The 57,671-nt window shown below is 39.3% G+C and carries 45 protein-coding genes, 2 tRNA genes and 1 riboswitch (1 of these 48 cut by a window edge); of the genes, 42 read left to right on the top strand and 5 right to left on the bottom strand.

The window, feature by feature from the left end:
- From HMPREF0874_RS10165 to HMPREF0874_RS03805, 9 genes are all read left to right on the top strand, one after another.
- Window positions 1-1,097, top strand: the 3' portion of a protein-coding gene (locus HMPREF0874_RS10165) for an ABC transporter ATP-binding protein (protein ID WP_369759074.1). The gene continues 10 nt to the left of window position 1, outside the view; 1,097 of the gene's 1,107 nt are visible here — the last part of the coding sequence; its start codon lies beyond the left edge, outside the window; it ends in the stop codon at window positions 1,095-1,097.
- Window positions 1,094-2,206: an ABC transporter permease gene (locus HMPREF0874_RS03840; protein WP_008601630.1), complete on the top strand. Its 1,113-nt coding sequence runs from the start codon at window positions 1,094-1,096 to the stop codon at window positions 2,204-2,206. Before HMPREF0874_RS10165 ends, HMPREF0874_RS03840 begins: the two co-directional genes overlap by 4 nt.
- Complete coding sequence (locus HMPREF0874_RS03835; RefSeq protein WP_008601623.1) at window positions 2,206-3,321, top strand: ABC transporter permease; 1,116 nt, start codon at window positions 2,206-2,208, stop codon at window positions 3,319-3,321. The genes HMPREF0874_RS03840 and HMPREF0874_RS03835 overlap by 1 nt, the downstream gene beginning before the upstream one ends.
- A gap of 138 nt (window positions 3,322-3,459) precedes the next feature.
- A riboswitch (cobalamin riboswitch) is annotated at window positions 3,460-3,632 on the top strand.
- Window positions 3,633-4,196: 564 nt separating this feature from the next.
- Window positions 4,197-4,281 (top strand) — tRNA-Leu (locus HMPREF0874_RS03830).
- Window positions 4,282-4,470: 189 nt separating this feature from the next.
- Window positions 4,471-7,767 carry a transcription-repair coupling factor gene (mfd, locus tag HMPREF0874_RS03825; RefSeq protein ID WP_008601621.1) on the top strand — a complete coding sequence of 1,099 codons (3,297 nt, stop codon included), beginning with the start codon at window positions 4,471-4,473 and terminating at the stop codon, window positions 7,765-7,767.
- Window positions 7,764-9,371, top strand: coding sequence for a polysaccharide biosynthesis protein (locus HMPREF0874_RS03820; RefSeq protein ID WP_008601619.1), 1,608 nt, complete (start codon window positions 7,764-7,766; stop codon window positions 9,369-9,371). Before mfd ends, HMPREF0874_RS03820 begins: the two co-directional genes overlap by 4 nt.
- Window positions 9,355-10,125 (top strand): nucleoside triphosphate pyrophosphohydrolase, encoded by a 771-nt coding sequence (gene mazG, locus HMPREF0874_RS03815; RefSeq protein ID WP_008601616.1) that lies wholly within the window; start codon window positions 9,355-9,357, stop codon window positions 10,123-10,125. Before HMPREF0874_RS03820 ends, mazG begins: the two co-directional genes overlap by 17 nt.
- Before the next feature lie 51 nt (window positions 10,126-10,176).
- On the top strand, window positions 10,177-10,476 hold the full coding sequence (locus HMPREF0874_RS03810; RefSeq protein WP_004696710.1) for an HU family DNA-binding protein: 300 nt from the start codon (window positions 10,177-10,179) through the stop codon (window positions 10,474-10,476).
- 82 nt (window positions 10,477-10,558) lie between these two features.
- Window positions 10,559-11,713, top strand: a complete 1,155-nt coding sequence (locus HMPREF0874_RS03805) for a glycosyltransferase (RefSeq protein ID WP_008601614.1) — start codon at window positions 10,559-10,561, stop codon at window positions 11,711-11,713.
- A gap of 43 nt (window positions 11,714-11,756) precedes the next feature.
- Here the strand turns inward: HMPREF0874_RS03805 and HMPREF0874_RS03800 are convergent, their stop codons facing one another.
- Complete coding sequence (locus tag HMPREF0874_RS03800; RefSeq protein ID WP_008601606.1) at window positions 11,757-12,077, bottom strand: hypothetical protein; 321 nt, start codon at window positions 12,075-12,077, stop codon at window positions 11,757-11,759.
- Window positions 12,078-12,189: 112 nt separating this feature from the next.
- On the opposite strand from HMPREF0874_RS03800, the gene HMPREF0874_RS03795 reads away from it, so the two are divergent.
- The 5 genes from HMPREF0874_RS03795 to HMPREF0874_RS10055 all read left to right on the top strand — a co-directional run bounded on the left by HMPREF0874_RS03795 (window position 12,190) and on the right by HMPREF0874_RS10055 (window position 18,303).
- Window positions 12,190-14,205: an ABC-F family ATP-binding cassette domain-containing protein gene (locus tag HMPREF0874_RS03795; protein ID WP_039965080.1), complete on the top strand. Its 2,016-nt coding sequence runs from the start codon at window positions 12,190-12,192 to the stop codon at window positions 14,203-14,205.
- Window positions 14,206-14,337: 132 nt separating this feature from the next.
- Window positions 14,338-15,807: a [FeFe] hydrogenase, group A gene (locus tag HMPREF0874_RS03790; RefSeq protein WP_008601602.1), complete on the top strand. Its 1,470-nt coding sequence runs from the start codon at window positions 14,338-14,340 to the stop codon at window positions 15,805-15,807.
- A 272-nt stretch (window positions 15,808-16,079) separates the two neighbouring features.
- Window positions 16,080-16,709 carry a DUF47 domain-containing protein gene (locus tag HMPREF0874_RS03785; RefSeq protein WP_004697557.1) on the top strand — a complete coding sequence of 210 codons (630 nt, stop codon included), beginning with the start codon at window positions 16,080-16,082 and terminating at the stop codon, window positions 16,707-16,709.
- On the top strand, window positions 16,702-17,700 hold the full coding sequence (locus HMPREF0874_RS03780; RefSeq protein ID WP_008601598.1) for an inorganic phosphate transporter: 999 nt from the start codon (window positions 16,702-16,704) through the stop codon (window positions 17,698-17,700). The genes HMPREF0874_RS03785 and HMPREF0874_RS03780 overlap by 8 nt, the downstream gene beginning before the upstream one ends.
- Window positions 17,701-18,129: 429 nt before the next feature.
- Complete coding sequence (locus HMPREF0874_RS10055) at window positions 18,130-18,303, top strand: hypothetical protein (RefSeq protein WP_004697552.1); 174 nt, start codon at window positions 18,130-18,132, stop codon at window positions 18,301-18,303.
- 232 nt (window positions 18,304-18,535) lie between these two features.
- Here HMPREF0874_RS10055 and HMPREF0874_RS03775 read toward each other — a convergent pair whose 3' ends face one another.
- The 3 genes from HMPREF0874_RS03775 to HMPREF0874_RS03765 are packed head-to-tail and all read right to left on the bottom strand — an operon-like array spanning window position 18,536 to window position 21,342.
- Window positions 18,536-19,540, bottom strand: coding sequence for an ABC transporter substrate-binding protein (locus HMPREF0874_RS03775; protein ID WP_008601594.1), 1,005 nt, complete (start codon window positions 19,538-19,540; stop codon window positions 18,536-18,538).
- Between the two features lie 21 nt (window positions 19,541-19,561).
- Window positions 19,562-20,308, bottom strand: coding sequence for an ABC transporter ATP-binding protein (locus HMPREF0874_RS03770; protein WP_039965078.1), 747 nt, complete (start codon window positions 20,306-20,308; stop codon window positions 19,562-19,564).
- A 26-nt stretch (window positions 20,309-20,334) separates the two neighbouring features.
- Window positions 20,335-21,342 carry an iron ABC transporter permease gene (locus HMPREF0874_RS03765; protein WP_008601589.1) on the bottom strand — a complete coding sequence of 336 codons (1,008 nt, stop codon included), beginning with the start codon at window positions 21,340-21,342 and terminating at the stop codon, window positions 20,335-20,337.
- Window positions 21,343-21,594: 252 nt separating this feature from the next.
- Between HMPREF0874_RS03765 and HMPREF0874_RS03760 the strand changes: the two genes are divergently transcribed.
- The 18 genes from HMPREF0874_RS03760 (at window position 21,595) to HMPREF0874_RS03675 (ending at window position 47,077) form a co-directional block, all read left to right on the top strand.
- Window positions 21,595-22,050, top strand: coding sequence for a PTS sugar transporter subunit IIA (locus HMPREF0874_RS03760; RefSeq protein ID WP_004696688.1), 456 nt, complete (start codon window positions 21,595-21,597; stop codon window positions 22,048-22,050).
- 20 nt (window positions 22,051-22,070) lie between these two features.
- Entirely contained in the window at window positions 22,071-22,346 is a 276-nt protein-coding gene (locus tag HMPREF0874_RS03755; protein WP_004696686.1) for a PTS sugar transporter subunit IIB, read from the top strand.
- Window positions 22,347-22,375: 29 nt separating this feature from the next.
- Window positions 22,376-23,743: a PTS ascorbate transporter subunit IIC gene (locus HMPREF0874_RS03750; RefSeq protein WP_004696684.1), complete on the top strand. Its 1,368-nt coding sequence runs from the start codon at window positions 22,376-22,378 to the stop codon at window positions 23,741-23,743.
- Window positions 23,743-24,138, top strand: coding sequence for a YbaN family protein (locus HMPREF0874_RS03745; protein WP_008601585.1), 396 nt, complete (start codon window positions 23,743-23,745; stop codon window positions 24,136-24,138). The genes HMPREF0874_RS03750 and HMPREF0874_RS03745 overlap by 1 nt, the downstream gene beginning before the upstream one ends.
- 257 nt (window positions 24,139-24,395) lie before the next feature.
- Window positions 24,396-25,286 (top strand): helix-turn-helix transcriptional regulator, encoded by an 891-nt coding sequence (locus HMPREF0874_RS03740; protein ID WP_008601583.1) that lies wholly within the window; start codon window positions 24,396-24,398, stop codon window positions 25,284-25,286.
- A 232-nt stretch (window positions 25,287-25,518) separates the two neighbouring features.
- Complete coding sequence (locus tag HMPREF0874_RS03735; RefSeq protein ID WP_039965076.1) at window positions 25,519-30,540, top strand: TonB-dependent siderophore receptor; 5,022 nt, start codon at window positions 25,519-25,521, stop codon at window positions 30,538-30,540.
- 185 nt (window positions 30,541-30,725) lie between these two features.
- Complete coding sequence (locus HMPREF0874_RS03730) at window positions 30,726-35,804, top strand: TonB-dependent siderophore receptor (RefSeq protein ID WP_008601579.1); 5,079 nt, start codon at window positions 30,726-30,728, stop codon at window positions 35,802-35,804.
- Window positions 35,805-35,839: 35 nt separating this feature from the next.
- Window positions 35,840-36,457, top strand: a complete 618-nt coding sequence (locus HMPREF0874_RS03725) for a MotA/TolQ/ExbB proton channel family protein (protein ID WP_004696674.1) — start codon at window positions 35,840-35,842, stop codon at window positions 36,455-36,457.
- A gap of 2 nt (window positions 36,458-36,459) precedes the next feature.
- Complete coding sequence (locus HMPREF0874_RS03720) at window positions 36,460-36,867, top strand: biopolymer transporter ExbD (RefSeq protein WP_004698605.1); 408 nt, start codon at window positions 36,460-36,462, stop codon at window positions 36,865-36,867.
- Between the two features lie 2 nt (window positions 36,868-36,869).
- Entirely contained in the window at window positions 36,870-37,673 is an 804-nt protein-coding gene (locus HMPREF0874_RS03715; protein WP_004696671.1) for an energy transducer TonB, read from the top strand.
- A 28-nt stretch (window positions 37,674-37,701) separates the two neighbouring features.
- Entirely contained in the window at window positions 37,702-38,220 is a 519-nt protein-coding gene (locus HMPREF0874_RS03710; RefSeq protein ID WP_008601576.1) for a flavodoxin family protein, read from the top strand.
- Between the two features lie 21 nt (window positions 38,221-38,241).
- Window positions 38,242-39,882: a heme anaerobic degradation radical SAM methyltransferase ChuW/HutW gene (gene hutW, locus HMPREF0874_RS03705; protein ID WP_008601575.1), complete on the top strand. Its 1,641-nt coding sequence runs from the start codon at window positions 38,242-38,244 to the stop codon at window positions 39,880-39,882.
- A gap of 323 nt (window positions 39,883-40,205) precedes the next feature.
- Window positions 40,206-41,210 carry a carbohydrate kinase family protein gene (locus tag HMPREF0874_RS03700; RefSeq protein WP_008601573.1) on the top strand — a complete coding sequence of 335 codons (1,005 nt, stop codon included), beginning with the start codon at window positions 40,206-40,208 and terminating at the stop codon, window positions 41,208-41,210.
- 6 nt (window positions 41,211-41,216) lie between these two features.
- The gene (locus HMPREF0874_RS03695) at window positions 41,217-42,578 is read left to right on the top strand and encodes a TrkH family potassium uptake protein (protein ID WP_008601570.1); all 1,362 of its coding nucleotides are present in this window, start codon (window positions 41,217-41,219) and stop codon (window positions 42,576-42,578) included.
- Between the two features lie 35 nt (window positions 42,579-42,613).
- Window positions 42,614-43,264, top strand: coding sequence for a TrkA family potassium uptake protein (locus HMPREF0874_RS03690; protein ID WP_008601569.1), 651 nt, complete (start codon window positions 42,614-42,616; stop codon window positions 43,262-43,264).
- A gap of 112 nt (window positions 43,265-43,376) precedes the next feature.
- Entirely contained in the window at window positions 43,377-44,183 is an 807-nt protein-coding gene (locus HMPREF0874_RS03685) for a hypothetical protein (protein ID WP_008601567.1), read from the top strand.
- Window positions 44,184-44,195: 12 nt separating this feature from the next.
- A complete protein-coding gene (locus HMPREF0874_RS03680) occupies window positions 44,196-45,296 on the top strand; it encodes an AAA family ATPase (RefSeq protein ID WP_008601565.1) in 1,101 nt (366 codons plus the stop codon).
- 137 nt (window positions 45,297-45,433) lie between these two features.
- Window positions 45,434-47,077 (top strand): VWA-like domain-containing protein, encoded by a 1,644-nt coding sequence (locus HMPREF0874_RS03675; RefSeq protein WP_039965074.1) that lies wholly within the window; start codon window positions 45,434-45,436, stop codon window positions 47,075-47,077.
- A gap of 105 nt (window positions 47,078-47,182) precedes the next feature.
- Here the strand turns inward: HMPREF0874_RS03675 and HMPREF0874_RS03670 are convergent, their stop codons facing one another.
- On the bottom strand, window positions 47,183-47,860 hold the full coding sequence (locus HMPREF0874_RS03670; RefSeq protein ID WP_008601561.1) for a metal-dependent hydrolase: 678 nt from the start codon (window positions 47,858-47,860) through the stop codon (window positions 47,183-47,185).
- A gap of 108 nt (window positions 47,861-47,968) precedes the next feature.
- On the opposite strand from HMPREF0874_RS03670, the gene moaC reads away from it, so the two are divergent.
- From moaC to HMPREF0874_RS03620, 10 genes are all read left to right on the top strand, one after another.
- Entirely contained in the window at window positions 47,969-48,481 is a 513-nt protein-coding gene (gene moaC / locus HMPREF0874_RS03665; RefSeq protein ID WP_004696653.1) for a cyclic pyranopterin monophosphate synthase MoaC, read from the top strand.
- Between the two features lie 28 nt (window positions 48,482-48,509).
- On the top strand, window positions 48,510-48,995 hold the full coding sequence (trmL, locus tag HMPREF0874_RS03660; RefSeq protein WP_008601558.1) for a tRNA (uridine(34)/cytosine(34)/5-carboxymethylaminomethyluridine(34)-2'-O)-methyltransferase TrmL: 486 nt from the start codon (window positions 48,510-48,512) through the stop codon (window positions 48,993-48,995).
- A 105-nt stretch (window positions 48,996-49,100) separates the two neighbouring features.
- Entirely contained in the window at window positions 49,101-49,466 is a 366-nt protein-coding gene (locus HMPREF0874_RS03655; RefSeq protein ID WP_004696650.1) for a YlbF family regulator, read from the top strand.
- On the top strand, window positions 49,441-50,370 hold the full coding sequence (gene murB, locus HMPREF0874_RS03650) for a UDP-N-acetylmuramate dehydrogenase (protein ID WP_008601556.1): 930 nt from the start codon (window positions 49,441-49,443) through the stop codon (window positions 50,368-50,370). Before HMPREF0874_RS03655 ends, murB begins: the two co-directional genes overlap by 26 nt.
- 139 nt (window positions 50,371-50,509) lie before the next feature.
- Entirely contained in the window at window positions 50,510-51,457 is a 948-nt protein-coding gene (locus HMPREF0874_RS03645; RefSeq protein WP_039965072.1) for an epoxyqueuosine reductase, read from the top strand.
- A 196-nt stretch (window positions 51,458-51,653) separates the two neighbouring features.
- Window positions 51,654-53,465, top strand: coding sequence for a translational GTPase TypA (gene typA / locus HMPREF0874_RS03640; protein ID WP_004696644.1), 1,812 nt, complete (start codon window positions 51,654-51,656; stop codon window positions 53,463-53,465).
- Between the two features lie 267 nt (window positions 53,466-53,732).
- Window positions 53,733-54,452 (top strand): DUF4198 domain-containing protein, encoded by a 720-nt coding sequence (locus HMPREF0874_RS03635; protein WP_004696641.1) that lies wholly within the window; start codon window positions 53,733-53,735, stop codon window positions 54,450-54,452.
- Between the two features lie 146 nt (window positions 54,453-54,598).
- Window positions 54,599-56,842, top strand: coding sequence for an autotransporter outer membrane beta-barrel domain-containing protein (locus tag HMPREF0874_RS03630; protein ID WP_008601548.1), 2,244 nt, complete (start codon window positions 54,599-54,601; stop codon window positions 56,840-56,842).
- 98 nt (window positions 56,843-56,940) lie between these two features.
- Window positions 56,941-57,399, top strand: a complete 459-nt coding sequence (locus HMPREF0874_RS03625) for a low molecular weight protein-tyrosine-phosphatase (protein ID WP_008601546.1) — start codon at window positions 56,941-56,943, stop codon at window positions 57,397-57,399.
- Window positions 57,400-57,539: 140 nt separating this feature from the next.
- Window positions 57,540-57,614, top strand: a tRNA-Arg gene (locus HMPREF0874_RS03620).
- Window positions 57,615-57,671 lie beyond the last annotated feature (57 nt).

Raw genomic sequence — 57,671 nt, 5'->3', positions numbered from 1 at the left:
AACGATGCTTTCAGGTAAAGATTCCGAAGTCATTGAGCATGCGAAATGTACAGGCCGCATTGATGGATGACAGGAAATGCGTGGCGGATGCAGTTCCGGAGGCCGGTGCTGTGAGGTACATAAAAACAAAAGAAATGCTTTCGATTCCATGGCTTAATGAGTACGGTATGGAGGAAGAACCAGTTCAGAGCCGTTTGGAAGATACCTTTATGATGCTGTTAAAAGAGGATGAAATTGCCTCAAAACAAGGGGCTAAGCCTTTAGATAGTATCGATATGGATTTGGATGAAAGTGCGATAGAGAAAGAACGAAAGCATTTGTTGGCCCCCAATGAAATGGTTGAGCGTCCAGTAGAAATTTCCGTATCTCATTTGGTGAGGACATTCGGTGATTTTACGGCGGTGGCTAATACATCATTTACGGTGCAGCGCGGAGAAGTATTCGGGTTACTCGGACCAAACGGAGCAGGGAAGACGACGACATTTCGTATGTTGTGTGGATTATTGCCTGTAACGAGCGGGGATTTGCGCGTGGCCGGCATTGATGTCGTTAAATCCCGTACGGCGGCAAGAAGCAATTTCGGATATGTAGCGCAAAAGTTTTCTTTGTACGGTAATCTGTCTGTTATGGAAAACTTGAATTTTTTTGCCGGTGTGTACGGCCTTCACGGACAGAAGAAGCCTGATCGTATAGAAGCCGTTATCAGTGAGTTTCGTCTGAATGACGTGAGAGATATGATAGCCGGTGATTTGCCTGGTGGTTATAAACAGCGCTTGTCCATGGCGGCTGCCTTAATGCATGAGCCTAAAATTCTTTTTTTGGATGAGCCCACAAGTGGTATTGATCCTCTTACACGGCGTAATTTCTGGCGACAGATTACTTCTTTATCAAAGCGAGGAACAACGATTATTATTACGACTCATTTTATGGATGAATCGGAATATTGTGACCGTATTATGATTCAGGATGCAGGAAAACTCGTTGTACTGGGAACACCTGATGAAGTTAGACGGATTGCCGGCGATGAGAATTGTACTATGGATGAAGCGTTTATCTCCGTCATACTAAAAAAACGGGAACAGGAGGATGACGTATGAACGGATTTATAAGACGGTTTTCCTCATTGGTATACAAGGAGACCTTACAAGTATTGCGCGACCCTAGCACTATTTTGTTGGGTGTTGTGCTACCTATACTACTTATTATCCTCATCGGCTCAGGGGTTACTTTGGATGTTAAACACGTGCCGATAGCAGTGGTTATGGAACGGCAAGATTCTATGACCCAGAGTGTGTATGACTCCTTATACGGCTCTGAGTACTTTCAACCTATAGCGGTTCGCGATAGAAAAACGGCGGAACTATTGATGGAAAAACGAAAGGTAGATGCCATATTGGTGATTCCACAGGACTTTTCTGCTCAAGTTATGCGTGGACAAGGGAAAGTGCAGGGGATTTACTATGGTGTCGATACTTCGGTAGCGATGAGCATAGAAAGTTATGTAAACTCAGATATTAACTTATGGGCCGTTAAGAACATTCCGTTTATGCTACGTGGTGGATATATAACAATGAACCCTCGCATGTGGTTTAATGAGGCAAATACAAGTACCTGGTTTTTGATTCCTGGGCTCATCATGATTATCATGACGATTGTATCCGTTTTTCTTACGGCTGTCGTTATGGCTAGAGAATGGGAACGTGGTACTTTTGAGTCTTTATTCGTTACACCAGTTAAGCCTATTGAAATTATTTTGGCTAAGGTAGTGCCTTATTATGTATTGGCCATGTTGGGGCTGTTGTTTTGCCTCGGTGTTTCGTATTTCTTTTATGAAGTACCTATGCGTGGTTCCTTATGGATCATCTGCATCGTGTCCACATTGTATTTGATTGTTTCCTTAAATATGGGACTACTTATATCTGCGTTTACGAAGAAACAGTTCTTAGCTTGTCAAATGGCGTTACTTACCAGTTTTTTACCGGCGTTGATATTGACGGGGTTTTTATTTGATCCACATTCACAACCTGTGGTGATTCAATATATTTCACGGCTTTTACCTCCTACATATTTTTTAGAATTACTGAAATCATTGTTCCTAGGTGGAAATAACTGGTATTTGATTATTAAAAATAGTGCCGTATTATCGGGGTTTGCTATTTGCTTTACAATATTGACAATTTATATTACGCGGAAGAAGGTGGAATAATGAATTGGCGACTGTATTGGAATCAAATTGTCTCCATCATATGGAAAGAGCTATTAGCCACCTTTAAAGATCCGAAAACTCGTATAATCTTACTGTTACCAGTTATTATTCAAGGGTTCCTCTTCGGTTACGCCGCAACCTATAATCTCAACAAGGTTCCCTATGTATTGATTGATGAAAGTCATACGCAGACCGCAGCTGCATTAGAATCGACTATTAATTCATCCGGTGTTTTTGAACTGTATCAATCTGCAAACTCTCCGGATATAATCGCACCACTAATAGACTCCAACAAGGTTATTATGGCGGTTATCATACCTCAGGATTTTGAAGAAAACTTAAAGCATAAACAACCTACATCTATTACTGTTATTGTAAATGGAACGAATACAATGACTTCAGGTCTTGCCACAGCCTATATGGGGCAAATCATTTCTCAATTCAATCAGACTTGGTTAGGTGTTGAGCATAAGGGAATCACGATTGAATCTCGTACCTGGTACAATGAAAATCAGCAGTCTTCCTGGACTTTCTTGACAGGTCTCGTTATATTGATCAGTATGACACAAGTTATCATGTTGGGGGGCTTATCTGTGGCGAGAGAACGAGAGCAGGGGACCTTTGATCAATTATTGGTGACGCCCGTATCATCTATGCAAATTTTGATTGCAAAGTCTATACCACCCATGATAATAGGACTGTTTCAAAGTACTGTATTGTTATTAATAGCCATGTTTTGGTTTAAAGTTCCATTTCGGGGCAACATATTTCTTGTGTATGCGGTGTTGTTTACATTTATAAGTAGTAGTATTGGATTGGGGTTATCTATTTCGGCTATTGCAAAAAATATGCAGCAAGTTCTCGTATATGTTTTTGTCTTTCTTTTTCCACTAGCATTATTGTCCGGATTAATCACACCTGTACATAACATGCCGAAAATATTGCAATATCTTACATATGGAAATCCTATGCGGTTTTCTGTTGATGCAATGCGCAGGATTTATTTAGAAGGTGCAGGATTGACGGATATTTGGTTTAATTTTATTCCTATGATTATCCTAATCATTATAAGTATGTCCATAGCAGGATGGCTATTTAGAAATCGCGTTGGATAAAGCTAATGATTAGATTGTTAAACTTTTTATATTTTGTTATAACAATACGGCAGACCTATATAGCATTTTTTTATTAATAAATATGCTACTGCCGTATTGACTAAATGAATGTAGACTGTTAGAATAAAGGCATAGAAAATATCATATTTGGGAATAGGTGCTGAAAAGCATAATAGAGAAGCCGGTTAAAGGCCGGCACGGTCCCGCCACTGTATGGTCGAGCGAGTCTAAATTAAGTCACTGGGAAACTGGGAAGGCTAGATGAGCGATGACGCCGAGTCAGGAGAACTGCCTATTCAACATTCACCATTTGACCTACGAGAGATAGGGAGGAGAAGTTAATAGCTCCTTTTTACGTATTCGTAAAAAGGATTTTTTAGTTCTATTGGATCTAAATTGCATTATATTTGATTTAGATTTTAGTTCTATACGACCTAAATGTCGTGCTATGGTCATGGTGGATTACCTTTTTGGTATTACCAGCATGACATATGTTATGACTGTTAATATATTTTATGGTAAATGTAGGGCATGCATTTATTCATCATCATCCTAAAAAAGAGGCTGACCCAGGGTTCTAGTAGTTCGGATTCTGGGTCAGTCTCTTTTTATTTTGCAAATATTAATTATCGGTAAGATCTTTTAGATAGAGGTCTGTAGCGTTAAGCTTTAGATGAAGTGTAAATAGATATAGAATCGTAGAATAATTAAGAGCTTTTAGATTTAGAATTTGCTTTGGGTTTACATAAATAGTAAGGTGTAATTAGATAGTTGTTTTTCTTGGAATTTATTTTTAGATATATGGATTTTAAGTCATTTATAAAAAAATGATTGACGATGAATTCCATACATGATATTATTATTTCAGTTGAGACGCGGGAGTGGCGGAATTGGCAGACGCACCAGACTTAGGATCTGGCGCCTTAGGGCGTGGGGGTTCAAGTCCCTTCTCCCGCACCAACTTTATTGCACCTTTAGAGGTGTATTTTTTTTGCCTAAAATTAAGTAGTTAATGTGGATATTTATATCGATAAACACTTGTAATTTAATAGTAGGGTAGGTACAGAATTAACTACTACATTATATGTTATAATAAATGAGTTAGAACTATTTAATTAATACAATCATAGTAATACTATATGGTGCAGTATGAATAATACATTAACAAAACTGCTTTCACAGAACCCATCCTTTGTGGATGGGCTAAACGCATTTCAGCGTAAGGGAAAGTCAGTCATATATGGTCTTAGTGGATCTCAAAAAAGTTTCCTCTTAAGCCAAGCTTTTTCTGCAGGTCTTAAAAAGCCTGTAGTCATCGTAGTCCATGATAAGGATCATAAGGAGATGTGGGAGCGAGATTTAGCTTTCTTTTGGCCTAATGTGCCAGTCCAATCATTTCCTATAACAGATCATGTAGACTTTACAACTGTAGCACGTAGTCTTGAAAATCAAGGTGCACAAATGCGAGCATTAGCATTATTAGCATGGCAAGAGCCGGCAGTAGTCATTGCCAATGCTGAAGAGGTTACACAATATGTTGTATCCCCTCATTATTTAAAGGGGCAATCGTTGCATTTTGCTTTGAATGATGCAATTGAACGTGATGTAGCCCTTGAACAGCTCGTAACAATTGGATATGAACGCGTAGACCAGGTGGAACAACGTGGTCATTTTGCCGTGCGTGGAGATATTTTGGATATTTATCCTGTAAATAGTGATCATCCGATTCGCATTGAGTTTTTTGGTGATGAAATCGATACATTGCGTTTCTTCTCTGTTGAGAATCAACGTTCTATTGAACAAATCGAATCCTATACGGTGACGCCTTTCTTTCTTGGTAAAAGTGATGCAGATAGTACTTTACTATCATATGTGAAAGAGGGCACTCTGATTTATGACGAGCCAGGTCGTATTCAAGAGGCGTTAAAGAAATTCTTAAAAGAAGATCCTACACATCGGAAAAATCATTGTGATTGGAATGAACTACAACGCACTGTAGATGCTACGAATCAAGTGGCTTTCACATTTATGCAACAACGTTCTATTGGACTTGCAGGATTTAATCCTATTGGCATTCAAGGGAAGACAATGACGAGCTTTGAGCGTCAAATTCCCCTATTAACAGATGAAATTAAACAATGGCATCGTTTAAATCATCAAGTGGTACTAGTACTAAATAATCAGCAACGACGAGAAGGTATTGAGCGCGCCCTTGAAGGAGAGAATATTGCATTTATTCATAGTGATACATGGATAGCAAAGCCGAACACTGTCGTTATTTTAAAGGGGTTATTAACAGATGGGTTTGAATTGCCCAATAGCCATCTCGTGGTTGTTGTAGAAGGTAATATTTACGGACAGCAAAAGCGCAAGCTTCGTAATAAGCCTAAAAAGGGCCAAGAAATCAATTATTTTACAGATTTAACGCCTGGTGACTATGTAGTACATAATATGCATGGTATCGGCAAGTATATTGGTCTTAAAACAATTGAGACGGAAGGCATTCACCGCGATTATATTGAGATTGCTTATGCTGGAACGGACAAACTGTTCTTACCAGCTAATAATTTAGATCAACTGCAAAAATATATTGGTAACGAAGGTGATGTGCCACGTATTAATAAGATGGGTGGTCGTGACTGGAGCAAGGTTGTTACAAAGGCAAAAAAATCTATTGATGATTTAGCAGATAAACTCGTTGAGATATATGCACAACGAGAAATCACAGAAGGTTTTGCATTCTTGCCAGACCAACCATGGCAGCAAGAGTTTGAAGATGCATTCCCCTATGAGGAAACGGAAGACCAATTACAGGCTACCGCAGAGATTAAAGAATCCATGGAAAGACCTGTTCCTATGGATCGCCTACTCGCTGGTGATGTAGGATTTGGTAAAACGGAAGTGGCTATGCGCGCCATTTTCAAGGCCGTTATGAGCGGAAAACAAGTGGCAGTACTTGTACCAACTACGGTTTTAGCACAGCAACATTTCCAAACTTTTTTGAATCGCTTTGCTCCATTTGGGGTGAAAGTAGATGTGCTTAATCGATTCCGAACTACATCAGAGAAAAAACAAATTCTTAAAGGCGTAGAGGATGGATCTATTGATGTTCTTATTGGAACTCATTCATTACTTAACAAAAAGGTAGTATTCAAAGACTTAGGAATGCTTGTTGTAGATGAGGAGCAACGTTTTGGGGTAGCACAAAAAGAAAAATGGAAAGAGTGGGCTAGCAATATTGATGTACTCACTTTGAGTGCTACACCGATTCCGCGGACTTTACATATGTCCCTTGTTGGCGTTCGAGAAATGTCTGTTATCAATACTCCGCCAGAGGAGCGATTGCCTGTTCAAACCTATGTGGTGGAATACGATATGAATCTCATAGCAGATGCTATCAAACGAGAACTTGCAAGAGGTGGACAGGTCTATTTCGTATATAACCGTGTCGCGTCCATTAATCACATGGGAGAACTATTAGAATCCGCATTGCCTGGCTTGCGTTATGCTGTTGCTCATGGACAGATGACAGGCCGTCAAATTGAGGAGATTATGACCGATTTCTATGAAGGTCATTATGATGTACTCTTGTCCACGAGTATCATTGAAACTGGCTTAGATATTCCTAATGCCAATACTATCATTATTTATGATGCAGACCGTTTAGGGTTATCTCAGCTATACCAAATGCGAGGCCGTGTAGGACGTTCTCGTAGACGTGCTTATGCATACTTTATGTATCGGCCAGATAAAATACTTTCAGAGGCGGCTGAAAAGCGTTTAAAAGCTATTGAAGAGTTCACAGAGCTCGGTGCAGGATTTAAGTTAGCCATGCGAGATTTAGAGATTCGCGGTGCCGGTAATCTCTTAGGTTCACAGCAACATGGTAATATCGCATCTGTCGGCTTTGGTATGTACGTGAGCATGTTAGAAGAAGCGATTGCAAAGGCTCAAAATAAAGAAGTTGAGCGAGATGTATCCATTGATCCGGCCATCGATTTAGAGGTAGATGCGTTTATTGACGATGCATATATCAAAGATAGTGCTCGTAAGATTTCTGTATACCAACGATTGTTACATATTAAATCTAAAGAGCAACTCGATGATATGACGGATGAGCTCATTGATCGCTTCGGTACACCAACCGATCCAGTAGATCGTTTGTTGCGCATTGCTCAAATTAAAGAGCAAGCGCGCATACTGGGCATTAAAAGTATCGTCCGTAGAGATAAGAAGCTCACCATCCATTGGTATGACGATTCTAAAATGGCCGATTGGGACATGGGGGCTGTACGAGAAGATTTATGGAAAAAAATGAAGTTTATGGACACCAAGCCAGCCACATTATATGTGAATCTTAATGGCATGAAAGGTTCTGTTTTGACCATTACGGAAGCGGTGATAAAGGCTCTTAGCCACAAGTCACCGACTAAGGAGGGCCTATGAATCGATTTTTAAAAGGAGCCATGATTTTAACCTTAGCCGGTATTATCGTGAAGGTCATCGGTGCGTTTAGTAAGGTTCTTATCGCACGGATCTTAGGTGGTGAAGGAATTGGCTTATATATGATGGCCTATCCAATCTATCAAATTATCGTTAGTATTTCTGCGGCAGGTATTCCTGTAGCCATATCTATTATGATTGCAGAGAAACTTGCTAATGATGATATGCGAGGTGTACAACAAGTATTTTCCGTATCTTTAAGGGTACTCGCTATATTAGGGCTGGTATTTAGTTTGGCCTTATATGGTAGTGCGCAATGGCTCGTAGACAATCAAATCATCACCGATCCACGTGCTTTAATTGCTATTCAGTTATTATCTCCAGCCATTTTTGTAGTGACCATCCTGAGTTGTTTTAGAGGGTATTTCCAAGGTTTCCAGTATATGGTGCCTACTGGTACGAGTCAAGTATTTGAACAAATCTTTCGCGTGTCTTCTATGGTAGGTTTGGCATACTACTTCATTGATCGTGGACTCCATTTGGCGGCAGGTGGTGCGACCTTTGCTACATTCCCAGGCGTATTGGCAGGGTTACTGGTATTAATTTATTTTTACTACCGACAACGCAATGTTCGAGAGAAGATGCTTTCACAACAGAATCCTAATGCTATTTGTGAAAGTAATGGCACCGTAGTTAAACGATTGTTTAGCCTTGCTATACCTGTTTCTATGGCGAATATTATGCTTCCTATGGTATCACTCATTGATACATTTATCGTTCCAAAACGATTGATGGATATTGGATACTATCTCAATGAAGCAACCACACAATTTGGCTATTTAACGGGTATGGCAACATCTCTGATTGGGTTGCCAATTATTCTAACTACGTCCTTAGCCGCTAGTCTTGTACCAGCTGTATCTGAGGCCCATACTCAAGGTGATGTACATCGCATCGTGAAACGAGCGGAAACGGCGATTAAAATTGCTAATATGTTTACGATTCCAGCCTGTATTGGTCTCTGTGTACTAGCTACGCCAATATCGCAATTAATATATGCAACACCCCACGCAGGGCCTGTTATTGCTGTTATTAGCTTGAGTATTGTGTTCCTCGGTTGGCAGCAGGTTACTGCAGGTGTTTTACAAGGGTTAGGAAGGACAGTAATTCCTATGGTGTCGATTTTTATCGGCTTATTAGTGAAGACATTCTTAGATTATGAATTGACAGGCAGTGTTGAGTTGGGCATTAATGGTGCGGCTTGGGCGACGAATTTAAACTTTGCTATTGCAGCGCTTATTAATTATATTTTTGTAAAAAGATATGTAGGTTCGGTACTGAATACATTAGAGTTATTAAAAATAATAGTATCTGCCATGGCCATGGGCGGTGCTACACAAGTCATCTATGTGAGCACTGTTGATTTATTAGGCAATGGTGGCGCTGTGGCTGCAGCAATTGTAGTGGCTATTTTTGTATATGGTTTATCGTTATGGCTTACTAAAGCTGTCGTAAAAGATGATATATACCATTTCCCAATCATAGGCAAGCGCTTACAAGCTCGACGCAATAGGGAGGAAGCAAAGCTATATGAAGAACAATATTGATATTCAACCTTTAGTCGATGTAGTGAAAACTTTGCGTGCACCAAATGGCTGTCCTTGGGATCAAAAGCAAACGCATGAATCTTTACGTCGCTATTTTATAGAGGAAACTTACGAAGTGGTAGATGCCATTGATAATAAAGATATGCCGAATCTTCGTGAAGAGTTAGGTGATGTATTATTGCAAGTTGTCTTTCACAGTCAATTGGCAGAGGAGGCTGGTCATTTTACACTTCAAGACGTAATTAATGATGTCGCTGAAAAAATGATTCGTCGTCATCCTCGTGTTTTTAGCCCAGAAAATGATGAAAAATCATACACTTGGGATGAATTAAAGGCACAAGAAAAGAAAAATATTCAAAATTCTGTATTGGATGGTGTATCGAAAAGTTTACCTGCTTTAATGGCGGCTTATAAGCTCCAAGAAAAGGCTGCAAAGCTAGGATTTGACTGGGATGAGCTTGATCCTGTTTGGGCTAAAGTTTCCGAAGAAATGGGGGAATTTAAGGAGGCTATTGACCAAAATGATAGAGAAAATATGGAAAAAGAAGCAGGAGATGTGCTTTTTTCCTTGATTAATCTATTCAGATGGTATAAAATAAGCGGTGAAAATGCACTAAATCGCACAAACACAAAGTTCCGACAGCGTTTTTTACATGTAGAAGCTTGTGTTAACCAAAGCGATCGCTCATGGGAAGACTTTTCATTAGCTGAGCTCGATGCTTTTTGGGAGGAGGCTAAAGTGCAGGAAAAGTAACCTAGAGGTTTATACACTTCTAAGGTATTGTAATTTTAAGGAGGTTCTGTCATGAACAAAACAGAATTAATCGCAAGTGTTGCACAAAAAACTGAATTAACTAAAAAAGATGCTGAAAAAGCAGTAAAAGCTGTATTTGACACAGTAGCTCAAGAATTGGCAGCTGGTGGCAAAGTACAAGTTATCGGCTTCGGTACTTTCGAAGTTCGTGAACGCGCAGCTCGTGAAGGCCGTAACCCACAAAACGGTAAAACTATCACAATTGCAGCTTCCAAATCCCCTGCATTCAAAGCTGGTAAAGGTTTGAAAGAACAAGTTAACGCTGCAAAAGCTAAAAAACGCAAAAAATAATCCATATTGGATGTGAAAGAGACCTTTCGAGGTCTCTTTTTTTTATCTATTTATGGTATAATGCACAGAGAAAGGGTGCATTATGAATAACGAAACATCAAGGAAGGTTCTCATCGTGTCTGCCTCAATCGGCACTGGACATATGCAAGCCGCAAGAGCCATAGAAGAATATTGGAAAGAAAAAGAGCCACAAGCATCAATTACCCATGTTGATTTTCTTGATACAGAAACTATGTCTGTAGAGCATTTAATTAAGGGTACCTATATCAAGATGATTGACGTATTCCCCATGCTCTATGATATGATTTATCGCGTATCGAAAGGGGAAAAACGAGGTACCATTATGCAAACCGCATTGTCGTACCTACTTAAAAGCCGCATGCTTAAACTAGTACAACAAGAAGAGCCAGATGTAATGGTCTTTACACATCCATTTCCTTGTGGGGCGGCATCGATTTTAAAACGTCAAGGTCATATAGATGTACCACTAGTGGCTATTATGACAGATTTTAGTAGTCATCAGTTTTGGCTCTATCCACAGATTGATGTTTACTATGTTGCAACAGAATCTATGGTAACTGAAATGGTAGCTTCAGGTATCGATGAATCTCGTATTCATGTATCTGGCATTCCTGTGCGGCGATCTTTTTTCCGTGATGCTATTGAAGAGTATAGCTTAGAGGAACCTGTGAAAGTTCTTGTTATGGGTGGTGGCCTGGGTTTAGGCTCTCTTGAGACGGCTTTAAAACATCTAGATGAAGTAAATGGTATTGGTGAAATTACCGTTGTAGCTGGACAAAATACGTCTCTTTACGAATCGTTAGTTGTCCTTAGTGAATCTATGAAGACGAAGACCACCGTATATGGTTATACTACCAATATTTCTGAGCTCATGAAATCATCGTCTTTGCTCGTTACAAAACCTGGTGCATTGACCTGTATGGAGGCTGTTACAATCGGATTGCCAATGGTATTCTTTAATGCTATCCCAGGGCAGGAAGAGGCAAATGCAGAACTGTTAGAGCAACGGGGCTGTGCTCGTTGGGCTCGCGACATTCACAACTTAGAAGATGTGGTAACTGCACTGTTAATTAATTCTCCGCGACTTCAACAAATGTCTGAACGTGCTCGCGAATGGCATGTGGATGGGGCTGCTGATATCGTAAATAGTCTCATTGAAATTTTAGATGCTAGTGCACAAGATGAGCTTGTGAAAGCTCAAGAGGCAATTAGCTAACCAATATAGAAAAAGCGATGACCTAAAAGGCCATCGCTTTTTTCTATTGATACTGTTCAATATGTTCTTGTCGAAGTTTTTGTAATGTAACTAAGAAAGCATCCGTACTTTCGGCACCATCCAATAAATCTTTTAATTGGTAAGAGTCATCAAGGGTAACACTCCATTGAAAGGAGTCATTATCGTCGTACACATTGAATACGATTGGTGTCTCTAAGTCCTCTAGTATATAGCCGTCATCATCGGACACAGTTGCATAAGTGCCATCCTCTAAGAGCTCAGTAAATAATGTGTCATACCCATCAATGTCGATAAGTTCAAAGTTGATACTTTCATAAAAGTCTAAAACCATATCCGTCGCCATGTGGACCTCCTCATGAATATATATGTTACGTTTATTCTACTGAGGGCGCCTGTTACTGTCAATGGTAATGTGTAGTATAATAAATAACAGAATTACAAAATAGGAGCGGAATATGAACGTTATTAGTTTACAGAACATAGAGAAATCATATGGCACAAGGCTACTGTTTAAAGAGGTGAGTATGACTTTTACCACGGAAAAACGATTAGGTCTTGTGGGCATCAACGGAACGGGTAAGTCTACATTTCTAAAAATATTAGCAGGACAAATGGAAGCTGATAAAGGCACCATTGAGCGTAATGGTAAGGCTAGCATTTATTACTTAGCGCAGACACCTGATTTTGATGCGGAAGCTACTTTGCTTGAGGCCGTTCTTGATGGAAATCATCCTCGGTTGCAAATGGTAAAAGCTTTTGAACGTATTAGTCGTGAGTATCGCCAAATGCAAGAGTCTGGTAAAGACGATGCTAAAATATCTCGCAACTATATGAATGCATTGGAGCAAATGGATCAACAAGACGGGTGGCAGGTAGAGCAAGAGGCGCGCATTATTTTATCTAAATTGGGCTTTCCTGATGTGGAGCAAAAGGTAGCTATGTTATCAGGAGGGCAAAAGCGTCGTCTTGCATTGGGGCAAGCATTGCTATATCCATGTGATCTTTTATTACTAGATGAGCCGACTAACCATTTGGATGAAGATAGTATTGATTGGCTAGAGTCGTATTTGAGTGTACGTCAAGGAGGATTATTAATCAGTACCCATGATAGATATTTCCTCGATTCCGTATGTAATGGTATTTTAGAGCTATCAAATCGTCATATGTATCAATACGATGGCAATTATGAAGAATTTATTGCCTTGAAAGCTGATCGAGAGGCTCGTGAAGCTGCTACGGAAGAAAAACGACGTCAATTTTTAAAACGAGAAATCGAATGGGTACGTCGTGGTGCTCTGGCTAGAACTACAAAACAAAAGGCTCGTCTTGACCGTTACGAAAAATTAAAGAATATGGAGAAAACCCGCCGTCCGGATCAAATGGATCCTATTGCGCTGAAGACACGTTTAGGAAAAACCATCTTTGATATTGAGCATTTAGAGTTTTATTTTGATGAACGTCCTATGATTAAGGACTTTACCTATCACGTGGTACGCCATGATCGTATCGGTATAGTAGGGCCCAATGGTGTTGGTAAGTCTACCTTTATGAATATCCTTGATGGCACCTACGAAGCGACGAGAGGCACTATTGGTAAAGGAGAGACCGTTCGCATCGCTCACTTTAAACAAGAGCTACCTGAATTTGATGAAGATATGCGCGTTCTCGATTATATTCGTGAGGACCACTCTTATATGGTACTCGGTGATGGATCTACATTGAGCGCAGGACAAATCCTTGAGCGATTCCTTTTTACCCCAGAATTACACGGTGTACCGATTCGAAAACTCTCTGGCGGGGAACGTCGTCGTTTATACCTCTTAAAATTGTTGATGAGCGCCCCTAACGTATTATTGCTGGACGAACCGACGAATGATCTTGATATTCCAACATTGGAGGTATTAGAGGATTTCCTTGACTCCTTTAGTGGCGTCATCATCACCGTTTGCCACGATCGGTACTTCCTAGACCGCGTAGTGGATAAACTGTTTGTCTTTACCGGCGATGGGCATATTGAAATCGTTCATGGCTCGTATTCTGACTACAAAGATGCTCTTGATGAAAGTAGTGGCAGCAAGCGCCCATTCTATATGCCAAATGATAATATACCGGCTAATTCCAAAGTGGTACGAGCTGTAGAAGGTGGAGAGGCTGATAGTGATGACTCTGTTGATAATCAATCTAATAGGGTAGATACCCTTGGAAATGATAATGTTGTTGCTGGTGATAAAACAGATACTTTCAAAGAAATACCAAAGAAGGGTCTCAATAAAGCAGAAGAAGCGGAGTATGCCAAAATTATGGATGAATTGCCTAAGCTAGAACATTTAGTGAAGGGCCTCGATGTTATGATAAGCCAAGTGGCTACTGATTATGAAAAAATGCAGTCACTGATGGAGGAACGAGAAGAAACACAGACTCAAATAGATGCGCTCACTGAACGGTGGATGGAATTAGAGGAACGCCTATAACTCCTTTTATCATGCTATTTTTTAATATCTGCTATGCAAAGGAATTACGTGTAAGTTTATTGATAAAACTCACAATGTATAGTATAATTTCTACGATTAACGATAACAACGTTACCTAAGTAGGAGGAACTCATGAGTAAGTACCAATTTTTAGACCGTCGTGTGCCAATTGAAGACGGAAATATTGCATTAGTACAAGATTTAACTAAATGTAAAAACTGCTCCTTATGTCGTAAAGCTTGTGCTGTAGACATGGGTGTATTTGATTATTATGATTTAACAACAAATGGGGATCATCCAATTTGTATTCATTGTGGTCAATGTGCATCTATTTGCCCATTCGATTCCATTAATGAACGTTCTGAAATTGATGAAGTAAAAGCAGCTATTGCTGATCCTAATAAAATCGTCATTTTCCAAACTGCGCCTGCCGTACGTGTTGGTTTAGGCGAGGAATTTGGCCTTGAGGCTGGTACGTTTGTAGAAGGTAAAATGGTGGCTGCTCTTCGTAAATTGGGTGGCGACTATATTCTCGATACAAACTTTGGTGCGGACATGACTATCATGGAAGAAGCATCTGAGTTATTAGAACGCGTTATTAATAGTGATGCAGTATTGCCTCAATTCACATCTTGTTGTCCTGCTTGGGTTAAGTTTGCGGAAACATTCTATCCAGAATTCTTGCCAAACCTATCTACGGCTAAGAGCCCGATTGCTATGCAAGCGCCTACACAAAAAACATATTTTGCTGAAAAAATGGGCCTTGATGCAAAACAAATTGTTGCTGTTGCAGTAACACCATGTACAGCTAAGAAGTTTGAAATTCGTCGCGATGAAATGAATTCCTCTGCGGAATACTGGGATACACCAGAAATGCGCGATACCGACTACTGTATTACTACACGGGAACTTGCAAAATGGTTGCGCGCAGAAGAAATCAACTTTGATGATCTTGAAGATTCTGCTTTTGACCCATTGATGGGTGAAGCTTCTGGTGGTGGTATCATTTTCGGTAACACTGGTGGTGTTATGGAAGCGGCTATGCGTGCGGCTTACAAGATGGCGACAGGTGAAGATGCACCTCAAACATTGATTCCATTTGAAGCTATTCGTGGCATGGATGGTGCTCGCGAAGCAGACGTAGTGATTGGAGATAAAACATTACACGTAGCGGCAGTTCATGGTACAGGTAATTTGCGTAAGTTCATCGAACGCATGCGTGCAGAAAATATCCATTATGACTTTATCGAAGTAATGGCTTGTCGTGGTGGCTGTATCGGTGGTGGTGGACAACCACGCGTTAAATTGCCGATGGCTGACAAAGCTCGTGAAGCTCGCATTGCTTCCTTGTATACTCGCGATGCAGAAGTAACTGTAAAAGCTGCTTGTGATAATCCAGATATCCAAAAATTGTATGCTGAGTTTTTTGATGGCAAACCTATGAGCCACAAAGCACATCATATGTTACATACTACCTTTGTAAATCGTTCTGAAGATTTAGGCCCTAATGGCGCTTGTACGCCTGCTACATGCCCTACATCCGTACCTAATTTAAAAAAGGCGGCAGAGGCGGCTAAAGCGGCGGCGGAAGCTAATAGCTAAGAGTTGATGGTTATTAGTTAATAAAAAACACAAAGATAGCTAAGAAATATATAGCAGATAGTTGATATGTTAGTCAGCTATCTGCTTTTTATCTATTTTATATAGTGGAAATATAGTCAATAAAAGCTTTCACAGATGTAGATTCTATATATGCCATATACGCATAGGGGTTAAAATATAGAGATTGGTAAATTGGTTTAGGAATTACCTGTAGTATGCTATAATTAAATTGTTATTATAGAAGCAATCAATACTGGTTCGGGAGGATCTTCATGGCTTTTAAATTAAAAGGAAAAGAAGAAAAATTTTTCAGTATTTTGGAAAAGCATGCTGCACTAACTTATGAAAGTGCGGAAATGATGGAACGCGTGTTTAAGGGGGATATCTCTAAGGAAGAGGCATTTCTTGAAATTGATACAAAGGAAAAAGCTGCCGATGAATTAGTAAATGAAACTGTAGAGCGTTTGCGCAAAACATTTATCACTCCAATGGATCGTGAGGATATTCAGCTTTTGATTGACCAACTGGATACTACATTGGATAATATCAAAGAAATCATGGATAAAATGGTTATGTATCACGTTGGCAAACCAAGTGATGGTGCTATTCGCATGAGTGAAATTGTTGTTAAATGCGTTAAGCATATCAACAAATCCATTGGTTATATGGGGAGTCTTAAAAAGGATCATGTGAAGGTAGAGGGGCGTGTTCACCAAGTATTGAAACTTGAGTCTGAAGCGGATAATATTTATCATGAAGAAATGGCTAAGCTCTTTACAGAGTGTACAGATCCAATTGAAATTATCAAATGGAAGGAAATCCTTAGCGCTATGGAAGATGTAATCGATGGCTGCGAAGATTTGGTTGGTACATTCCGCCGGGTAGTATTGAAGTATGCTTGATGCTCATTATTTAGTATGGCTAGTTGTATTTTTAGCATTAGCCTTTGACTATATCAATGGCTTTCATGATACGGCGAATGCCATTGCCACATCCGTTTCTACACGAGCTATTGAGCCTAAAAAGGCAATTATGATGACCGCTGCTCTCAATTTTTTGGGTGCAATGGTTAGTACAGGTGTTGCAAAGACTATCGGTGGTGATATAGTAATGTCGCCATCTCTTATCGATAGTGGTATTATTTCTGCAGCCCTTATCGGTGCCATTACATGGAATCTTTTAACTTGGTATTGGGGAATTCCAAGTTCCTCATCTCATGCTTTGATTGGTGGTATCATCGGTGCTGTGGGTTGGTCTGTAGGATTTGACGCATTGAATGAGGCGGGGATTTTAAAAATCTTTTTGTCTCTTATTTTATCTCCGATTGTAGCCATGATTGGTGGCTATATTGTGATGAAAGTATTGTTGCTTATTTTCGGTAGATTTTCTCCAATTGCTTTAAATGATCGATTTAGATCCATGCAAATTGTATCAGCAATTATGATGGCATTTTCTCATGGCTCTAATGATGCACAAAAAGCGATGGGGATAATCACATTAACCTTACTTAGCGGTGGTTTCATCGATACATTAGATGTACCGATTTGGGTAAAACTTTGTTGTGCTACTGCAATGGCTATGGGTACTGCTGTAGGCGGTTGGAAAATTATCTCTACAATGGGTACCAAGATTTTCAAACTAGAAACTATTAATGGGTTCGCTGCTGATTTAAACTCGGCGATTACTATTTTTACAGCTACATTCTTACATTTGCCTGTAAGTACTACACACGTAGTAAGTGGTTCTTTACTAGGTGTGGGCTCTTCTAAACGTATTAAAGCCGTTAACTGGGGCGTAGCAAGATCTATGGTTATGGCTTGGTTTGTAACGATTCCATTATCTGGCATCGTTGCTGCTATTGCTTATGAAGTAGGTCACTTACTATTTGGCTAATTCATATACTTTTTATTATAGTAAAAAAGACTGCAAACGCAGTCTTTTTTGTTTATCAAAATATTCTTGCTATATTGTCATATTTATAGATAATTTGCTTTTCTATTTTAAAATTCTATTTACTATATGTGTACGTGATAGTATCTAAATAGTCTAAAAATATAGAAATAAACTGATTTGTAAATACTATATTCTATAAAAGAGATTTATCTATATTTGGCAACATTAATGTTACAATTCAAGTTGAATAGGGGAAAATACTTATAAATATGTGTTTTGTTGATTATGCATTTTACTAATAAATGAAGTTTATTACTAATTTATAGGCTGTTAAGAGGTTGTTTAAAGTGAATGGCTATTGCATACTTATGTATACGAGGTTATACTATCGGTAGAAGGAGTTTTTCAAGTGAAAAGTGAGGTATGTATATGGCATGGGGTGGATCTAGACGCGGTGCCGGGCGCCCACGTAATCCTATTAAACGTATTGGTAGAACCTTTCGACTCAGTGATGAAGAGTTTCTTTCGCTAAAGCCATTGATCATGGCTATTAAGGCAAATAATGATAAACGATATAGGCAACAATATAGTCGAGAAGTATAAATAATCAGGCATTGTCACAGCATATACAATTTAATACATTTTAAATCTATTTTACAATAATTCATTATTTCTAAATCTTTCAACTACAACACATCTTTACTCTCTAAACAATATGCTGTGTGCAATACAAGTAGTACGAAAAGGTCCCAATTCATTTGAATTGGGACCTTCTTCGTTATATATAATATACAAAACATATTACATATATTACTCTATATCTTGTTATATTAAATTAGTCTACTTTGATGCCGTGAATTTCTTCAGCTAAACGTTTTAAAGCATCAACTGTACGTACCCCAGGTGTGATTTCGGAAAGTTTTACACGAATGAAGTGACCTTCTTTTACGGCTGTGATGTCTTGAAGTTGAGGATTAGCCTTGATCTTTTCAATTTTTTGTTGAAAATCATCATCGTTGCGAATAGAATTACCATAGTCGGCGATAATAATATAATCAGGGTTTTGTGCAATTACTGTTTCCCAAGAACCTTTAGCCCATGTTTTATCAACGCCTAAGCCGCTCATTACATTATCAGCACCGATAAGTTTTAAGATGTTAGTAGTATAACCCTCGAATGCTGTGAATGGTTGACCGTCTTCAGAGTCATAAATGAAAACGCGTTTACGAGGTAAGTCTTTTAGTTTATCCTGGATAGCTGCCAATGTTTTACGTTGACCTGCAACCCATTCTTCAGCTTTAGGTTTTACGCCGAAAATCTCACCCAATTTAATCATGTCGCTGAAGTTGGTTTCTAGGTCAGCTTTAGTAGATAACATGGATTCAGGAATCCAAATATTAACCTTTTGGGAAATCATTTTATCTGCAGGTATAGCTCGTTTGCTGAAAGAATCAGGCCATCCCGTAGCGAAGTCAGGCTTTACGGACATGAATACTTCATAGGAAGGCCATTTATCAGATAATACTTTTACTTTGTCGTAAGCCGCTTGTAAAGGTGGGTAGATTTCTTCTTCTTTGAAAGCGGTCCCAGCCATTTTGTCTTCAAGGCCTAATTGTAACATCATTTCCGTTGTTGCTTGGGACATGGACACTGCATGAGTTGGGGCGGATTTTACGGCAAAGTCTGTTTTTGTACCGTCAAATGTTTCACTCCATGTTACAGAGGTCCCGTTATCACCTGTAGTTTTTGTAGTATCAGAACCACAACCAGCAATAGCGAATGTAGCACATGTCATTGCGATTAATAATAATTTTTTTGACTTTCTTAAATTCTGAAACATAGTAAGTCCTTTCTTTACTAATTAATAATATAAATGATAGCGCCCTTCATCCCAAGAGGTTTTGAAAGGAACTTCAAAAATTGGTTCAAGAATTTCAGGTGTGAGCACCTCGGTAGGGGAACCTTCTTTTAGGATAGTTCCGTTGTTCATGATGACTATATGATCGCAATATTGAGCCGCTAGATTTAAGTCGTGAAGAACTACAATCGTAGTGCCTTTAAAATCACGCAATTGTTTCATTAGTGCCACTTTGTACTTCATATCTAAATGATTAGTAGGTTCATCTAAAAGAAGTATTTGAGGTTTCTGGGTTAAGGCTTTAGCAATGAATACGCGTTGCTTCTCACCACCTGATAAATGATGAATTTCTTCATTTGATAAATGGGTGATGCCTACTTCATTCATATAATGCTCTGCAATTTTAACATCCTCAAAACTATAGGTGCCAAAGTGTTGTTTGTACGGATACCGTCCCATGAGAACGATATCTTTTACGAGAAAATCATCGATCATAGCGTCTCTAGATTGTGTTAAGACTGCTACCAATTGAGCAAATTCGCGACCTTTATAAGACTCTAAAGGTTTTTCGTTTAATGTGATTTTGTTTTTTGATGGATGAAGTCGATATAGATGGCTAAGTAGCGTAGACTTACCACATCCATTTGGTCCAATTATGGCTGTTATTTTATTGGTAGGAAATGTTACAGAAATATTCTTTAACACTTCTTTGGTTTCATAAGAAAAAGACAGCTGATTAATTTGATACATAGTATCTCCTATAGATATGATATACACTAACCATTGTGTTTATAACGACTCATGATAATCCAAATGAAGAGTGGAGCCCCCAATAAAGATGTAAGCACACCAATAGGGATTTCTTCTGGACTGTAGAGTGCTCTCGATAATACGTCTGACCAGATCATAACGATGCTACCTATGAGTGCACTAAATAGTAATGTATGTTTATGTTTAGGTCCGCCTATAATCCGAGCAAGGTGAGGGATGATAAGGCCGATAAAGCCAACTACACCAACCTTTGATACTAGTGTGGCGATCACAATAGAGGATATGACAACAATACTTAATTGTAACTGCTTAACGGAAAGGCCCATTTGTGCTGCTTCATGATTACCGAGTAGCAACACATCAAGGTCTTGATTGAACGTATAGATATATAGCATAAATAAGGTTATGATGATTGCTGTTAATGGTAAATCACTCCATTGTATGCCTGCAAAGCTGCCAAGTAGCCAGAACATAGCACTTCGCACTTGAGCTTCGTGTTTGGCTCCGTAAATAATCATCATCGTTAAGGCTGAGAATACACCAGTCATACCCATACCTATGAGGATAAGTTTTACGGGGCTGTTGCTTTTACCAACACATAAGAGGACTAATATAATTGAAAGTGCTGCGCCTAGGGCCGCAAAAATAGGCGTATTGTACTGGCCTAAGAATGGTAGCCCACCCATGATAATAGCGAAAACGGCACCTGTGCTTGCGCCAGAAGAAACACCTAATACATAGGGATCTGCGAGGGCATTGCGCGTGACCGTTTGCATTAATAGACCCACAAGTGATAGACCTATACCTGTTAGAACAGAGTAAATAAGTCGTGGTAAGCGGATATCTGTAATAATCGTATTAGTCATAGATGCTGTAGCATTTACATCAATCATAGATAGAAGAGCTGAAATAATTTGGTCTAGAGAAATGAATTTAGCGCCAAACTGTAAAGCTGTTACTAATGAAATACAGAGGATTAGACAGAGTACAAATACTTTTACCGAAGTCTGCATAAAATCTCCTTATTCTATTTTTTATTTAGGTAGTCTAAGTCTTATCTAAGTATAGAGAATTTTCAATATATATACAATATTAATACCTGTATAGGTATTATACGTATAAGGGTTTATTAAATTATAAATAGCAAAATCTTATGTTAGCTTTATTCATTTTTATAAGTTCATTGTTATTTTGATATATGAAAAATTTATTATAATAGCTATAATAGAACTATATGTACAGAAGTACGTTTAGGAGGTGTTAGTTTGATACAAGATTTATTATCTGAGGATAATGTATCCTTTCATTATCCCGCTGAGACGTGGGAGGATGTTATTCGTCATGGTGGTCAACTGATGGTTGATGCGGGTTTTACGGATCCATCTTATACAGAGGCTATGGTTGAAGTAGTTCGCGAAATGGGCCCATATATCGTATTGGCTCCAGGTCTTGCTATGCCACATGCTCGCCCAGAACATGGTGCAAAGCGTGTAGGAACGGCTTTGGTGACATTGGAAAAACCATTGAATTTTGGCAGTCCTGATAATGACCCTGTATCTGTAGCATTATTTTTATGTGCTCCTAATAAAGATGAGCATATTCAATTGTTAACAGATATTGCTACTTTATTTGAGGATGAAGAATTCTTAGATGCGGCCGTTGACTTTGAAAGTATTGACGACGTACAAGCATTCTTGGCAGAGCATTTAGACGAGCAATAAACATTTAGAAGGAGGCAAGTATGATTTCTGTATTAACTGTATGTGGTAATGGTATTGGTTCTAGCTTGATGTTAAAAATGAAAATTGAAGAAATTTGTGCTGAAAATGGTATCGATGCACAAGTTGAATCTATCGATTTTAACGCGGCTCAAGGTCGTAAGGCAGATCTCATCGTAACTGTAAAAGAGTTGGCTGAACAATTTGACGATAAAAATGTTGCTATTGTTCGTAGCTATATTAATAAAAAGAAGATTACAGAAGATGTTCTTGAAGCATTAAAACAAGCTGCTCAATAATATGTAACAATTATATAGGAGGTAGTGCCATGGAAATGGTATTAGAGTTCTTGCGTGATGTGCTGTCTCAACCGGCACTTTTGATTGGTATTATGTCATGTATAGGCTTGATCGCCTTGAAACGTCCGTTTCATAAAATAATGACGGGCACATTAAAACCTATTCTCGGGTATTTAATGTTAGCTGCAGGTGCGGGTGTTATCGTTAGCAATCTTGACCCATTGGGAAAAATGATTGAACATGGATTCCATATTACTGGTGTAGTGCCAAATAATGAAGCTATTGTAGCTGTTGCACAAAAGGTACTTGGCGTTGAAACAATGTCTATTCTTGTTGTAGGCTTATTGATGAATTTATGTATTGCACGTTTCACCAAGTTTAAATATGTATTTTTAACAGGTCATCACAGCTTATTTATGGCATGCCTTATGTCTGCCGTACTTGGTACTGCAGGTTTATCTGGTATGGAACTCATACTTGTAGGTGGTTTCTTAATGGGGGCATGGTCTGCCATTTCTCCAGCTATTGGTCAAAGTTATACTTCCAAAGTGACAGATGGTGATGAAATTGCCATTGGTCATTTTGGTAGTTTAGGCTACTATTTATCGGCTTGGGTTGCCAAATATGTTGGTAAAGCTGAAGATAGTACAGAAGATATTGAAATACCAGAAAAATGGGGCTTTTTACGGGACTCAACATTATCTACCGCATTAACTATGATTGTATTCTACTTGATTGCAGCCTTTGCGGCAGGTTCCGAGTTTGTAGCTACTTTATCTGGTGATATGAGCCCATATTTATACGCTGTTATGAGTGCTATGAATTTTGCTGTTGGTGTAACAATCGTATATTCTGGTGTACGTATGATTTTAGGTGATTTAATTCCAGCATTCCAAGGGATTGCTACAAAAATCATTCCTAATGCAATTCCAGCTGTAGATTGTGCCGTATTCTTTACCTACGCTCCAACTGCAGTAGTATTAGGCTTCCTTAGTTCCTTCATCGGCGGTATCATCGGCATGCTTATACTTGGTGCTGTAGGTGGCGTATTAATCATTCCTGGTCTTGTGCCACACTTCTTCTGTGGTGCTACTGCAGGTATTTATGGCAATGCTACTGGTGGCCGTCGTGGTGCAGCAGTAGGCGCTTTCCTAAATGGTTTGGCTATTACATTCTTGCCAGCTTTGGCGTTGCCAGTTCTTGGTCAATTAGGCTTCCAAAATACAACCTTTGGTGATGCGGACTTTGCCGTAATGGGTCTAGTATTAGGTAATGCTTATGAATGGGTAGGTATGGCTGGTATCTATGGCATTGTAGCTATTGCCGCTTTAGTACTCATTGTTCCTAACTTTATTAAAACAAAGGGTAAAGTTATTAACTATGTAGAAGAGGATTAATGAAAACAACTGAGCAACATCGTAATGTAGTTGTTCGATATGTATTCCTGACTATTGGGGCCATAAGTTTTGCCCTTGGTACAGCAGGTATCGTACTACCACTATTGCCAACAGTTCCTTTTTATATGCTAACGTTATTTTGTTTGGCTCGTGGATCTGAACGACTCCATAAAATGTTTTTGGCGTCTAGTTTATATCAAAAGACTGTTGCTGCTTATGAACGCGATAAAGCGTTGACATTGCGGACAAAGTTGTCCATTCTCATATCCGTTAGTGCCATAATGACAATTGGTGCCTATTTTAGTCAAGATATGCCTATTGCTCTTATTGTTATGGGCATTATATGGGTAGCTCATGTCATAGCATTAGCTTTTATTATTAAAACAAAAAAATAGAAACTTATATCCGTAGTTTTAAATATAGCCTCATGAATTAAATTCTTACAGTTTAATTCATAAGGCTTATTTTATAGTACCCAGCACAACTTCTAGCGATGATTGTAATTGTTTCATATTACTACAATGAGCCAGTTCATATTTTTGAAAGTAAAATGAATTATTACTATTTTAAAGTTGACAATGACTATCAATAAGTATACTATAATATAATATTATTAATTTATGTTTATAGTATTTGTGTATATGGTGATAGTATGAATCCACATAATCATGCGGTTTCACATGCTGGAACATCTATGTCAAGACATATGATATTTGACGGTATCGATTTGATGTTCCTTGATGTGAAGCAAGAGACGATTCAATTTTATGCTAAATCACATACCAAGACGTTTGCCATAAATCACTGTGAAGAGGGGCGCATTGAGTGCAAGTTTTCATCTGGTGAGTATTTATATATGGGGCCAGGGGATATGTCCTTAGGATGGCATATACGCTCTGATTATCAACATGAAAATTACTTTCCTACAAAATTATTTAAAGGAATTGTATTATTAGTAGATGTTGAAAAAGCTCAACCTGTATTAGATGCACTTGTTAGTGATTCTCGAATTGATTTGACTGAGTTGGCCAATCGGTTTTGTGAGCATTCTGATTTTGGTATGATGATGGAAGAAACGGAAACTGTTCGTCACATTTTTTCCAGTTTATATAATGTGCCAGATCAAATAAAAGAGCACTATTTTAAATTAAAAGTGATTGAAATCTTTTTATTATTATCTGTTATCTCTACAGCCAATCCTGAAAAGAGAAGTACCTATAGAAAGCAACAGGTAGATATTGTAAAAGCTGTAAGTGAATATGTATCGACACAGTTTATGAAGCGTATTACTATTGACTCCTTGTCTGAACAGTTTGATATTCCTACATCTACCCTGAAACGTTGCTTTAAAGGTGTATTTGGTACAACTATACATCAGTATCTAAAAGAATGTCGTATTAATGCGGCAAAGCGATTGCTTCAAGACTCAGATCAGTCTATTTTAGAAATCGCTAATGCGGTAGGGTATGAGAATGGTAGTAAGTTTACTAGTGCATTCAAAGAGGCTACTGGTGTAACGCCAAGTGCTTATCGTAAGGTCTAAATAATTTGGTCCTTATATTATCCTAGCTAAAAATTTTTGTACTTTATGCTAGGTTTGATAGCCTATGAAAATTAAATATTGTCCTAAACGTATACTTTTGGTCTATTCGGAGTAGATATGTATAATACACTTTGCTACTATTAAACCTGTAAATGATTTTCAATGTCATTTGGTTGTAGTGGTAAAGTGTATTTTTATATGCATGGTTAAATATATGTGTGGAGGAAATTTAATGAATAGGAGTTGGGTGCGGGCAAGGAGATATGTCATACTATCCTGCGCAGTAGCGTGCTGGTTGCAAATGCCGGTGGTTATGGCGGACAATGCGACTGTAACAACCGATGTGGTCCATGTTCGCGGTACATGGGCTGAAGAGCAGGCAAAACAAGAGTCTCAACAGACGACGATTATCACGAAGAAGGATATTGTCAAAAAGCAGGCAAAATCCGTAGAAGATATTGTATTTTCCGAAACTGGCGTATCTAGAACCGTCGATTCGATGGGGCGCGTCGGCGTATCTATCCGTGGAGCGGATCCTCGTCATACCTTGATTCTTGTGGATGGACAGCCTGTGATGGGCGACCTTGCCAAATATCAAGGTGCTGGTGATGAATTACAACGTCTCGGTACAGAAAATGTGGAACGTATAGAAATTATCCAAGGTGCAGCTAGTGCTAAATACGGATCCGATGCCATCGGTGGTGTTATCAATGTTATTACCAATAAACCGCGTAAAACCGCTGGCCTTCAGTTTAATGCGGAAGGTCGTAGAACTAAAGGCGACGGTGATATCGTACCGTTTTCCAATTTCTTTATGCACGCTGATTCTGGCTCATTAGGTAAGTTAAAAGTTAATATTCACGGTAGTAAACGTGACATTATGCCTATTTATGCCAGCGAGCAGCGTCGTATCAGCGCTATGACCAATGATGAAGACCACGGTTTTTTAAAGAATTCCCTACGGTATTACGGTACAAATTCCAATATAGGTTTGGCCGCTACATATGATATTAATGATAAACAGTCTTTGGGAATCCGTATCGATCGGTATAATGAAGACTTGGAACGGTATGTAAAGCGCAGTACTTCTTATTTGGAACCTCAGGTTCATTACAAACGGGATTTAGATAGGAATAATCTTAATTTGACGTATACTGGTCAGGACAATAAGAGTTCTTGGAAAGCGGAACTGAATTATACGCGGACCAAAGAAGATGATGTAACATTAACCAGTGACTATGGGAACAGTACCTATGAAGGGAAAAATACATTAAACTATGTGGATAATGTAGATCATCGTCAATGGAGCGTAACACTCGGGGCAGACACGCAAGTCAATAAGAAACATCTCTTGTCTTATGGTATTGGGTTTATACGGGAGACAGGCGAAGGTAGCAGACTTAAAAATGCGCCTCATACCTATAAACGGCATATTGATCCCTGGGATTACGATAAAAGTCTAGCTGTAAAAAACGGTGTTCCTTCATCCACAATTTATGACCATTCTTTCAGAAAAAACGACGCTGGTGTAGAGCAGTGGAATAAGGAGAAAGAATGGTATAACGGGGATAAAAGTAAGCCAAATACATTGCCGGAATTTACTTACGAAGAATATCTTCAATATTTGGATCCTCAGGCGGGAATTGATTCGGCGGCTGTAATGGGGCTTGTGGATGGCCCCGTGACGGAGAGTACGCTGAAAAAACGGAATCCTGAAGCTTATGCGCGATATCAGCAGTTTGCTAAACGTTTATTAGCGGAGAATAAAGAATTTATTGAAGACTATCATTTTAATAAGGAGGGCCGAAAAGATGAAAATGGTAAGTATTATCCAGCACTTTATGATGCCTATTTACCGAGCTTTTACTATGGCGCCGTACCGGATTTTGATTCTACGAAGTTGAAATTAAACGGAGCTTATTTTAAAGAAGAATATTTAAAACGCGTTAATCAACAGACCGCAGGACGTGCGGAGATCAAGAAACAGAATTTCTTTATTCAGGATACGTGGCAGGTTAATAAAAATACTACTTTATCACCAATTATAAGACTGGATCATAGTGATTTATTCGGATCTAACTGGTCTTTTAATTTCGGCATGACTCACAATGTACATGGAAATGTACACCGCAGATTAAAGGCTAATGTGGGTACCAGCTATACGGAACCCGGTATGGGCGAGCTGTATTATAACTGGGAAATGTATGGCCCGAATATTACAAATGCCACAATCGGTGGCGGTGAAGCCCGATTAGGTTGGTATTGGGTTGGAAATCCGAACCTTAAACCAGAGAAATCCATGAATTTCGATCTTTCTTTGGAAGGGGAAAATAAAAATACCTATGGTAAAGTAACCGTATTCCACAATAATATTCGGAATTATATGTCGATTTACAATACGGGATATTTGATGGATTTTTATCCTCAATATGATGAATCTACCACATATGGAGCGGCGAAATTTGCGCATGCGCCGGATATGATTTACAGTTTCCGTAATATCGGCAAGGCCCAAATCACAGGTCTTCAATTTGAAGTGAAACAGACTTTGAATAAGCACTGGAAAGCCCGTTTGGGATATACGTATTTACGAGCGCTTAATAAGAGCGATAAAGATATGCCTCGTGAATTACTGGATAAACCTCGTCATAAAGTGGATATCGGTGTAGATTTTGAGGATAAGGCTAGCGGATGGAGCGGTAGCCTGTGGGGCGATTATTATATTCATATGCTGGATAGTAACTCCTTGTCTGGTGGCGGTAATTATATGGTATCTTATATTGATCCTAATAATTCCGATCGTTCCGTTATCAGATATAATTTGAATAATAGAAGAACCGCCGATATGTATGAACATAAAACTTACGGCATATGGAATTTGATGATTCAAAAGAAGATTGATAAGGATTCACGAATCTATTTCGGTATTGATAATCTCTTTAACCATCGTGATGATGATCGGGCTCTATCGGCTCGAGTATATCGTATTGGATTAAATATGAAATTCGGTTTCGGTTCAGGTGAAAGTAAAACGAAACTTACGAAGGAGCAGTTTGAATCGTTACCTCCGGTTATGCTGCAAGATTTTATTACGCGTCCTTTCGATACAGACAGAAAACGAGGTACGGAACTGGTAGGTGACTATCGTGTACGTAATGACAGTCATCTTGGATCCGATCGTCCTGCTACGCGGGTGACGACTACTAGTTACGTATCCGACAAGGCGGCAAAGAATCTGGCGGATCGGAAGGAACACGGCTTGAATCAACGTATACGTGTCGGTGTCGATGCTCGCATTAACGATAATACGAATATACGTGTTGTAGGCAGTGCTTCTGGCCAAGCTGGTGTAGATAGCAGTCATGAAACAGAGGGGGCTAAAGGGTTTAATCATCAGAGACTCGATGAATTGGATGTAACTCATCATGAATCTAAGTGGGATTATAGTATTGGACGTATCACGGAATCCATGGGGATTACTGGGTACTGGTTTAATAAGGAATATGACGGTCTTCGTAGTGTTTGGACGAATAAGAATACTCAAGTCCGTATCGGTGTGGGGACCTTTAAACATAGTACGGGAATTAGCGACAGTGCTTATACTCATGCTATTTATACGCATTTTAAACGGGTTCCAACGGTAGAGGAATTCTTAGGTGTTACTATGGATTCGGACGGTGCTAATAAGGAACTCATCGTACCAAATGCAGGGAATACTATTAATTTCTACCAGCAATTAAAAGCCTTGCGCGATAAGGAAGGCGCTTTAGATGCGGAGGTAGGTACATTAAAGAAGAAAATCGATGATATGACTTCCGATATCTGGTCTAAAGAATTTATTGACGGCATGTCTGCGGATCAACTGGCTCCATTAAAAGCGGAGCTGGCAAAGTTGGAAGCATCATTGCCGGATGTGGAAGCTCGTGTGGCGAAAGAACGGGAACCGTTGCGAGCTGCGCAGTTTGATGTGTTGCGCCGGATGCAGGAAATCGCGGTGAAAGCTTATGGTGCAGATGCGGCTAAACAGACTGTATCGATTAAGATGCCGGATGTGTCGGTAACGTATTCTTATAAATCACGATACTATGATGAAGATGATGAACAATGGTATGAAGATGAACGTACTTTCACTCAGAAAATCGCACCGGGAACTATTGGGCTTGATAAGAAAAACCCATTGTTTGAAATGAAGTTGAGTGATACCTCTGTTCTTGCTAATGGCGGAAAACCGTTTATTTCAAATTGGTACAATCAGAATAAGGCGGCTATCCTAGAGGCGTATCGTGCCAAGGCGAAAGATATAGCAACCTATAGTTTCGGTAATAATCCATATACGATGAAATTTGAAGATAATGCCTTTGACGGGCTGGACGAGTCTATTTATAAGGCAAATGTCGTTGATATTAACGACTCCGGCACGTCCGGTCTTATTAACGTAAAAGGAAGTGCCTATTATCCTTCTATGATAGCTTCGTACTTTAATAGCTTGGCTCGAATGCTTGAAAAAGCGGACGGCAACAGTCGTTTGCCGAGAGAGGCGTTAGGAAAATATACAGGTGCTGTTATTCCTTCAATAGGTGTCGTATTGGAGCGGGATACAATTCCACCAATTGAAAAGGCTGCCTATGTTCAAGTTAAACATATGGTAACACCTCGACTTGGCTTAGCTGCATGGTACTTGCGCTCCTTTGGCGGTAGTGACTATCGCTTCTATACGGCGAATGGTAATGTTACAGAAGCGCATGAATTCAACAATATGGCTAATATTTTCGGTGTTGGAGCTAAGTATCAATTAAATCATAATGTAAGTATTTCCTTCGACTATGGACAAAACCGTAGTGACTTTGGTCGCTTCATGAATGGCAATACTCATTATGAACATAAGGCTGGATCTGCTCAATTCGATATCAAGGGTCGTGATATAGGTGGTGTACCTCATTTCTGGGCATTGCGCTTTGATGTTGGTCGTGCCGATATGAATAAACCTGGCTCTTGGAATGCCTATGTGGACTATAAATACTTTGCTCATGGCTCCTTCTTCGGCGGCAATGGCACAGAGGCTGTACCTGACCGTTACTTGGATGGTATTAAGAGCTTTACCTTTGGTGGTGGCTATGTGCCAACTAAAGATCTTCTTTTACAAGCATTCTATACATTTGATGCTAAAGGGATTAATAAACGAGATACCTTATATGGATCTGAAAACTTCAAACTTGGGAATTATACTCGTTTCCAAATGACGTATAAATTCTAAAAATTATGTCCGATTTGTCCGAAACGTATATTTTTGGTCTATTCGGAGTAGATATGCAAGATACACTTTGCTAACATTAAAATGTGAATGATATTCAATGTCATTATATGTTAGTGAAGTGTATCTTTTTTAGTTTGTGTGTAAGATACAAGATATATGTTTAGTTATAAGTTTAGGAGGGCACAATGAACCGGTGGGGACATACAAAGCGTACCATAATCCTGTCTAGTGCAGTTGCCTTGTGGCTTAGCGCGCCTCTAGTGGTTTGGGCAGATAATGCGACTGTCACTACAGATGTTGTTCATGTGAAAGGCACATGGGCAGAAGAAGAAGCAAAATTGAACTCACAGCAAGTGCAAATCATTACCAAGAAAGAGATTGAAAAGAAACAGGCGAAGTCCGTCGAAGATATTATTTTTACACAAACAGGTGTATCTAGAACAGTTGATGCTATGGGACGTGTTGGCGTGTCCATTCGCGGTGCAGAAGCGCGTCACACTCTCATCCTCGTAGATGGTCAACCAGTGCTAGGTGATTTTGATAAATACTCTGGTGCGGCAGATGAAGTACAACGTTTGGGCACAGAGAATGTAGAGAGAATTGAAGTTATTCAAGGTGCGGCTAGTGCTAAATACGGATCCGATGCAGTAGGTGGTGTAGTTAATATCATAACTAAAAAAGCACAAAAGAAACCATCTGTACAATTTAATGCAGAAGGCATGCGTCGGAAGAGTGATGGCGATGTTTTCCCATTCCAAAATTTCTTTATTCGTGCTGATTCAGGTCAAATGGGGAAATTGAAGGTCGGTTTGTCAGGTAGTAAACGAGATCTTATGCCAGTTCTTGCATCTGTTAAACGTCGTGCTTCTGGCATGGCCTTTGACTATGCAAAACATAACTTTAAGCCAAATGTACTTCGTTACTATGGTGACGCGGCAGATATTGGTTTAGTAGCGACCTATGAGGCTAATGATAAAAATAAAATTGAAATGCGCCTCAACCGCTATACAGAAGACCTTGTACGAGATGTTAAGCACTCCGACTCCGATTTAGAGCCACAACAACACTTTAAACGTACGGCAGATCGTAATACAGCAAACTTACAATGGTCCTCTAGAGCCGGTAAGAGTGACTGGACTGTTGAAACAAACTATTCTCGCATTAAAGAAAATGACGTAGCGCTCATTAACTATACAGGTCGTTCTGCTTATGAAGGCTCTAATGAGTTGCGTTATATCGATAACATCGATCATCGTCAATTAGATATTCGCGTAAATGCAAATACGCAAGTTAATAAAAATCATTTGCTAAGCTATGGTGTTAGCTATGCTCGTGAAGAAGGCTCTGGTAGTCGCTTAAAGAGTTCTCCTAATACAAGTACGATGTACATCGATCCATGGGATTATGATAAAAGCTTGTTAGTAGACCGCCTTGATCGTCTCGTGCGACGTAAAGGCGATAATAGTGTTAAAGTTTACTCTCACATCCATGATTATAAATTTATTAATTCCGGTGGCGGCATGCCGCAATGGGATATGGATTATGAATATTATGGTGCAGCGAATGATGCGCAAAAACCGGGGATTACGTATGATGATTATGTGAATTATGGTTTATCGGAAAGCAGACTCAGTGAATGGTCAAGCACATCGCCGAATAATCAGCCTGTAACAGATGAATTTAAGAAGCGATATTATGCTTTGGAAAATCGGTTGAAATCGGAAAATCCTGAAATGGCGGCACATCGTGCAAACATCGTAGGTGACTATTTTAAATATGGTGAGTCTAACGATCCAGAACTGCGTAAGAAAGCACCTAAGCTAAATGGTAAGGCTTTCTTAGAAGAGTACCGTAATCGCGATCAACGCTTGACTACTGGTAGTGGTACGATTCGTAAAATAAACGCTTACATTTCTGATACATGGCAAGTTAATAAGAATTTAACATTGTCTCCAATTGTGCGCTTCGACAATAGTAGCTTGTTTGGTTCTAACCTATCTGCATCTTTGGGCATGACATATAACGTTAAAGGTAATACACATCGCAGATTTAAAGCCAATGTAGGTACTGGTTATACAGAGCCTGGTATGGGCGAATTGTGGTATAACTGGGAAATGTACGCTTCTAACCCTGTAGGGATTGGGGTAGCAAAACTCGGTTGGTATTGGGCTGGCAATCCTAATTTGAAACCTGAAAAATCACTCAATTTCGACATGAGCTTGGAAGGTGAAAATAAAAATACATATGCTCGTGTAGGTGTATTCCACAACCGAATTAAGAACTATATGTCCGTATACTTCACTGGTGATTTCATGGACTTCGCACCATATCTCAAAGGTGATGCGAAATACCAACGTGCTCCAGATATGATTTATAGCTTTAAAAATATTGGTAAAGCTGAAATTACTGGTCTTCAAGCAGAAGTACAACAAAAATTCGGTAAATATTGGTCTGGTAAGTTAGGTTATACATACTTACACGCTATCAACAAGAGCGATCCAACAATGCCTCGTCAATTGCTGGATAAACCAATGCACAAAGTTGACATCGGTATTACCTATGACAACCCTAAATCTGGTTGGAATGGTTCCATCTGGGGTGATTACTATATCAACATGCTTGATAGTAATACTCTCAATAACGGTGGTAACTACTGGCCAGATATCTTGTCTGGTGATGCAGGCGTTTACAAGAAGCAAACATATGAAAAGAAAACATTTGGCATTTGGAACATAATGGTTCAAAAACGTTTCAATAAAAATGCCATGATGTATTTTGGCATCAACAATATCTTTAATCATCGCGATGATGACCGTGCTACACAAGAACGCGTCTACCGTATGGGTGTTAACCTTAAATTTGGTGGTGGCGATAGTAGTAAAACTACAGCCATCGGCAAAACTAAGGATGGTACGAATGTTAATGCTACAGGTGCTAATGTAGCTAATGGTGAAGCAGTAAATGCAGAATCTGGTGTACAAAATGTATCTGATGTAATTCGTTTAACTGATTTTATTCGTTCTGATTTTGATACTACTAAAGAACGTGGTATTACAATGGTTGGCGACTATAGAGCGCGTTGGATGGCACATGATGGTTCTAATAGACCGCAATCTCCATTTAGAGCAAACTCTGCCATCGGTTCTGCAAAAGCCAATATGTACGATGCTAATCGTCATAGCTTTGAACAACGCTTACGTCTTGGATTTGATGCTCGACTCAATGAGTTCACTAACCTCAAAGTTATCGGTAGCATGAGTGGCATGAGTGGAGTAGATACAAGCTGGACAAAATCTGATTCCAAAGGTCTCAACCATCAACGACTCGATACAGTTGATCTTACAAGACGCGTTAAGAAATGGGACGTATCCGTAGGGCGTTTAACTGAGCCTATGGGCGTTAGTGGCTACTGGTTTGGTCAATCTTATGATGGCGTTCGTGCTGTTTGGAATGGCCATGATTCTCAAGTTCGTATTGGTGTTGGTACTTTCAAACATAGTACAGGTATCAATGATTCTGCATATACACATGCAGTCCATAAAGTTATCTTTAGACCACCAACAGCAGCTGAATTGATTGGTATCAATCGTGATGATTATCCATATGATATCAACAGTGCTACAAAATCTGGTTCAGATGGTGAAAGAAAAGATTCTGATGCTCCGGCAGCACCAGATAGTCCTAATGGCATTTATGATTCGACTTATAAAGGCAAGACTAATAGCCTTTATTTCTATCAACAGCTTAAAGATTTGCAAGATGAATATGAAGCTTATAAGGCTACATTAAATCTAAATTGGAGTAATCCAAACCGCGATCAAGAAATTGAAAAGGCTAATGCTAAGTTAGTAGAAACACAACAAAAACAAGCTCAAGTTATGAGTCGTTTACAAGATATTCTTACAAAAGCATATCCTAAAGAGATGGCTGAGAAAAAATTCTCCCTCGATATTCCATCTGGTGGATATACAATGTACGAAATTACTAATAAGAAAACAGGGGAAAAACTCTATAAGACTGGTGATCTTATGTATAATGTGAACTCTCCGTTATACCCTGAATATCTAAAAGATAAGGCTAAAGGACTTATCGTACCTACTGATAATAAAGAAGCTTTGGTAAACCCTAAGGGTTATGTTGATAAACATGGTAATGAGATTAATCAATCCATTTCAGAAATTGCTAAATATAATGCCACAGATAATTGGAAGAATTATAATAATGGTTCACTTGATGAGGTTTGGGTAAAACAAGCTGATGGTACATTTAAGAGATCTTATGATTACTATGGTCAACCATCTAGTGATTACGAATTTACTGGTTTCTTAGGGGCTAAGACTTATAAATATGATACTGGTAAATACGTATTTAGCGATTATGATGCTAAAGAGGCCTTATATAAGAAGAACTTTACAATGTCCTATAACGATTATGGTGAAGGTGGTTCTTATTATGGTTGGGGCATGCCAAATGCTATGTATAACTATATGTATAATCTTGAAAATGTTGTACATGATGCAGAGTCTGAAAATAAATTACCACGCGAAGCAATCGGTAAGGTCATTGGCAACTTGATCAGAACAGAAGGTGTAGTTCTTGAAAAAGATACTGTGCCAGCCATCGATAAGGCCGCATTTATTCAATACAAGAAACAAATTGGTGCTCGTCTTGGTTTACAAGCTTGGTACTTACGTTCCTTTGGCGGTAAAACACATACATATTTAAATGCTAATGGAAACAGTAATGATGAATACAGCTTCTCCAATGTAGCTCATGTATTTGGTATCGGTGCTAAGTATCAACTTGGTGCTAATGCAGCTGTTACGGTTGATTACGGTCAAAATCGTTCTAACTTAGGACGTTACCTCAATGGTAATACCGTATATCAACATGAACGTGGCACAGCAGACTTTACTCTAAAAGGGCACCAAATGGGCGGCACACCACATTTCTGGATGGCTCGTCTAGATATTGGGCGTGCTGATTTAGATATTCCGAAATCTTGGAATGCGTTCATCGACTACAAATACTTTGAACATGGCTCCTTCTTCGGTGGCAATGGAACGGGTGCAGTACCTGATCGTTACTTAGATGGTGTTCGCAGCTTTACATTTGGTGCCGGCTATGTACCGCGCAAGGACTTGCTTCTTGAAGCATTCTATACATTTGATGCGAAGGGCACTAATAAACGAGATACTTTATATGGTAGTGAAAGCTTTAAGTTAGGCGATTATACACGAATTCAAGGGACCTATAGGTTCTAATGCTCAGTCTGTAAACAGGCAGAAAGGTTACAAATATGGAAAATTTAAATTATGTCATTCACTTATTTCATAGTGGTGGGTATGTAATGTATCCATTGTTACTCTTGTCTTTCATGGTTATCGCTATAGCTGCAGAACGTGCTTTCTTCTATCGTAAGTATGCAGGCAAAACATTTGTTGTAACTCATGCAGTAAATGAATTTGCAAAACTACAACGTTGGGATGAAATCGATAAAGTCATTAAAGAGAACCCTTCTATTGCAAGTCGTATTGCGGAAGCAGGTTTAAAAAATGATTCTAGCGAAGAAGCAATGAAGACAGCCTTTGCTGATCAAATGGGGGTTGATGCAGTTGGTTTCCGAAAATATATGGACTACTTAAGTGCAACAGTTACAATTTCTCCATTATTGGGCTTGCTTGGTACAGTAACAGGTATGATTGGCTCTTTCAGTATCCTTGACTCCGGTGCGGGTGCATCTGCCATTACTGGTGGTGTAGGTGAGGCGCTTATCGCGACAGCATCTGGCTTATGTGTGGCCATAATGGCATTTATCGTTTACACAATTTTTAGTCATCGTTTGGACTCCATTATTAACCAAATTGAAAATATGTGTGTAAATATAGTTACAGCTAAACGAGAAGGGTGGAAATAGTTATGAACTTGCAAAGCTTTCGTATGAAAACTAAGCCGGAATTCATGATCATTCCAATGATTGATATCATTTTCTTCTTGTTGGTATTCTTCATGATGAACAGCTTGCAAACAGTGGCTCAAAAAGCCTTGTCTGTACAATTACCACAGGCTACTAGTGCTTCTGCACCAGCTCAATTACCAGTGGTTTTAACATTAGATGCGGAGGGTCATATTACGATTGATAACAAGCCAATGAGCATTGACGATGCTGAGGCAATGGTAAAACAACGTATCCAAGAAAACCCTAATGCTAGTGTTATCTTACAAGCCGATAAACGAGCGGCTCATGGTCAAGTAGTAGCGATTATGGACATGTTAAAACAATCTGGCGTTAAACGCTTAGCTATTGCAGCTGAACAGAAAGGATAACTATGGGACTAGGCATATCATGGAAAAAAGCAGCCATTATATCCGCCGTAGTTCATCTTATTGCTCTCTTTATTGCTGTAATCTTTTTTGTAGTGGTTCCAGCCATTCAAGAAATGGATACCTATGAAATCGACCTCACACAAAGTGTGCTCGATGATGGTGGCAGTGGACATGCTGGTGGTGGCGGAGGTAACAGAGCAGATCTGTTCCCAAAACCATTGTCAGCAGATGAAGTAGCGGCAAGAACAAAGGCTGTTGTAGCAAATGTTGAACCATCTACCGCAACAGATATTCCTGATGCAGTAGATGTGGCAGCTAAAGCAAGTGAAAATAAAGGCAATACATCCGGTGATAATTCCGCTGTTGGTGGCACAGGCCCTGGATCAGGTGGCGGTTCTGGTGGCGGTCATGGTACCGGTGAAGGTACTGGCGTTGGTGATGGTAGAGGCCATGGTACTGGTACAGGTGATGGTACCGGTGAAGGTGATGGTCATGGTACAGGTAAAGCAGCGTTCAATGTAGAGGGCTTTTATGCAGCTGTAGATAGCCAAAAACAAATTCCTTATGCGGCTATTAAGCGTAAAATGAACGTAGATGTTACAATTAATGTAATGGCTAAATTAGATACTAATGGTAATTTAATAGACGTATATCCAACTAGTGGTGGGGATGAAATATTTGTAGAAGCGGCTCTTGATGCAGTGCGACGAGCGACTCCGTATCCAAATGAAACAGGGGATATACAACCAGTAGAAGTTCCTGTACACTTTGTAGTACAGGCCGATGGCGAAGATGAAGAAGAATAAATATATCTAAGTAATAAAGGAGATAAATATGAAATCTATTATTTTATATTCTTCCCTTACGGGAAATACTAAAAGTGTAGCGGAAGCAATGGCTTCCGTTATGCCTGAAGGTACACCTTGCGTTCCTGTAAAAGATGCACCTGAAAATTTAGCTGATTATGATACAGTATTCGTAGGTTTCTGGGTGGATCGAGGCACAGCGAATAAAGAAGCGGCAAAATTGATTGAAACTTTAAAAAATCCTAATGTAGTATTCTTTGCTACATTAGGTATGTATGCTGATTCTGATCATGCGCGTGAAAGTATCGAAAAAGCATCTGAATTATTGCCTAACAAAGAAGCTCTTGTAGACGGCTTCGTATGCCAAGGTAAAATCGATCCTAAAGTAATCGAAATGATGTATAAAATGTTCCCACCTGGATCTGCACATGGGCAAAGCCCAGAGCGCGATGCGTTACATAAAGCGGCGGAAACTCATCCAGATGAACAAGACTTTGCAAATGCAAAAGAATTTACTAAATCTGTACTTGCAAAGTTACAAGCCTAATTTCTGAAAGGGGATTGGAGTATGAGTTTAGCAAGTTTTTTTGAATCCATTCCGGAGAAACAACGAAATCTACAATTAGGTTTCAAATGCGATAATCCGATGAGTGGTGCATTTCCTCATAAACGGGTTGTACATGCAGGCCTTAATGGTACGCTCGTTTCTCCGAAAGAAACACAATCTGTTTGGGATACATTGATGAATGGTGTTCCTAAAAAGGGTGAAATGCAATGCGCTTACATTCATATTCCGTTTTGTAAGACAAAATGCACATATTGTGGCTTCTTCCAAAACGGTACGAGTCAAAGTGTTGAAGACCAATATATTGATGGTCTAATTAGCGAATTAAAGCTCGCAAGTGAACGTCCGAGATTAAAAGATGGTTTGATCCATGCCGTGTTTATCGGCGGTGGCACACCAACATCTTTATCACCGACAAACTCTGAAAGATTGCTCAAAGCCATTAAAGAGTACTTGCCATTGGCAAACGATTATGAGCTTACCTTAGAGGGTCGTATTCACGATTTGATTCCTGAAAATCTTGAAGTTTGGATGGCAAACGGCGTTAACCGTATGTCCATCGGCGTACAATCTTTCAACACAGAAGTGCGTCAAATGGTAGGTCGTTTAGATACAAAAGAAACTGTATTAGAACGGCTAGCTGCTTTAAAAGCTTATGGTCAATGCTCTGTCGTTATTGACTTAATCTATGGCTTGCCTGGTCAAACTATGGAGGTGTGGGAACAAGATTTAGCTGATTTGGTAAGTTCTGGCGTTGATGGTGCAGACCTATATCAATTAAATGTATTTGATGGTAGTGATCTCAATAAAGACATTGAAAATGGGAAGGTTCCTGCTGCAGCAACAACAGCGATGCAAGGGGATATGTTCGAATTCGGTCGACAATACCTAGATGCGCGATCTTATCGCCGATTGAGTGCCGCACATTGGAGTGCTAATAATCGTGAGCGTAGCCTATATAACACTCTAGCTAAATCGGGTGTCCCAATGTTCCCATTTGGTAGTGGTGCAGGTGGTAACGTCGATGGCTATGGCATGATGTTACATCGCGCATTAAAACCATATGAAGATATGGTAAGCCGTGGTGAAAAACCGTTTATGGCACTAATGAAACAAAGTGAATTACAACCTATCGTTAATCAAGTAGTAAGCCAACTAGAACAAGGTTTCCTCAATATTATGAGCTTAGTAAAGATGGATTCAAGATTAGATGAATTGAACTGGCTCTATAAATTATGGGAAGAACGAGGCCTTGTTGTTTATAATGGTTTACTTTACAAATTGACTGCAGCCGGTGAGTTCTGGACTGTAAATCTTACACAAAGTACATTAGAAGCTGTTGAATATATCTTGACTGGTAAGAACTCCTTCGCTGTAGAAGCAGTAGCGGCTCAGGATACAAAAACAACTTCTAAAGAGAATCCTAATCAACAAGTACGTGGCATTGGTCAAGGAAAAGCGAATATCTCTGTGCCAACGGATGAGGATTCTGAGACACAACGTAAAGAGGCTCTTATTACTAAGGCGAAAGCTGAAATTTCCAAGAGCGGTGCTTCTGGAGAGTCTGCAGAACGAATGGTGCAAGCTATGTACAATTTGAGCGCTGACGAAATTGAATATATGATGGAACGTATGATGTCCTAAACTATTATGTTACACCTCAATTCTAACAACCTCTGGGAATAACTAATTTATAATAAACAAGACATAATACGTAACATATAGGTGCTCTTTGTAGTACAAAGTAACCCCAGCCTTTGGTCTGGGGTTTACTTTTTATAGCGCGAAAGGTATTCTGTAGATATAAGACTTAAAGGGCTTTAAACAGTATAAGAATAGATATACAAACCTATAAGGCTATAAAAACTGATTACTGTTAAAATCATAAATTGATAAGAAAGATATTGAATCTATAAGATGTAAAGTAATATTGCTTATATAGCTAATTGTAGGCTTAGGGGGTTAGTATGAGTACATTTCCTCAAAAAAAGATAGATATATTAGGTATTGGAGCTAGTACATTAGACCGTTTTATCGTGGTTGATCATTATCCAACAGGTCGTGAGGTGCAGCAAGTTTTATCCTCGACCAACGATGGTGGTGGACCTGTAGCAACTGCCTTGGCCGTTGCAGGTAAATATGGTGCACGTACGGCCATGATTGATAGTATCGGTGACGATATGGTAGGGCAGCATATTTTAGATGATTTCAAAAAATATAATGTTAATACCGATTCTATTCATATTGAGGGACAGGCAAAAAGTGGTGTCGCTACAATCCTCGTAAAGCATAGTACTGGCGAGCGTGCCGTATTTTTTGAACGCTCTACTGCGCCAGAGCCAGTATTTTTAGATGCTCATAAGCAATTAATTAAAGAATCTTTCATTTTACATGTCAATGGACGGCATCGACAATTCATGTGTTCTGCCATGGCATTAGCACAAGAGGTTGGTACTATTATCTCCCTCGATGGAGGTGCACAGCGCTACGATGAAGAGATGAAATCTATTACAGAGGCAAGTCATATTGTTATTGTTGCTCGTGATTATGCTGAAAAGTATACGGGCACTACTGATTTAGAAGAGGCTTGCCGTATTATTCATGAACGTGGCGCACTTATTGCAGGGGTTACGGATGGCGCTAATGGTAGTTATTTCGTATGGCCTGATGGAACTTTCTATCGCTGCCAAGCATTTCCTCAAGAACATGTAGTTGATACAACGGGGGCTGGAGATAGTTTTCATGGTGCATTTCTTTCAAAGCTTGTTACATTATTGAATGAGTTAGCTCCAGTGGAAGGGTTAAAGACCTCTACATATGGTATAGATTTATTACAATATTGTGGACATTCTGATCTAGAAAGGGCTGCTATTTTTGCGTCCGCTGTAGCAGCTTTAAATACGCAAGGGATTGGTGGCCGTAGCCCTTTACCAAGTTTACAAGTTGTACATAAATTAATGGGATTGGAGTAAATCAGTATGTGGCACGATATTTCCCATTCTCATGTACAACGGTACATGCAACAAAATCCCTATCGATTATTAGCGTTTAGCTTTCTAGGCGTCATGATTATAGGTACCATATTGCTTATGTTACCGATGGCGAGTGCTCAGGGGCAAACGACGGCTCTTGTAGATGCCGCTTTTACAGCCGTATCTTGTGTTTCGGTAACAGGGCTGGCCACTGTAGATACTTATTATCATTGGTCTTTATTTGGTAAGATTGTAATGGTTATCCTTATTCAGTTAGGTGGGTTAGGAATTGTATCTTTCACAACCATAATTGCTTTGCTTCTAGGTAAACGAGTAGGCCTTAAAAATCGTGTGCTTTTGTCCGAGGATGTCGGACAGGATGGTATGACTGGATTACTACATATTACGAAAAAGTTAACGCTTTATACCTTTGCTATTGAAATTGTAGGAGGCATAATCTATACGATTCAGCTATATCCTTATATTGGACAGGCTGCATTATATACAGGTATCATGCAAGCTATTTCCACCTTTTGTAACGCTGGATTTGTATTTTTTGATAATGATCTACCGTATGCCATGGTAGGGGACATATTATTTAATATCAATACGGCCGTGCTAATTGTGATCGGTGGTTTTGGCTATTTAGCGGCCTTTGACATATGGTCACACCGTAAGGTGAGACGATTTGTTGACTTAAAACTTCACACTAAGATTATGTTAGTAGGCACAGCGATTCTTATCTTATTAGGAACTATCATTTTTTTAGGTGTGGAATGGTCAAATCCAAAAACCTTTGGGTCATTACCGATTTGGAATAAAATAATGGCCTCTTTATTTCAAGCGATTACGCCGCGTACAGCGGGGATTGCAACGGTTGACTATAATGCATTACATCCAATTACCTTGTTTGTTACTATTATTCTCATGTTTATTGGTGCTGGCCCAAACTCTACCGGTGGAGGCGTTAAAATTAGCACCGTAGCAGTAACCATACTTGCATCGCGTACCTTGTTTAATAACCGTCCAGATACAGAGATTTTTGAACGTCGTATTTCATTAGTAACCGTGCTTAAAGCCAATGGGATTATATTTTTATCGCTTCTTCTCATTTTAATAGCCACATGTTATCTGGCTTGGGATGAGCCTTATGATTTTATTCGATTGCTATTTGAGGTTACGTCTGCCTTTGGGACTGTAGGCCTTACAACGGGAATTACGCCCGATTTATCTGAAAGCAGTAAATGGGTGCTGATGCTTGTTATGTTTACAGGTCGTGTGGGTGTTATGACCGTTATTGGTACATGGGCTCTTAGGACGTCACCAACGAAGCCAATTGGGTATGCAGAAGAGAATGTATTGTTGTAATTGAGTAGAATAGTTAGCCTATCAGGAGATATAGCATGAAATATAAAACAATAGCTGTCATTGGTCTTGGACAATTTGGTACGACCATCGCCAAGATGTTAGCCTCTATGAATCATGAGGTTTTGGGTGTAGATATTAATCCAGAAATTGTACAAAAGGTTTCCCCCTATGTCACACATGCTATCGTAGCAGATACTACTGATGAAGAGGCTATTAAAGCCTTAGCTTTGAGCCAATTTGATATAGTTATTGTTGCTATTGGGGATAATATCCAGGCAAATCTTATGACTTCGATGTTATTGAAAGAAATGAAAATGCCTCATGTGGTTTCGAAAGCTGAAAATGCACTCCAAGGTAAGATGCTCAAGAAGATGGGGGTCGATATGGTTATCTATCCAGAATACGATGTAGCACAACGATTAGCTCAATCGTTGACACGAGAACATGTAATGGATTACCTACAGCTATCTAAAAGTATTAGCCTTATTGAAGTAGATATGCCAAAATTTTTGGTAGGCACTTGCTTGAAAGATTCTAATCTGCGTGAGAAATATAATCTTAATGCTGTAGGAATCAGGCGTGGGGAGGATTTAGAAGTCCCTCCTAATCCGTTTACGATTCTTTCAGCAGAGGAAAAACTATTAATCATAGGAAATAATTCTGATTTAGATGCATTAACAGTGTAGTAAGTATACGAAAGAGATATAAATATATCGAAAAAATATGATATAATAAGATAGAATTCAGTATAGGCCATACGTATTCGTATGGCCTTTTAATATAGAAATGAAGGTTATTATGACAGAGGAACAATATATAACGGCGCTGACCAATAACCCACATGGGATTCGAAATATTCCAAATCCTACAGAAGCTATGCAACTTACATGTGTGGGACAAAACGGCATGTTGTTACAATATATTAAAGAACCTACTCAAAAGGTTATTGAAACGGCGCTTTCACAAGCACCACGAGCTATACAATTCGTTGAAAATCCTACAGAAGAATTGTTAAAAGCCTTAGTGGAAAAAGATTGGGCGGTTTTAGAATATATCGACAATCCGTCTGATACATTAATAAAAAGTGCGTTAGCTCAATCAGGTTGGGCTATTCGCTATATTGCGAACCCATCTGAAGAATTGCAATTAGAGGCGGTGAAGGCGAATTATGATGCCTTACAATATATCAATGCTCCAAGCGAAGCTGTGCAGTTACAAGCCGTGCAAGAGAGTTACTTAGCCTTGCGCTACATTGATGAGCCTAGCGTAGCTGTACTAGAAGCAGCAGTAAAGCAAGATCCACAGGCAATGCGTCAGATTACAAACCTCACTAAGAACTTGGCCTTGCATTTATTTAAGGTAAGTGCGGCTATCGTCGGTTATATACCTAATACATTGGGCGTTACGGTAGACGAAATCAAAGATATAATTCTAGATGCCATTTCTAGCGATACCGTTGATGAAGACTATGTACGCGAGTTAATCAACAATAAAGCTATCGGTGGACGTCAATCCAAATGGCCTATTGATATATTGTCACTTATTGATAGGTATGGTACTAGAACTGTTAAGAAAATTGCAGTAGGCGAATATTTGAGATATTAGAACGGAGATACAATGAACTTTATAGATACAATGGCAAGCGTTGAGTTAGTGCTTGCTGCTAATCAAGTACCCTTGCTCGTCGGTGAGACGGGTATAGGTAAAACCTCTCTCGCAGCGCGCGTTGCAGAGGTACATAATTGGGAATTAGTAACTATTGACGGAAACCTTTTAAAAGAAGGTGAAATTGGTGGCTTGCCTACAGTAGAAACGGTGACTCATACGGATGGTCATGGCAATACACGGGATGTGAAAACTACAGTATACGCTGTGCATCATACATTGGAACATGTGGCACAAGCCGTAGATAAAGGGCGCCAAGTATTACTGTTTATCGACGAAATTAACCGCGCAGAACATGCAGTTCAACAAGAATTGATGAACCTTATTCTAAACCGTGAAATTAATGGCTTTTCTTTAAGTGATCAAGTGCGCATCATCGCCGCTATGAACCCTGAGGATTCCTTTGATTACCAAACGATTGACATGGACCCGGCACAGCAAAACCGTTTTGTATGGCTTTATATGAATGCTGATTATATGCAATGGATTGACTGGGCTATTGGTGCTGGTATTGAAGAAAAGGTTATTGAATTTATTTCTTCCTATCCAGAATATTTAAATCAACGTCACGAAGACGATATCGATGCCACACCTCGTTCCTTTGAACGCGTGTCCGGTCTATATAGAATTTATAAGAATCAAGAGGGCACAAGTTATAGTCGCGACGTATTTATGAATGTTATTCGTGGTAACGTAGGTAAACTCATTGCGGAGGCTTTTGTAAACTTTATCGAGTCCGATCAAGAACCTCTTATTACCTTTGATGATGTATTGGCAGCGGTTCAAAAACCAGGTGCTATTATGTCTATGGCTGAGCAGGTTAAAGGTGAAAGCCCAACTCGCCTTTATGTAGCAGCAAAAAATATGTTGCATCGTTTAAATCGCAATAGCAATGCGCAGGAAGTACATCATTTTGTGGAGTTTTTAACCTTGTATCCAGGCGATTTGCGCGTAGCGGTTATGAAAGATCTTCGTAACACGTATGAGCGCGTTTACGCTTATGCTATTGAAAATGACCTTTTTGTAGATACTTTCTTTGACGCGCAAAAATAATTTTATGTGCGTAGTTAACCAAATCGAAGCTATCTATATAGATAATCAACTGTAGTAAATTATTAGTTATGAGGTTAATTGATATATAGCATGTGACATATATTAAATTTGTTTTCTAAAGAAAAGGGGGTGTAAATATGCAACGAAACTTAGATAAGGATGATATACGTGATGCTTCGGATTTGCTGACTCATATCGATGGTTGGGAAAAGACGGGTTCTTATGATGCGGAAGCTATCGAGGCTCTTGATCGATGGCATGCGAAACGAGAGCGCATACATCGCGAAGCAGAGGCTTTGTATACGCAAATATACGCATCCTATGAGGCCTATGTAGATAGCTATGAAGAACAACATCATAGCATGGCGCCTGAACGTATAGCGGCTGATCTTATGAACCATAATATGTCGGATAGCCATATAGGTACTATCGGTCGTGCTCTTGAAGACGTACAAGTGGAGGGGACAGACCTTTCCGTTATGCAGCAAGCGATAATGACACCTGCCTATGAGCAACGGTTGTGGAACATATTGCATGATGTAAACAGTTTGCTCCTTGAAGAGGACCAATTCTTTGGTTACTTTTACTTACAAATGACTCATCGCATTCGCTTTGATATGGCCAGTGCTTTTGGTATTAATCTTAAACAGGGCGGATATGTATTATATGTAAATCCCTTTATCTTGTTACGCCAATCACCTGATGTGATGAAGGATGGTATTAAGCGTGAAGTTCTTCATATCATTTCTGCTCATTTGATGCGGGTAAAAGCACTGAGCCAAGGCTTTCACAAAACAGCAGTCCATATGGCTATGGACATGGTCGTAAATGATTACCTTGAACATGTAGACCGTGATGCAGTAACGGTAGCCAATGTAAATGCGCGCTTTGGTTTGTTATTAAAGCGTTTTCGTACCATTGAATACTATGCGAAGGCTATTGATAAGGTCATGAAAGAAAAACCAGATCTCTTTGTGCCCATCGATAATGCAGATACAGCGGTTGCTATGGAGTTTGACCCTCAAACTAGCCATGATATTTGGGATGAATCTGATTCTATTGATATAGATACGATGGACCAAATCACGGAGCGCTATATCAATGAAGCATCAAAGGGGGATATGGAAGGCTATGTGAAAAGTCTTATCGATACATTCCAAAAAATGCGACGCGCTTTGCCGTGGTATTTTTATCTCAAAAAGCTGATGGGCAAGGTAGCGAGTGGATACAAAAAAACGACGATGCGTCGTAATCGTCGTCAGCCTGAGCGTTTGGAATTGTCTGGTACATTGCGCCAACATAAGGCAAATGTATGGGTAGCTCTCGACATGAGTGGTAGTATAACTGATGTAGAGTTTACGAATGCCTTAGAGCAAGTGTTACAAATCGTGCATGCTTATAACCATCGCATTACCGTTGTAGAATGTGATAATGAGGTGCGCCGCACCTATACGATGGAATCTGTAAAAGATGTAAAACCTCGCCTCGATGTGCGTGGTGCAACGGCCTTTACCCCTGTATTCTCTCTGGCTAATCAAAACCGTGTAGATTTACTTGTATATTTTACGGATGGCAAAGGGGAAGAGCGACTTCGAGAGGCGCCAAGGGGCTATAAGGTGCTGTGGGTGTTGACCGGTGAGAACCCTCAATTATCTTTGCATACCCCATACGGCCTGGTTCGTGAACTCGGCTATGTTGGTGTTGATGAAACTCAAGATATTGATGAGTTTGTACGCATGGCTAACCGTGGGGGCTTTTCTATGGCAAATCAAGAGATTTAGTCTATTAGAATGCAATTTTTTATGGGTTTGACCTTGAACCAAGACTATATACAAAAATGACGCAATCCTTTGGATTGCGTCATTTTTAGGTCTGTAGATTTTGTATTAGCTGTTAAGCTCAATAGAAGAACCTGGATCGATAATGAGTGCTGTTTGGTTATACTTACCTTCTACAAGACTTGTAAATACACCTGGTTCGCGGTCGATAACGGGCCATGTTTTGTAGTGAATTGGAATGGAAATACGCGCTTTTACATAAGAAGCAGCAAGAGCTGCATCTTCAACCCCCATTGTGTAATTATCACCGATAGGAAGAAGGGCGTAATCAATTTCACCAAAACGATTTAATAATTTCATATCGCTAAAGAGTGCTGTATCACCAGCGAAGTATAGGATATCTCCGTAGAAATCTACGATACAACCTGCAGCGTGACCGCCAGGGATGCCAGAGCCGTGGAAGGCAGGAACCATTCGAACAGAACCGAATTCAAAGTTGAACTTGCCACCTAAATGCATGGCGTGTGTACGACAACCGGCAGCTGCCGCTTTACCCGCTACCTCAGCAGTAGAAATAACGAGTGCATCATTTGCTTTGGCAATAAAATCTGTGTCGCCATAATGATCATCATGACCATGACTGACAAAGATATATTGGCATTTGATGTCTTCTCTTTTAGCGATATCCCATGTATTACCGGTCAAGAATGGGTCGAAAATCATGGATACATCGCCACGTGTGAGCATAAAGCAAGCGTGACCAAAATAAGTTAGTTTTGTTTTCATAGGAACACTTCCTTCCTTGTACATACAATTCTTAATTCTATTGTATAATATAATAAATGAAAATAAAACTATTGGTGATAATTTATACATAATTAGTAAGGATATATTATGGATTTAACACATTTTGATCAAGATGGAAATGCTTGGATGGTAGATGTATCAGATAAGGATATTACAACTCGTACTGCCGTGGCAGAAGGCTTTATTGCTATTAATGATGCCATTTATGAGCGTATCGAGGCGGGAACAATAAAAAAGGGGGATGTTCTTAGTGTGGCTCAATTGGCAGCTATTATGGGGGCGAAACAGACGAGTAATCTAATTCCCCTTTGTCATCCGTTAGCATTGACTAAGGTAGAGGTGCATTGTACTCTTGTTGATGGTGAAAGTCCTGCCTGTACGGATGCTACACATAATCGTGCTGTTAAGGTTCGGGCTACCGTAAAAACGACAGGAAAGACAGGTGTTGAAATGGAAGCACTTACAGCGGTTCAAGTAGGACTTTTAACAGTCTACGATATGTGTAAAGCTATTGATAAAGGGATGATTATAGGCCCTACATATCTTGTAGAAAAAGAAGGCGGGAAAAGTGGACATTTTGTCCGTTCCTTTGTAGAATAATATAGATATAAAGAATAGGGGATTGAAAATGGAAATAGTACTTTATGAGCCTGAAATTCCAGGTAATACAGGAAATATAGCGCGTTTATGCGCCGCCAATCATATGACCTTACATCTGATCAAACCCCTTGGCTTTTCTATTGATGACAAGCATGTAAAACGTGCTGGCCTTGATTACTGGCACTTGGTAGATGTACAGGTACATGAAAATATTCAAGAATTATATGAGAAATATCCTAATCGTAGATATTTCTATGCCACTACCAAAGCAAAGCATACTCATTCCGAGGTGAAATATGAAATTGGTGATATGCTCGTTTTTGGCCCTGAAACAAGAGGATTGCCTGAAAGTTTATTAGATGGTAAAGAGGATACATGCATTCGTATACCCATGGTAGATGAAGCACGCTCTCTGAACCTATCTAATGCGGTGGCAATCATAGCTTATGAAGGTATGCGTCAACTTGATTATCCAGACCTTAAGGCTGAAGGCAATTGGATTCAATCAGAATAAATAGACTTTTACAATTGAGGAATATATTATACTTATGTGTTAGGAGACCTACCAAATCTATATGACCGGTAGCGATTTTAACGGTGTTGTTTGGAGGAGGATATTATGAACTACGATAAAGCTCATGATTTAGCTCACGCAATGCGTGAATCCGAAGAGTACAAAGAATTAATGGCTGCTCAGGAAGCAGTGAAAGCAGATGCAGTAGCAACGGGTTTGGTTCGCACATTTATGGCACAACAAATGCAATGGGAATATGCTAAGTTGTCCGGTGCTCCAGAAGCAGATGAGTTGCAGAAGAAACAAGAAGAATTGATGCCTCAAATTCAAGAAAATGCTGCAGCGGCTGCTTATTTGCAAGCGCAAATGCGTTGGAGCCAGATTTCTAATGATATTTACAAAATCATTAGCGAACCAATCACTGAGGGGATGAAAGTGTTAGATCATGGCGAACAACAACCACAACATTAAGGTATTACAAACAGCTTTATTAGAAAAATTACCAAGTACACGTGTACGCGAGCAGGAGCTCCTTTGTCATCATACGACATTCAAAATTGGAGGACCTGCAGACTTATTTATTGAACCTACTACGATGGCAGAACTTAGTTTTACGCTTCGTACCATTCACGAATTAGATGTGCCTGTAACTATTATTGGTTGTGGCTCTAATATTTTGGTGAAAGACGGAGGAATTCGTGGTGCTGTTGTATCAGTTCGACATATGACTCAAATCATGGACTGTAATGAAAACACATTGTGCATTGGTTCTGGGTATATGTTAAAAGATGCTTCTGAATTTGCTTGGGAGAATAGTTTATCTGGACTTGAATTTGCCATTGGTATTCCAGGCACACTTGGTGGTGCCGTATTTATGAATGCAGGTGCTTATGACGGTGAAATGAGCCATGTAGTTACTGCAGTGAGAGCCGTAGATTTCCAAGGTAATATCAAAGAATATGATGCATCTCACTTGGACTTTGCTTATCGTCATAGTGTATTCCACGATAATCATGAAGTTATTGGGGAAGTCATTATGACACTCAAACCAGGTGATAAGGATACCATTAAGGCTCGCATGGATGAGTTGACCGAAAAGCGCGAATCTAAACAGCCTTTAGAGTATGCTAGTGCAGGTTCAACCTTTAAACGCCCACCAGGGTACTTTGCAGGTACATTGATTGAACAAACAGGCCTAAAGGGGTTGTCTGTAGGTGATGCGCAAGTGTCCCACAAACATGCAGGCTTTGTCATCAATACAGGTAGTGCTAGTGCAAAGGACGTACTTGATTTGATTGCAGAAGTACAGCGTCGTGTGTATGATAGACATGGCGTACACCTTGAGCCCGAAGTACGTATGATTGGTGAAGACTAATATCAACTAAATACTAATATAAGATTTCTTATGTAACGTTACTCTTTTTAGGGATGATGGATTCATAAGAAATCTTTTTTTATGTCCATTATAAGCGTATGATATTTATATAGTTAGTCTATATTTGGGAGGCGATGATATGAATACTTTGTTGGCCCAAGAGATTCATGATAAAGCACTAGCATGTGGGTATGACGATTGTGGTATAGTACCTCTTGATGCACTTGATTTTTATAAAGAACGAATGATAAAGCGTTTAGAAGATGTACCTGAAAGTAAAAAGGTATATGCACATAGTAATGCCTTTTTAACATTGAAAGAAAACTATCCTTGGGCACAATCTATAGTGGTTTGTACTGAATATTTTGGAGCGTATAAGTTTCCTGCTTCGCTTCAAAAGCGATATGCAAAAGGCTTACTACTATCGTTAGCTAATATCCCTGATGGGGTCGAAGTCAAACAAAGGCGATCTTTTGAAACATGGTTCAATGATAAGAACATCCAATTTATTGGTGGTGAAACAGCAAAGCCTACTGGTGTTGTTCCTTTGCGCCCTGCTTCTGTAGCGGCAGGACTTGGAATTTATAGAAAAAACAATTTCTTTTATGGACCTAAAGGCTCTAATTATGAATTGGTAGCCTATTTAATTGATCAGCCTTGTGAGTATATTCGTCATCTAGAGATACCACCATGTCCAGAGACTTGCAATTTATGTCAGCAAAAGTGTAAAACGAAGTCTCTATCTGCACCTTTTACAATGAATCCATTAACCTGTGTATCTTATATCAATACCTTTGGTGATGGTAAATTGCCAGAAGGTGTGACAGAGGATATGTTGGAAGAGTGGATATTAGGTTGTGATAATTGCCAAGACTGCTGTCCGTTTAATAAAAATTATGATTGGAGTATAGGTAAAGATTATCCTGGGCTTGATGCATTAGAACTTATACTACAGCCAGAATATATTTTGAAAGCCTCTGATAAGGAGATTATAGAAAAGTTGATTCCTAAATTCTGTTTCCATTTAACAGATAAACAAATTCCGTTGTTGCGTAAATCTGCTAAGCGGGCGATAGAGCATAAATAGGTTGTGTCCTAAGATGAGTCAAAAGTATAATCGAATGTTGAAATTGCCATGATTAGAATAGGTGTACTGTTTTGACTTTTTTCTATAGACTGCGTTATAATTAACTGTTGCCAATTTTGGGGAATATACTTGCATAGCCTGTTTTATCGAGGCTATGTGATATAGAATATACTGAAAGAATTAAAGGGAGGATCTTATGATTCGCGAAAATCTTCGTAATGTAGCGATTATCGCCCACGTTGACCATGGTAAAACTACTTTGGTGGACGCGTTATTAAAACAAAGCCATGTGTTCCGTGAAAATGAAAAAGTAGCAGAACGCGTAATGGACTCCAACGACTTGGAACGTGAACGCGGTATTACTATTTTGTCTAAAAACACTGCTGTAATGCATGATGGTATTAAAATCAATATCGTTGATACTCCAGGCCATGCTGATTTCGGCGGCGAAGTAGAACGCGTACTTAACATGGTTGACGGCGTATTGCTTCTCGTAGATGCTTATGAAGGTCCAATGCCTCAAACTAAATACGTTTTGCGTAAAGCCTTAGAACAAAAATTGAAACCAATCGTAGTAATTAATAAAATCGACCGTCCTGATCAACGTGTTAAAGAGGTTGAGGACGAAGTTCTTGAATTGTTTATGGAGCTTGAAGCTGATGATGATCAACTCGATTTCCCTGTAGTATACGCATCTGCTCGTTCTGGTGTGTCCAAAACTAATTGGGATGATGAAGCTGTAAACATGGAGCCGTTATTCAAAACATTGATTGATGAAATTCCTGCACCACAAGGTGATATGGAAGGTCCTCTTCAATTTATGGTAACTACACTTGATTACGATAACTTCATCGGTAAAATCGCCGTAGGTCGTATCGTTCGCGGTAAAATGAAAACCAACCAACAAGTGGCTATCATGAATGGTGAAAGTACTCGTAAAGCGAAAATTGGTCGTGTGTACACATACAATGGCTTGAACCGCGTTGAAACTGACGAAGCTGAAATGGGTGATATCATTGCTTTTGCAGGTATCGACGATATTAACATCGGCGAAACAGTAGCGGATGCTGAAAATCCTGAAGCATTACCATCCATCTCCATCGACGAACCAACATTGTCTATGGTGTTTTCCGTAAATAACTCTCCATTCGCAGGCCGCGAAGGTGAATTTGTTACATCCCGTCACTTGCGTGATCGTTTGTTCCGTGAAGTAGAAACTAACGTTTCTATGAAAGTAGAAGAAACTGATTCTGCAGATGCGTTCAAAGTATCTGGTCGTGGTGAATTGCATTTGGCAGTATTGATTGAAACTATGCGTCGTGAAGGCTACGAATTACAAGTAGGTAAACCTCGTGTAATTTTCAAAACTATTAACGACCAATTGTGTGAACCGCTCGAAGCATTGACCATCGACGTACCTCAGGAATTTATGGGTACCGTAATGGAAAATCTCGGTCAACGTAAAGCTGAGTTGACTAATATGGTTGAATTGGCCGGTTATCTTCGTATGGAATTCGTAGTTCCGGCTCGTGGCTTGATCGGTTTCCGTGCACAATTCTTAACAGCTACAAAAGGTAATGGCATCATGAACCATGTATTCCATGGTTATGCACCATATAAAGGTGAAATTCCTTCCCGTACACGTGGTGCTTTGGTAGCATTCGAAAATGGCGAAACTACTCCATATGGTTTGAACTCCGTTCAAGATCGTGGTACATTGTTCGTTGGCCCTAACCAAGACGTGTATGCAGGCCAAGTTATTGGTGAAAATACACGTGAACTTGATATGGATGTTAACCCATGTAAGAAAAAACATGTTACCAACATGCGTTCCAGTTCCTCTGATGAAGCGGTACGCTTGACTCCACCTCGTATCTTCTCCTTGGAACAAGCTCTTGAGTGGATCAACGATGATGAACTTGTTGAAGTGACACCTGAAAGCATTCGTATGCGTAAAACGATTCTTGATCGTAACGCACGTGCGAAAGCAGCAAAGAATAAAAAATAATATCTTATGCAGATATATAAAGGCGCTCCTTAAGGAGCGCCTTTTTTATCTAATCTATAAGTATTTATCTAACATATTCTTACAAGTCATATATTCATGAAAATAGGTGATAATTTTATCATTTATGATTATTGGGTATAAAAATAAGTTAATATACTAAATACGCATAATAACTTGCTGATAGGGGTATTGGTATATACGAAATATTTGTAACGCTGTATAATAATAACAAGTTTATTGAAAAAGTTATTGATTATGGAGGTTCTTATGAATAAGAAAATCTTAGCTTCTTTATTTGCAGTAGGTTTAGCTGCAGGTTGTGTGTGCTCTTCCGTTGATGCGCATGGCGTATTCTTTGCTAACCGCTTAGATGAAAAGGCGCTAGTACTTGGCGAAGGCCCTGTTGATGATGCGTATAGCCCAGAAATGGTAAAAAGCATCATTGGCTTAGATAACAATGGCATGGTAATTCCTGTACAAGTTATTAAACATGAAAAAAATGTAGTAGTTGTACCAAATGATAAATTGGGTATTACAGTAACTGACTTTGACTATGGTTATTGGACAAAAGACAAAGATGGTAAAACTGTTCATAAACCAATCTCTGAAGTACCAGGTGCTCAAAAAAGTACACATGCCATTAAATATGACGTTCACTACTGGAATGCAGAAGCAAAACCTTTCAATAATAAAGATGCTTTCATTCAAATCATTCCATCTGTTAACCCATTAACTCTTAGAAAAGGTGATACATATGAAATCCAAGTCTTGAAAGACGGTAAACCATATGCAAATGCACCTCTTATTAAAGACGTAATTAATGATCTTACTAATGAAAGCCAAGCAGATGCTAATGGTAAAGCAACTGTTACTGTAAGTGCTAATGGCCTTAACGTAGTAGGCGTTGAAGTGGGCTTCCCAACTCAAACTAAAGGTGAGCAAAATAAATACTTCAGTGCATTGTCCTTCATCATCAATCCTGAATAATATAGGATATAACTATTTACTAAGTGTGTGAAATAAACAAGACCTCCTAAGTTGGACTTAGGGGGTCTTTTTATATTTTTAGGGTGTACGTATAAATGCGTTCTGTGAGAGCCTCGTATTAAGCGAGGTAAGAAAGAGAGATTTTTATGAAATTACAACGAAATGTATCAGCTGTGATGGCTGCATTGGTATTAACTGGAATGACCTGCTCTGCATTTGCTACAGAAATTAATGCCACAAGCGATAAAGCGGAGGAATTGCTTGGCTTAACAATGGGGTCACCGGTACAAACACAACCAGAAGTTAAGCATATAGAAGATACCTTGACGGTTAATGTGCATGGTAAAAGCTTAACAGATACAGGTAAAACTAAAAATGTATCAGGTATTTATAATGGATTTGGATCACAATTGACGGTGGATAAAGATTTGATTGTACGCCTTAAAAATGATGCACCAGCCTCAAAAAGGGAACTCGGTCATTACTATATGAGCGCTGTGTATGCTGGTTACGGTGGTAAAGTGCCAAGACTCAGCAAGGACAATCCTGATAGAGATTATGGAGATACTAATATTCACGTCAAAGGCAATGTAGATATCGATGCTATCGGTGTCGGTTTACAAGCTAATCAACGTGGTCATATTATTGTTGATGGTGGTGGACGTATCATCACGCATCCTTTAGAAACTTCTGATACTTACTCTGTGGTGGCAGAAGAGGGTGATGTATACGTTAATACTGGCTCTGATGGTAAACATCCAGGGTCTAAAGAATTGGTCGCTGTTGGGAATGTAGGGTTAATTAATAAGGATTATGGACGTGATCCAAATCATAACGAAATGCCAACGAATATAGCATTAGCTTTTACAACACCTAATTCTAAACTTACGGGTGCTGTATTAAATGAATATGCTGAAAGCAATAAGAACCCTCATAATTCTGGTGCTGATATTTACTTACAAAATGGAGGGACTTGGAATAATGAATGGATTGGTATGGAGCGGCCTACCCCTAAAAGAGAACGTCCATCTGGGGATAATGCAGCATATCTATACAAGGGCAGTAAGGTTCGTAATCTCGTAGGTGGATCAAATCCAGCGGCAGCCGGTATCCTTCATCCTATCGATGCACGGCCTATTACAATTCAAAATTATAGCGGCTATGTGAATGCTGTTTATAAGGCCGGTGTTCCAGCTAGTGAAAAAGGAAAGGGGAATATTGTTGTTGAACATGCTGCAGATAATAGCCATATTACCTTGCAAGGCGATGGAGCTAATTTGACTAATGATGATAGCTACCGAAAGGAAATACAAGCCTTAGCTGATAAATTACAATATACTGGCAATGATAAAAAACTGAGCACAACAGTTCAAATCAATGAAGGGATTACTCGTCCAGGTGCTGTTGCAGAACTAGGTGCAGATCATTTTGACTCGCAGGGGCGTCTTGTTGTAAATGATACAACAAAGATTAATCGTGCTAATGAATCATCCTTAGTGAGTGGTTCAAAATCTGCTCTTACATCGACTGCTATGGCATGGAAGAGTAATACCAATGATTTACAACGCCGTTTAGGAGATCTTCGTCTAGCTAATACAAATCAAGGTGTATGGGCGAAATATATAGGCGGTAAATCTAAAATCACAGACGGTGCTGATGCACATATGACGTATAATGGGGTACAAGTCGGCTACGATCATAAGGCTTCTAATGGTTGGATTTTTGGCGGCGCTATTGATTACAGTACATCTAGTAATTCATATGCCAATGGTAGTGGTGATGGCAAACTTGGCGGCATCGCCTTATATGGCACAAAACAACATGATGATGGTCGTTATTTAGATATCATTGCACGTGGTAATAGATTATCCAATGACTATAAGCTTTACTCCGTAGGTGGACAACGTGTGAACGGTGATTACCATACATATGGCACATCCTTAAGCGCTGAATATGGTAAACGTATTAAGAAGGAAAATGGCTTCTACATCGATCCTAGTGTAGAATTTATTGTAGGCCGTTTGAATGGTGTATCCTATGATGCTTCTGTTGTCGATGGTGGCTCTATGCATGTGAAAGCTGATGCTGTGAATTCTGCTGTAGGCAGACTTGGTATTGGCATTGGGAAGGAAACAGAAAAATCCAATATCTTCGCTAAATTAGCATTAGCGCATGAATTCTCTGGTAAGGCAAATACAACATATTCCGCACCAGGCAATCCAATAGTACAAACAACAGTAGATATGAAGGATACATGGCTTGATGCTGAAATTGGTGGGTCTTGGAGTATCCGTCCTAGTACATATCTATATGGTACATTCACTAAAAACTTTGGTGCTATCGTAGAAAATACATGGCGCATTGATGCTGGGATACGGCATAATTTTTAATTGAATATTGCATTAATGGTCCTTATAGCGTATGCTGTAAGGACCATTAGTATATAAGGAGTTTTTTATGATTAAGTTTCTATTCATTAGGAGTTATAATGGTTAATATTTTATTCATCTGTCATGGCAATATTTGCCGTTCTACGATGGCAGAGTTTTATATGAAGCATATCGTTGAGCAGGCTGGACTAAGTGATTCTATTTATATTGAGTCTGCAGCTACATCTCGTGAGGAGATAGGGAACGACACTCATTATGGGACTAAAGAGAAATTAGATGAAATGGGTATTCCCTATACTCGTCGTAAGGCACGTCAAGTGACGATGGAGGATTATCACAACTTTGATTATCTCATCATTATGGATGAAAATAATGCGCGTAATTTAAAGCGTATTATTGGGGATGACGTAGATGCTAAGGTTTACAAGGCAATGTCTTTTGTTGGTGAAAGCCGTGATGTGAAGGATCCTTGGTATACGGGAAACTTTGACGATACCTATGATGATGTCAGTCGTAGCTGTGATGCTCTACTAGCAGTGCTTAAAGAGAAACTTTAAGCGAAATATATATACTGATGGGGCGTCAATGGTAGCTGAAATTTTAATCTACATTGAGGGCTTTTTTATAAGCCTATCTGCCTCATATACTTTATACTATCGAACCATAGCGTAATATGGTATAATTTTTAGGTGTTCATGCGCCTATAGCTCAGGGGATAGAGCGCCGGTCTCCGGAACCGGGTGCGCAGGTTCGAATCCTGCTAGGCGCACCAATGCAAAAAGGCTTCTCGAGATATCGAGAAGCCTTTTGTATAATTATATATTTTTAT

This window comes from Veillonella sp. 6_1_27, assembly GCF_000163735.1.
GTDB lineage: Bacteria > Bacillota > Negativicutes > Veillonellales > Veillonellaceae > Veillonella > Veillonella parvula_A.
This window is presented reverse-complemented; position numbering and strand designations above follow the sequence as displayed.

Coding starts and splice junctions, on each gene's coding strand:
- HMPREF0874_RS03840 (WP_008601630.1), top strand. CDS start 1,094: ATGAACGGATTTATAAGACGGTTTTCCTCATTGGTATACAAGGAGACC.
- murB (WP_008601556.1), top strand. CDS start 49,441: ATGGCGAACAACAACCACAACATTAAGGTATTACAAACAGCTTTATTA.
- HMPREF0874_RS03765 (WP_008601589.1), bottom strand. CDS start 21,342: ATGCAGACTTCGGTAAAAGTATTTGTACTCTGTCTAATCCTCTGTATT.
- HMPREF0874_RS03820 (WP_008601619.1), top strand. CDS start 7,764: ATGAATCGATTTTTAAAAGGAGCCATGATTTTAACCTTAGCCGGTATT.
- HMPREF0874_RS03635 (WP_004696641.1), top strand. CDS start 53,733: ATGAATAAGAAAATCTTAGCTTCTTTATTTGCAGTAGGTTTAGCTGCA.
- HMPREF0874_RS03655 (WP_004696650.1), top strand. CDS start 49,101: ATGAACTACGATAAAGCTCATGATTTAGCTCACGCAATGCGTGAATCC.
- HMPREF0874_RS03775 (WP_008601594.1), bottom strand. CDS start 19,540: ATGTTTCAGAATTTAAGAAAGTCAAAAAAATTATTATTAATCGCAATG.
- HMPREF0874_RS03625 (WP_008601546.1), top strand. CDS start 56,941: ATGGTTAATATTTTATTCATCTGTCATGGCAATATTTGCCGTTCTACG.
- HMPREF0874_RS03675 (WP_039965074.1), top strand. CDS start 45,434: ATGCAACGAAACTTAGATAAGGATGATATACGTGATGCTTCGGATTTG.
- HMPREF0874_RS03720 (WP_004698605.1), top strand. CDS start 36,460: ATGAACTTGCAAAGCTTTCGTATGAAAACTAAGCCGGAATTCATGATC.
- hutW (WP_008601575.1), top strand. CDS start 38,242: ATGAGTTTAGCAAGTTTTTTTGAATCCATTCCGGAGAAACAACGAAAT.
- HMPREF0874_RS03715 (WP_004696671.1), top strand. CDS start 36,870: ATGGGACTAGGCATATCATGGAAAAAAGCAGCCATTATATCCGCCGTA.
- typA (WP_004696644.1), top strand. CDS start 51,654: ATGATTCGCGAAAATCTTCGTAATGTAGCGATTATCGCCCACGTTGAC.
- HMPREF0874_RS03770 (WP_039965078.1), bottom strand. CDS start 20,308: ATGTATCAAATTAATCAGCTGTCTTTTTCTTATGAAACCAAAGAAGTG.
- HMPREF0874_RS03630 (WP_008601548.1), top strand. CDS start 54,599: ATGAAATTACAACGAAATGTATCAGCTGTGATGGCTGCATTGGTATTA.
- HMPREF0874_RS03810 (WP_004696710.1), top strand. CDS start 10,177: ATGAACAAAACAGAATTAATCGCAAGTGTTGCACAAAAAACTGAATTA.
- HMPREF0874_RS03835 (WP_008601623.1), top strand. CDS start 2,206: ATGAATTGGCGACTGTATTGGAATCAAATTGTCTCCATCATATGGAAA.
- HMPREF0874_RS03690 (WP_008601569.1), top strand. CDS start 42,614: ATGAAATATAAAACAATAGCTGTCATTGGTCTTGGACAATTTGGTACG.
- HMPREF0874_RS03800 (WP_008601606.1), bottom strand. CDS start 12,077: ATGGCGACGGATATGGTTTTAGACTTTTATGAAAGTATCAACTTTGAA.
- HMPREF0874_RS03730 (WP_008601579.1), top strand. CDS start 30,726: ATGAACCGGTGGGGACATACAAAGCGTACCATAATCCTGTCTAGTGCA.
- HMPREF0874_RS03780 (WP_008601598.1), top strand. CDS start 16,702: ATGCTTGATGCTCATTATTTAGTATGGCTAGTTGTATTTTTAGCATTA.
- HMPREF0874_RS03645 (WP_039965072.1), top strand. CDS start 50,510: ATGAATACTTTGTTGGCCCAAGAGATTCATGATAAAGCACTAGCATGT.
- HMPREF0874_RS03735 (WP_039965076.1), top strand. CDS start 25,519: ATGAATAGGAGTTGGGTGCGGGCAAGGAGATATGTCATACTATCCTGC.
- mfd (WP_008601621.1), top strand. CDS start 4,471: ATGAATAATACATTAACAAAACTGCTTTCACAGAACCCATCCTTTGTG.
- moaC (WP_004696653.1), top strand. CDS start 47,969: ATGGATTTAACACATTTTGATCAAGATGGAAATGCTTGGATGGTAGAT.
- HMPREF0874_RS03805 (WP_008601614.1), top strand. CDS start 10,559: ATGAATAACGAAACATCAAGGAAGGTTCTCATCGTGTCTGCCTCAATC.
- HMPREF0874_RS03680 (WP_008601565.1), top strand. CDS start 44,196: ATGAACTTTATAGATACAATGGCAAGCGTTGAGTTAGTGCTTGCTGCT.
- HMPREF0874_RS03750 (WP_004696684.1), top strand. CDS start 22,376: ATGGAAATGGTATTAGAGTTCTTGCGTGATGTGCTGTCTCAACCGGCA.
- HMPREF0874_RS03795 (WP_039965080.1), top strand. CDS start 12,190: ATGAACGTTATTAGTTTACAGAACATAGAGAAATCATATGGCACAAGG.
- HMPREF0874_RS03785 (WP_004697557.1), top strand. CDS start 16,080: ATGGCTTTTAAATTAAAAGGAAAAGAAGAAAAATTTTTCAGTATTTTG.
- HMPREF0874_RS03695 (WP_008601570.1), top strand. CDS start 41,217: ATGTGGCACGATATTTCCCATTCTCATGTACAACGGTACATGCAACAA.
- HMPREF0874_RS03790 (WP_008601602.1), top strand. CDS start 14,338: ATGAGTAAGTACCAATTTTTAGACCGTCGTGTGCCAATTGAAGACGGA.
- HMPREF0874_RS03685 (WP_008601567.1), top strand. CDS start 43,377: ATGACAGAGGAACAATATATAACGGCGCTGACCAATAACCCACATGGG.
- HMPREF0874_RS03725 (WP_004696674.1), top strand. CDS start 35,840: ATGGAAAATTTAAATTATGTCATTCACTTATTTCATAGTGGTGGGTAT.
- HMPREF0874_RS03755 (WP_004696686.1), top strand. CDS start 22,071: ATGATTTCTGTATTAACTGTATGTGGTAATGGTATTGGTTCTAGCTTG.
- mazG (WP_008601616.1), top strand. CDS start 9,355: ATGAAGAACAATATTGATATTCAACCTTTAGTCGATGTAGTGAAAACT.
- HMPREF0874_RS03740 (WP_008601583.1), top strand. CDS start 24,396: ATGAATCCACATAATCATGCGGTTTCACATGCTGGAACATCTATGTCA.
- HMPREF0874_RS03745 (WP_008601585.1), top strand. CDS start 23,743: ATGAAAACAACTGAGCAACATCGTAATGTAGTTGTTCGATATGTATTC.
- HMPREF0874_RS10055 (WP_004697552.1), top strand. CDS start 18,130: ATGGCATGGGGTGGATCTAGACGCGGTGCCGGGCGCCCACGTAATCCT.
- trmL (WP_008601558.1), top strand. CDS start 48,510: ATGGAAATAGTACTTTATGAGCCTGAAATTCCAGGTAATACAGGAAAT.
- HMPREF0874_RS03700 (WP_008601573.1), top strand. CDS start 40,206: ATGAGTACATTTCCTCAAAAAAAGATAGATATATTAGGTATTGGAGCT.
- HMPREF0874_RS03710 (WP_008601576.1), top strand. CDS start 37,702: ATGAAATCTATTATTTTATATTCTTCCCTTACGGGAAATACTAAAAGT.
- HMPREF0874_RS03670 (WP_008601561.1), bottom strand. CDS start 47,860: ATGAAAACAAAACTAACTTATTTTGGTCACGCTTGCTTTATGCTCACA.